This window comes from Aquimarina sp. BL5, assembly GCF_003443675.1.
GTDB lineage: Bacteria > Bacteroidota > Bacteroidia > Flavobacteriales > Flavobacteriaceae > Aquimarina.
In genome coordinates this window covers 1,769,558-1,827,228 of the sequence record NZ_CP031963.1, presented here as the reverse complement: position 1 = coordinate 1,827,228, position 57,671 = coordinate 1,769,558, and the positions used below count along the sequence as shown (strand labels likewise).

General features: G+C 33.1%; 47 protein-coding genes and 1 pseudogene (2 of these 48 running past the window's edge). 25 read left to right on the top strand and 23 right to left on the bottom strand.

Features of this window, described 5'->3' with window-relative positions:
• The 5 genes from D1818_RS07850 to D1818_RS07830 all read right to left on the bottom strand — a co-directional run.
• A protein-coding gene (locus tag D1818_RS07850) for a T9SS type B sorting domain-containing protein (protein ID WP_118457700.1) crosses the window boundary here: on the bottom strand, positions 1-481 show its beginning. 1,754 nt of this gene lie to the left of the window's left edge; only the first 481 of its 2,235 coding nucleotides appear in the window; its start codon is at positions 479-481; the stop codon falls past the left edge of the window.
• 318 nt (positions 482-799) lie between these two features.
• Positions 800-4,246, bottom strand: coding sequence for a T9SS type B sorting domain-containing protein (locus tag D1818_RS07845; RefSeq protein ID WP_118457698.1), 3,447 nt, complete (start codon positions 4,244-4,246; stop codon positions 800-802).
• 26 nt (positions 4,247-4,272) lie between these two features.
• Positions 4,273-5,112 (bottom strand): ABC transporter permease, encoded by an 840-nt coding sequence (locus D1818_RS07840; protein WP_118457696.1) that lies wholly within the window; start codon positions 5,110-5,112, stop codon positions 4,273-4,275.
• A 4-nt stretch (positions 5,113-5,116) separates the two neighbouring features.
• Entirely contained in the window at positions 5,117-6,016 is a 900-nt protein-coding gene (locus D1818_RS07835; protein ID WP_118457694.1) for an ABC transporter ATP-binding protein, read from the bottom strand.
• A 156-nt stretch (positions 6,017-6,172) separates the two neighbouring features.
• Positions 6,173-7,627 (bottom strand): M20/M25/M40 family metallo-hydrolase, encoded by a 1,455-nt coding sequence (locus tag D1818_RS07830; protein WP_118457691.1) that lies wholly within the window; start codon positions 7,625-7,627, stop codon positions 6,173-6,175.
• A gap of 117 nt (positions 7,628-7,744) precedes the next feature.
• On the opposite strand from D1818_RS07830, the gene D1818_RS07825 reads away from it, so the two are divergent.
• Complete coding sequence (locus D1818_RS07825; protein WP_118457689.1) at positions 7,745-8,812, top strand: hypothetical protein; 1,068 nt, start codon at positions 7,745-7,747, stop codon at positions 8,810-8,812.
• A 191-nt stretch (positions 8,813-9,003) separates the two neighbouring features.
• Here D1818_RS07825 and D1818_RS25700 read toward each other — a convergent pair whose 3' ends face one another.
• From D1818_RS25700 to D1818_RS07790, 7 genes are all read right to left on the bottom strand, one after another.
• On the bottom strand, positions 9,004-10,446 hold the full coding sequence (locus D1818_RS25700; protein WP_118457687.1) for a tail fiber protein: 1,443 nt from the start codon (positions 10,444-10,446) through the stop codon (positions 9,004-9,006).
• Between the two features lie 317 nt (positions 10,447-10,763).
• On the bottom strand, positions 10,764-11,822 hold the full coding sequence (locus D1818_RS07815; RefSeq protein ID WP_118457685.1) for a nucleoid-associated protein: 1,059 nt from the start codon (positions 11,820-11,822) through the stop codon (positions 10,764-10,766).
• Between the two features lie 46 nt (positions 11,823-11,868).
• Positions 11,869-12,225: a four helix bundle protein gene (locus D1818_RS07810; RefSeq protein ID WP_118457683.1), complete on the bottom strand. Its 357-nt coding sequence runs from the start codon at positions 12,223-12,225 to the stop codon at positions 11,869-11,871.
• A gap of 71 nt (positions 12,226-12,296) precedes the next feature.
• On the bottom strand, positions 12,297-12,806 hold the full coding sequence (locus tag D1818_RS07805) for a hypothetical protein (protein WP_118457681.1): 510 nt from the start codon (positions 12,804-12,806) through the stop codon (positions 12,297-12,299).
• A 56-nt stretch (positions 12,807-12,862) separates the two neighbouring features.
• A complete protein-coding gene (locus D1818_RS07800) occupies positions 12,863-13,891 on the bottom strand; it encodes a heme A synthase (RefSeq protein WP_118457679.1) in 1,029 nt (342 codons plus the stop codon).
• A 207-nt stretch (positions 13,892-14,098) separates the two neighbouring features.
• Entirely contained in the window at positions 14,099-15,526 is a 1,428-nt protein-coding gene (locus D1818_RS07795; RefSeq protein ID WP_118457677.1) for a CCA tRNA nucleotidyltransferase, read from the bottom strand.
• A gap of 60 nt (positions 15,527-15,586) precedes the next feature.
• On the bottom strand, positions 15,587-16,156 hold the full coding sequence (locus tag D1818_RS07790) for an L-threonylcarbamoyladenylate synthase (RefSeq protein ID WP_118457675.1): 570 nt from the start codon (positions 16,154-16,156) through the stop codon (positions 15,587-15,589).
• A gap of 200 nt (positions 16,157-16,356) precedes the next feature.
• Here D1818_RS07790 and D1818_RS07785 point away from each other — a divergent pair, with 200 nt between their 5' ends.
• Positions 16,357-17,316 (top strand): hypothetical protein, encoded by a 960-nt coding sequence (locus tag D1818_RS07785; protein ID WP_118457673.1) that lies wholly within the window; start codon positions 16,357-16,359, stop codon positions 17,314-17,316.
• Positions 17,317-17,385: 69 nt separating this feature from the next.
• Here D1818_RS07785 and D1818_RS07780 read toward each other — a convergent pair whose 3' ends face one another.
• Together D1818_RS07780 and D1818_RS07775 are read right to left on the bottom strand one after the other, a co-directional pair.
• Entirely contained in the window at positions 17,386-18,372 is a 987-nt protein-coding gene (locus D1818_RS07780; protein WP_118457671.1) for a glycosyltransferase, read from the bottom strand.
• Between the two features lie 25 nt (positions 18,373-18,397).
• On the bottom strand, positions 18,398-19,039 hold the full coding sequence (locus D1818_RS07775) for a bifunctional 2-polyprenyl-6-hydroxyphenol methylase/3-demethylubiquinol 3-O-methyltransferase UbiG (RefSeq protein WP_118457669.1): 642 nt from the start codon (positions 19,037-19,039) through the stop codon (positions 18,398-18,400).
• A gap of 108 nt (positions 19,040-19,147) precedes the next feature.
• Between D1818_RS07775 and D1818_RS07770 the strand changes: the two genes are divergently transcribed.
• From D1818_RS07770 to D1818_RS07760, 3 genes are read left to right on the top strand one after another with little or no spacing between them, the layout of a single operon-like run.
• A complete protein-coding gene (locus tag D1818_RS07770; protein ID WP_118457667.1) occupies positions 19,148-20,095 on the top strand; it encodes a hypothetical protein in 948 nt (315 codons plus the stop codon).
• A 12-nt stretch (positions 20,096-20,107) separates the two neighbouring features.
• Positions 20,108-20,914, top strand: a complete 807-nt coding sequence (locus D1818_RS07765) for a glycosyltransferase family 2 protein (RefSeq protein ID WP_118457665.1) — start codon at positions 20,108-20,110, stop codon at positions 20,912-20,914.
• Positions 20,915-20,937: 23 nt separating this feature from the next.
• Positions 20,938-21,714: a lipopolysaccharide kinase InaA family protein gene (locus D1818_RS07760; protein WP_118463595.1), complete on the top strand. Its 777-nt coding sequence runs from the start codon at positions 20,938-20,940 to the stop codon at positions 21,712-21,714.
• 2 nt (positions 21,715-21,716) lie between these two features.
• Here D1818_RS07760 and D1818_RS07755 read toward each other — a convergent pair whose 3' ends face one another.
• Positions 21,717-22,484 carry a glycosyltransferase family 2 protein gene (locus tag D1818_RS07755; RefSeq protein WP_118463592.1) on the bottom strand — a complete coding sequence of 256 codons (768 nt, stop codon included), beginning with the start codon at positions 22,482-22,484 and terminating at the stop codon, positions 21,717-21,719.
• Between the two features lie 71 nt (positions 22,485-22,555).
• Between D1818_RS07755 and D1818_RS07750 the strand changes: the two genes are divergently transcribed.
• The gene (locus D1818_RS07750; protein ID WP_118457663.1) at positions 22,556-23,377 is read left to right on the top strand and encodes a glycosyltransferase family 2 protein; all 822 of its coding nucleotides are present in this window, start codon (positions 22,556-22,558) and stop codon (positions 23,375-23,377) included.
• 6 nt (positions 23,378-23,383) lie between these two features.
• Here D1818_RS07750 and D1818_RS07745 read toward each other — a convergent pair whose 3' ends face one another.
• Positions 23,384-24,448, bottom strand: coding sequence for a glycosyltransferase family 9 protein (locus tag D1818_RS07745; protein WP_118457661.1), 1,065 nt, complete (start codon positions 24,446-24,448; stop codon positions 23,384-23,386).
• 77 nt (positions 24,449-24,525) lie between these two features.
• Entirely contained in the window at positions 24,526-25,341 is an 816-nt protein-coding gene (locus D1818_RS07740; RefSeq protein ID WP_118457659.1) for a 2,3,4,5-tetrahydropyridine-2,6-dicarboxylate N-succinyltransferase, read from the bottom strand.
• Positions 25,342-25,467: 126 nt separating this feature from the next.
• Between D1818_RS07740 and ruvX the strand changes: the two genes are divergently transcribed.
• From ruvX to yidC, 8 genes are all read left to right on the top strand, one after another.
• Positions 25,468-25,878 carry a Holliday junction resolvase RuvX gene (ruvX, locus tag D1818_RS07735; RefSeq protein WP_118457657.1) on the top strand — a complete coding sequence of 137 codons (411 nt, stop codon included), beginning with the start codon at positions 25,468-25,470 and terminating at the stop codon, positions 25,876-25,878.
• 33 nt (positions 25,879-25,911) lie between these two features.
• Positions 25,912-26,256: a four helix bundle protein gene (locus tag D1818_RS07730; protein ID WP_118457654.1), complete on the top strand. Its 345-nt coding sequence runs from the start codon at positions 25,912-25,914 to the stop codon at positions 26,254-26,256.
• Positions 26,257-26,311: 55 nt separating this feature from the next.
• A complete protein-coding gene (gene def / locus D1818_RS07725) occupies positions 26,312-26,902 on the top strand; it encodes a peptide deformylase (RefSeq protein ID WP_118457653.1) in 591 nt (196 codons plus the stop codon).
• A gap of 110 nt (positions 26,903-27,012) precedes the next feature.
• A complete protein-coding gene (locus D1818_RS07720; RefSeq protein ID WP_118457651.1) occupies positions 27,013-27,429 on the top strand; it encodes a DUF5606 domain-containing protein in 417 nt (138 codons plus the stop codon).
• Between the two features lie 102 nt (positions 27,430-27,531).
• Positions 27,532-27,963, top strand: coding sequence for a helix-turn-helix domain-containing protein (locus D1818_RS25580; protein WP_205487253.1), 432 nt, complete (start codon positions 27,532-27,534; stop codon positions 27,961-27,963).
• Positions 27,927-28,811 (top strand): IS3 family transposase, encoded by an 885-nt coding sequence (locus D1818_RS07715; RefSeq protein ID WP_205487267.1) that lies wholly within the window; start codon positions 27,927-27,929, stop codon positions 28,809-28,811. Before D1818_RS25580 ends, D1818_RS07715 begins: the two co-directional genes overlap by 37 nt.
• 210 nt (positions 28,812-29,021) lie before the next feature.
• The gene (locus D1818_RS07710; RefSeq protein WP_118457649.1) at positions 29,022-30,665 is read left to right on the top strand and encodes a CTP synthase; all 1,644 of its coding nucleotides are present in this window, start codon (positions 29,022-29,024) and stop codon (positions 30,663-30,665) included.
• Between the two features lie 89 nt (positions 30,666-30,754).
• A complete protein-coding gene (gene yidC / locus D1818_RS07705; protein WP_118457647.1) occupies positions 30,755-32,635 on the top strand; it encodes a membrane protein insertase YidC in 1,881 nt (626 codons plus the stop codon).
• Between the two features lie 77 nt (positions 32,636-32,712).
• Here the strand turns inward: yidC and D1818_RS07700 are convergent, their stop codons facing one another.
• Complete coding sequence (locus D1818_RS07700; protein ID WP_118457644.1) at positions 32,713-33,693, bottom strand: fasciclin domain-containing protein; 981 nt, start codon at positions 33,691-33,693, stop codon at positions 32,713-32,715.
• Positions 33,694-33,949: 256 nt separating this feature from the next.
• Here D1818_RS07700 and D1818_RS07695 point away from each other — a divergent pair, with 256 nt between their 5' ends.
• The 8 genes from D1818_RS07695 (at position 33,950) to D1818_RS07660 (ending at position 43,560) form a co-directional block, all read left to right on the top strand.
• Positions 33,950-34,636 (top strand): toxin-antitoxin system YwqK family antitoxin, encoded by a 687-nt coding sequence (locus D1818_RS07695; RefSeq protein WP_118457642.1) that lies wholly within the window; start codon positions 33,950-33,952, stop codon positions 34,634-34,636.
• Between the two features lie 155 nt (positions 34,637-34,791).
• The gene (mnmA, locus tag D1818_RS07690; RefSeq protein ID WP_118463589.1) at positions 34,792-35,979 is read left to right on the top strand and encodes a tRNA 2-thiouridine(34) synthase MnmA; all 1,188 of its coding nucleotides are present in this window, start codon (positions 34,792-34,794) and stop codon (positions 35,977-35,979) included.
• A 29-nt stretch (positions 35,980-36,008) separates the two neighbouring features.
• A complete protein-coding gene (locus D1818_RS07685) occupies positions 36,009-37,628 on the top strand; it encodes a S8 family serine peptidase (RefSeq protein WP_118457640.1) in 1,620 nt (539 codons plus the stop codon).
• Positions 37,628-38,572 (top strand): nitronate monooxygenase family protein, encoded by a 945-nt coding sequence (locus D1818_RS07680; protein WP_118457637.1) that lies wholly within the window; start codon positions 37,628-37,630, stop codon positions 38,570-38,572. The genes D1818_RS07685 and D1818_RS07680 overlap by 1 nt, the downstream gene beginning before the upstream one ends.
• A 39-nt stretch (positions 38,573-38,611) precedes the next feature.
• On the top strand, positions 38,612-39,355 hold the full coding sequence (locus D1818_RS07675) for a glycosyltransferase family 2 protein (RefSeq protein WP_118457635.1): 744 nt from the start codon (positions 38,612-38,614) through the stop codon (positions 39,353-39,355).
• Positions 39,356-39,379: 24 nt separating this feature from the next.
• Complete coding sequence (locus D1818_RS07670; RefSeq protein ID WP_118457633.1) at positions 39,380-40,801, top strand: hypothetical protein; 1,422 nt, start codon at positions 39,380-39,382, stop codon at positions 40,799-40,801.
• Between the two features lie 191 nt (positions 40,802-40,992).
• Positions 40,993-41,766 carry a nucleoside triphosphate pyrophosphohydrolase gene (gene mazG / locus D1818_RS07665; protein ID WP_118457630.1) on the top strand — a complete coding sequence of 258 codons (774 nt, stop codon included), beginning with the start codon at positions 40,993-40,995 and terminating at the stop codon, positions 41,764-41,766.
• Between the two features lie 276 nt (positions 41,767-42,042).
• A complete protein-coding gene (locus tag D1818_RS07660; RefSeq protein ID WP_118457628.1) occupies positions 42,043-43,560 on the top strand; it encodes a helix-turn-helix domain-containing protein in 1,518 nt (505 codons plus the stop codon).
• Positions 43,561-43,595: 35 nt separating this feature from the next.
• On the opposite strand, the pseudogene D1818_RS07655 reads toward D1818_RS07660, so the two are convergent.
• Positions 43,596-44,475 (bottom strand): annotated as a pseudogene (locus D1818_RS07655) (IS982 family transposase).
• A gap of 380 nt (positions 44,476-44,855) precedes the next feature.
• Between D1818_RS07655 and D1818_RS07650 the strand changes: the two are divergent.
• From D1818_RS07650 to D1818_RS07640, 3 genes are all read left to right on the top strand, one after another.
• Entirely contained in the window at positions 44,856-48,017 is a 3,162-nt protein-coding gene (locus D1818_RS07650) for a SusC/RagA family TonB-linked outer membrane protein (protein ID WP_118457626.1), read from the top strand.
• A gap of 10 nt (positions 48,018-48,027) precedes the next feature.
• Positions 48,028-49,716, top strand: coding sequence for a SusD/RagB family nutrient-binding outer membrane lipoprotein (locus D1818_RS07645; RefSeq protein WP_118463586.1), 1,689 nt, complete (start codon positions 48,028-48,030; stop codon positions 49,714-49,716).
• Positions 49,717-49,795: 79 nt separating this feature from the next.
• The gene (locus D1818_RS07640; RefSeq protein ID WP_118457624.1) at positions 49,796-50,689 is read left to right on the top strand and encodes a hypothetical protein; all 894 of its coding nucleotides are present in this window, start codon (positions 49,796-49,798) and stop codon (positions 50,687-50,689) included.
• Positions 50,690-50,997: 308 nt separating this feature from the next.
• On the opposite strand, the gene D1818_RS07635 is transcribed toward D1818_RS07640, so the two are convergent.
• The 4 genes from D1818_RS07635 to D1818_RS07620 all read right to left on the bottom strand — a co-directional run.
• Positions 50,998-54,441, bottom strand: coding sequence for a starch-binding protein (locus tag D1818_RS07635; RefSeq protein ID WP_118457623.1), 3,444 nt, complete (start codon positions 54,439-54,441; stop codon positions 50,998-51,000).
• Positions 54,442-54,713: 272 nt separating this feature from the next.
• Positions 54,714-55,340, bottom strand: coding sequence for a class I SAM-dependent methyltransferase (locus tag D1818_RS07630; RefSeq protein ID WP_118457621.1), 627 nt, complete (start codon positions 55,338-55,340; stop codon positions 54,714-54,716).
• A gap of 9 nt (positions 55,341-55,349) precedes the next feature.
• Positions 55,350-57,473 (bottom strand): DUF349 domain-containing protein, encoded by a 2,124-nt coding sequence (locus D1818_RS07625; RefSeq protein ID WP_118457619.1) that lies wholly within the window; start codon positions 57,471-57,473, stop codon positions 55,350-55,352.
• 139 nt (positions 57,474-57,612) lie between these two features.
• Positions 57,613-57,671 carry the final stretch of a shikimate dehydrogenase gene (locus D1818_RS07620; RefSeq protein WP_118457616.1) on the bottom strand. Its footprint extends 670 nt past the window's final position, so the window shows 59 of its 729 coding nt (coding positions 671-729); the start codon falls outside the window, past its right edge; it ends in the stop codon at positions 57,613-57,615.

The window sequence follows — 57,671 nt, the reverse complement described above, 5'->3', positions numbered from 1 at the left end:
CTGATATATGATATGTTATAATTGTATTGGTTTGTGTTCCAATAATTGTAGTCGTATTACTTTCCAAATCATAGTTTGTGATTCCATCATTAGGATTTCCAACTACATCGCATTCTGTAAGATTTAAGTTATTATTGGGTCCTGCATCATTTTGGGGACTATCTGGTAGTAATGCGGTTCCTGTAAATTCTAAATCAAAACCACCATTTTGAGAAAAATTATCAATGAGTATATAATATTCCTCTCCTGCAATTGCATCTATAGATCTTACAAACCCATTACCTGCTGCTCCTGGACCTTCGCTTAAGTCTGTTTCAGTATCACTAAGCCCAGTTAACGTAGGAACTGCAGCCGCTGGAGGATTCGTAGATGAACACCGAATTGAGTTTCCGAGCGTACTACAAGTAACATTAGGTCCATATACTGCAAAATCATAATCTTCATCATTGTTATTAGATTCTGGAGTGATTATAAAGGCCAAGGTTCCTGATTGAACAATGTTTACTTTTATCCATAAGCTTTGAGATTCATTAAAACCACAACTAGGAGGGTTGTTCCCGGCAATATTAAAATCTGAAATACCTGTGCCATTAGAATTTAATTCTAAGTTAGTATTCCCACATATAACGACGGCATTTACACAATCTGTAGGCTCGTTTTGAGAATAGCCGTAAAAAAAAAGATATGAAAAGTAATAAAGTGAATAGTAATGTTTTCCTCATCTACAATCTTTGTTAAGGCACGAATATACTAATTATAAAGTATTATGTTAAAAAGACTTTTTAGCAGAATAATATGATTATCTAATTAAAGCAAAACTTCCCTTACGGATTCTTCCATCACCTAATTTTACCTGGAACCAATATTCGCTAGAAGGCATTAATCTTCCGCCATATGTTCCGTCCCAACCATTTCCAGAAGGAACTAATTGTTTCAGTAGTTTACCACTACGATCAAAAATATAGATGATAGAATTGCCTAATACTTGTGATGATACTCCTTCTACATTCCAGGTCTCATGAAAACCATCACCATTTGGAGTAAAATATTTAGGAAATCCTACTACAGAAATGTCTTGAGTGGTTTCTGGGCCACATCCGTTTTTATCTCTTATATAAACCTTATGAAATCCAGGTGGTACGTTGGTAAAGATTGGACTATCTTGATAGGTTCTTATATTACTGCCATTATAGGCTATTGCAAATTCGTAGTTACCAGATCCATTTATATTAATAGTCACAGTATTATTATCCGAAGCATCATTAATTTCAATAGTCGTAATAATTGCCGGTGAAGATGTTGTAACAGTTACCGTTCGATCCTTAAAACATCCAGTTAGTTGATTGGTAACGGTTACTGTATAGTCCATAGCGGTGGTCACAGTTATACGCTCCGTGGTTTCTCCTGTTGACCATAGATAATCAAAATCATTTGAATTGCCAGATTCTAATCCTGAGTCAATAATAACGCTAGCACCTTCACATAAAAAAGCTTCACTTACTTCTTCGATATCTGGTAAGGGATTAACAAAAAGCGCTACTTGGTTGATACCAAAACATTGATTTAGATTGTCTTCTACTCTGGCATACACGATATCTTGTCCTTGAGTTCCTGGAGTACTATTGGTATATGTAGTTATTGGATTGGTTTCACTAAGAGCATTTTCATTCGTTTCGTAATAAGAAACCGCAAGGTTTGGACTGGCGATTCCAAGAAGAACCTGGGCATTCGCTTGTGTAAGATCAAATTCTCTAAACCCATCTTCTGTGCCATCATCATCACACTCATTTAAAATAGCATCGCTAGCAGATGTAGTACTTACTAAAAGATCTAGTGTCGAAATTCTAAAACATCCTGTTAGATCATTTGTTACCCTAACAAATAATTGTTGATTTACTACAGTATTTTGATATGTATTTGTATTTGAAATGGCAGATGTTCCTGCATCAGCTGAGATCATATCTTCAAAAAACAAAATTGAACGATCTGTACTGCCTCCAGTGATTTGATCTACAGCTTCATTAAGATTAAATAATGTGATACCATCATTGGTATTCATATATTCGTCACATTGAGCTAAGGAAGTGTTATTAGCAATAGGTAATACATTAATAGTTACAGAAATCTCTACGGTATCAAAACAAGTTGTGTTTAGATTGTTTTCTAGTCTGGCATATACTGCAGTCATTGTGTTTGATAGCACTGCATTTGTAGGATCTGGAATTGGATTTGTGTTATTCTGTGCATCTAGTAAGGTAGTATGATAGCTAATAGCGTAGTCAGCAATATTTTGACCATTATAAATGTCACTATTTGCTGTAGTCAAATCATATGTTATGATTCCATTAGTGTCATCACCATCATCCGCATTATCACAAGAAACTATTGGATTGGTTGTAAATGCTGTTGGTTCATCAAAAATCTCGATTTGAAAACTAGTTGTATCATAACAGTTAATGTTGCCAATATTTTCAATTCTAGCAGCAATAGTTTGTGGGTTGTTTTCTGTTGTAAAGTTTTGGGGTAATACGTTAATATCTGCATTAGCATCCGCCAAGGATCTGAAATAGCGCACCTGAAACTGATTAGGATCTTGTGTTCCTAAAATTGTAGCATCAAATAATGATAGGTCTAGATCTGATATTCCATCATTATTGTCATCACAAATAATCTGAGTTATAGGAGTATCTTCTACTATAGGTACCTCAAAAAAAGTAACGTTGGCAACACCAATCAAAGGACAACTACCATCATTAAGATCAACTTCTAATCTATAATTTCCTGTAGTAGTGACATCGAGAAAAAAAGAACCGTTAGTAACCTGAACATCATCAATATACCAGGTATATGTTGCGGTGGTAATATCTTGATATTCTAATCTATAGGTGTCTCCTTCACAAAGTATCAGGTTTACATTGTTAGGATCTCCGCTGTTAATAATATCAATAGTTTGTGCAAAAATCGATTGAATAAATGGTGGTAATCCTATTCTGGAACCTCTTCCGCCATCTATATTTACTAATACTCCTCTGTCACTGTAATTAATATTAGCCGCCAACTCTTCTGGATTTTCTATAACTCCAAGATAGTTTCCAGTGCCAGAATTAAAATCAAACAATGCTCTGTAAATTTTTCCATCGGGCCCTAGTTGTAATGCTCCTGCACTAAAAATGGATGTATCTTGTCCATTTTCATTTAAGATTCTTGTTCCGCTAGCTGCAATTTGGTTGTCCGGTACTGTTAGGTCAAATTGCATTAAAAAACCTTCTCCTTGACCGCCAATCCCTAAACCTACTGTAGTATATAGGCGTTCTCCACTTTGTGAAAACTCTATTCCATAAGGGGCGTCACCGTTATATAATTCTATTTCATTACTAACTATTCCCGTGCTATTATCAAAATCATAAAACAGTACTTTTCCTGGTCCATCTCCACTAGTGACATTGGTTAATCCAAAATGTACCACAGCTAATTTATCTCCTTCTGGAGAAGCTTTAAGGTATCCTAAGGCATTCCGCCTATAGCCAGAAATGGGAACTGTCACTCCAACTTGTGATGTTATGGGAGTAGTATTTACTCCTGTTTGGTCTACACTAAACGCATAATAGGTATCAATAAAATGGGTAATCACCCAAAAAGAATCACAATCATCACTTTTTACAGCTGTGATTTTTTCAGAACATTTATAAGAGCTCTCAGCATTATTTGCGGTGTTGTAAGTAATCAGAGGTATGTTTTTTTCACTAACTACGACATCTCCTAATCCACCATTTAAAGTCATATCCACAACAGAATAAGTGAATCCATTATTAAAACCATCATCTTGATTGGCTGGAAATCCTGTATTTTGATTAGGGTATGTAGCAGCATTTTCATGATGAGGTTCATCTACAGCAAAAATGAAATATCTATTTGGTACATTGGGTTGAGGTACGATCAATGCACTCGAGGTGCTCGATGGATCACCCAATAACCCAGTACCTGCATTATAATTAGCATTAGGCATTACTCGACCATTTCGATCCCAAGCAGTTCTTCCATCTGTGTAAAAAAGTAATTGACCAGTAGCATCAGAAATAGTTGTACATCCTTCTAGTGTGTTTATATTTCCATCTGTAAGTGGAGTAGGAGGTGTGGTGCTAAAACTTATTCCTGCATTTTGTCCAAAATACCAGTTATTAGCTTCTCCTTGCGCAAATATAGAGGAGCCTAATAAAAATAAAAGAACAATTGATACGTATTTCATGAGTTGAGTTCAAAAACTCAAAGATATCATAAATCTCTCTTTTTTAGAAGATAATATGAAAGTCTCACAAATATTGCAGTCCAAACTAATACAATTATAATCTCATACCAGTGAACGGCAAGGTCTCTCTGGAAACCTTCACCTAATTGATTCGCTGCAGCTTGTATGAAATTTAATCTTGACCACGGTTCATTAATTAGGTTTGCCATACTATCCAAGGGTAAGAATGGAATTATTTTGTAAACAATCTCAGAATCAAATTTCCATTTTACTAAGCTTGCCATTCCCCAAACAATGCCTTCAATAATTTGCCAAAAAATAAGAAAGCCAAGGGCAAAGGCAGAACGTTTAATGAGAATTCCTAAAAACATGCAAAAGGAAAAGAATCCAACTAACTTTACGAAGTATGCAAGGATATATTCTAAATCTGTAATGATTATAGAGAATTCGTTATAGTCCGAAAATATCAAACCCAAAATCAATGTAACTGTAAATAAAAAGATTGTGGATATTAAGGAAAAAACTATTACTGTCAGGAATTTGGAGGTCAAAAACTCTTTTTTGCTTAATCCGTCGATAAGATTTTGCTTAAGAGTTCTATTCGTATATTCATTTGCCATTATGGAAACAATAACGATGGCTAGAAAAATCTTTAGCCAAGCAGCAATATATGAAGTAAAGTGCCAGATGTAAGGAAAATTAAATATCCCTTGATCTGCTAGTCTAACTTTTACACCTCCAAAATTAAACTCATAAGAAGCGATAAGTGCAATCGCTGTTATTAATACAAAATAAGTAATGGTAAGTACTTTGGCAGACTTATTAAATCGTAATTTCTGAAATTCTATATTGAGTAATCGTAACATTGCTTTAGTTTAAATTGTTGGTTAATTGTAAGAACTGTTCTTCCAGACTTTCTTTACGTTTTACCAGATGGGTAAGTGTAATCCCAGCCTCGTGTAACTGTTTGTTCAGACTTTCTGCATCTAATTCACGATTTAAAAAAGCAATAAGTTTGTCTTCTTCTTCTTTTATATTTCCAAAAGTACTTTGATCAGACAACCATTTTTTAAGTACGCTGTTTTGATTACTATTTAATTCAAAGAAACCATGACTTGCATTCATTTCATCAACAGGACCAGAATATAGTTTTACCCCTTTACGAATGATAACCACATGACTACAGACTTTTTCTACTTCATCCAATAAATGCGAAGCCAAAAGAATTGTCGTTCCTTTTGAGGCAATTACCTTAATAATTTCTCGTATTTGATGAATCCCTTGTGGATCTAAACCATTTGTTGGTTCATCAAGAATAAGAATTTCTGGATCGTTTAGTAGGGCAGAAGCAATTGCTAAACGTTGTTTCATACCAAGAGAGAACGTTCTAAATTTACTATCCTTTCGATCCAAAAGACCAACAAGCTCTAACTTCTCTTCAATTTTATCAGCAGAAACTTCCTTTATTTGACATACAAGCTTCAGATTTTGAGCGGCCGTCATATATGGATAAAAGTTTGGACGTTCTATAATGGCTCCTACTTTTTTAAGAGCCTCGTGTGTAGAGGTAGTTCCATCAAACCAGGTAAAATCTCCCGAAGATCTATTGACTACATTAAGGACAATACCGAGCGTAGTTGATTTACCACTTCCGTTAGGCCCTAAAATACCATAAACGTTTCCTTTTTTTATAGTAAAGGAAAGGTCATTAACGGCTGTTATGGGTCCGAATCTTTTGGTAAGATTCTTCAAGGTTAGAATAGTTTCCAATTGTGTTTTTTTTTGGCGGTTATATTAAACAAGACGATCAGTATTGATTTTTGTTACAAAAGAAATGTTGAAAAAGCTAACTTAATAATAGAATATACAAAAAAGACCAACTTTATCAGCTGGTCTTTTTGTATGAAATCTTTTTAATCGTCTATTTTATTTTAAAATAATTTTTTTACTTAACTGTCTTTGATCCTTTAATGCAAGTGTAATTACATAAACACCACTACTTATTGAATTCATAATGATAGTTCCAGAAGTTCCTATATCTTCTTTTTGAAGAATCTTTCTTCCATTCATATCATAAATATCAATGCTTTCAACTTTAGAACTGGTTTCTGCTATTTGATATGTTAGCGTTTTGTTGTTTGTGTATATGTAATATCCTTCTGCTTCAAATTCAGGTGTAGATAGCGTAGCATCATTTTTTGCTACTTCGATAAGGAATTCACTACATAGCTTTGCAAATTTCGTAGCATGTTCTGCAGTTCCGGATATGCTAAATGTGTCATTTCTGGTGTGGATGTTTGGATTATATTGAGAAAAGCTTGCTTCAAAAGGAAAAGACGCCTTATATCCTTGACTATTCCAGCTAGCGTGATCAGAACAACCATAGTTACATAAAGCAGTACTGTAGGTAAGTTGATGATCTCCAGAGGCATTATAGTAATCCATTAATTGTTTAAAAAACGCATTAAGACTAGTATCTGTATTATCAGAGATAAAATAAACATCATTAACAGAGCCATTATAATTGGTCATGTCAAATTGACCAACAGCAACTACATTTACGTTATTCGCTCTATAATCTGCTGCGATTTCTGCCGATCCTCGAAGTCCCACTTCTTCGGCAGCATATGCCATTATTTCGATAGTTCTTTTTGGCTGAAAACCGATTTCAAATAAAGCTCTTGTTGCTTCAGTAATCGTAGCAATACCAGATGCATCATCGTCAGCTCCTGGAGCGTCATTATTTCCTTGGGAAGAAGTAGAATCTAAGTGACCTCCAACAATCACAAATTCATCAGGAAATTCAGAACCTTGGATAGTCATTACTACAGATGGCATTGGAGTGCTCGTATGATTTACCAATCGGACACTAACATCTGATCTGTTAAAAGTTGTTGCCATGGTTTCCCATTTTACTTTTAGATCTTGAGCTGATTGTGCTCCAGCACTAGAGGTGTGATATCTGGTTCCATAATTTTCAAGTTCCGTTATATGGTTTGCGATATTTTGAGTATTAATAGCATCCATTGCTAAATTTACTATGGCATCTTCTGTAATAGTAAATGCCATTTTACTTTGAGCAGCACTTTTATTATCATTTAACAAGGCCTGTTTTGCCTGACTTTCTGAAGATTTGTATATAAATCCTGGACCATGAACTAAAACACGTCCGTGTAATTTATGACTTCCTTCTTCAGAAATTAAAACAGCTGCTTCGTTTCTTCGTTTCGCAATTATTGTTATTTCATTAGGATATTCTTTTTGCAATTCTTCAGCATCTATTAAAGCCATAGTGGCATAGAAAGACGATGATTCTTCTTGAGCAAATGTAAGTGTAATTGTTAGTAATGATAGCATTACTAATGAGATGAGATGTTTCATTTTAAAAGATGTTGAGTTTTAAATATAATTGTAAAGATACGTATTTGGTAGTCATGCATATGTTTTACTTTCATAAAAAGAACGTACCAATTACATATTTTGGTTAATTTTATAATCATGGAAGAAAAGTTAATGTCTAAGAAAAAACCTACCTATCCAATTAATGATAGCCTGGATAGTTATTTAAAGGAATGTAATCGTAAAATTAAAATTCCAGTATTTTATGATGATTTGTTGAGGTTTTCTGGTTCCATAGTTGTGTATGACAGTAATGATCAGGATACGTTATGGATTCGAGTGTATTATGAAGAGCATGAGCGACCAGAAATAGAATCCAGTTTAAAAAAGGTGTACACGATATTACATTCTGATGGTAACGAGGATGCGATAGAATTTCTTAATATAGATGCTATTGATTACTGTACTTTTGGGAATTCAAAACCGTTTAGGATTAAAATTAGGAATATCCTGAATGATAACTACACTTATATCTACGTTAAAAAAGCTGATGCTTCTCGTATCTATGGATTAGAGTTAGAACATATGTTTTCACCAAATAGAATTAACTTTTTAGTATATAAAAATACATTGATAGAAGAGCATATAGCAGGAATTCCTGGAGATGTATTTATTAAGGATTTTTTACCAGATTTGAGCGATCAGGCAAAATCTCAGATAGCAAAGGAGTTTGTAAAATTCAATGAACGCTGTCAGATGCGTTTATTAGGAGATATGCGATCCTATAATTATGTAATTATTCCGATTCATGATTTTGAACATGTAGAATATAAGATTAGAGCGATAGATTTTGATCAACAATGTTTTGAGGGTAAATTAAAAGTATATCAGCCACAATTCTTTAAAGAGAATTTTGATATGGTAGCTATTGTTATGAATAAATTACAACCAAGCTCTATTGAACAGTACAAAAAAGAAGAGCGTTCTGTTTTGGCAAAAAGGATATTAAATTCCCGATCTCGCTATGAAACATTAATTACTTGCATGTGCGAGGATACGATTTCTACTAATGAAAATATAGAAGAACTGAGAGAGTATTTGTACAACTTTACATTAGATCTAAAATTCAGGAGAAGTAAATCTATGGGAGAAGTCTTAAAAACGGCACTAGATTTTGTGAGAAGAAATTATGAAAATGTAAATATGAAAAGATTGTTGGAGGGGTGAGTCTCTAGTTTGTTTATGGAGAAGTCGCAAAGTTTAAGAGTTGCAAAGTTTTTAAGTTTGCTTGTGGAGAAGTCTAGGGGTTTCAAATATTTGGAGGTTCAGCGTGATATCAATGTTTTTCTTAACTAGAAGTCAGAAGTAATAGATTAACTCTAACACTTCCGACTTCGGTCTTCAAATTTTGGACAATTTTATTTTATTTTTTTCTCTAGTTCCGTATTTTTTTGTTTTAATGCTTCTACCTCTTTGATAAGGTTTTCCGTCTTTTTATTCTGCTCAATCATATAGAGTGTTAATTCTTCTATTTTCTGAAGCAGTTTTGCATTCATTTCTCCTAATTGTAAACCATTTTCTGCTACTTCTGCTGCAGAAGGAATGTTTTCTAAATGTCCTTTTTCTGCGATATGATTTTCTACCTGCTGTAATGATGGTAAATTATAGTCATTCTCGAAAACGTAGTCAGGCCATCCTACTAGGTCTACTTTTACTTCTTTAGCATGAATATTTCCATTAACAGCTAGTTTCGCGTCTGGTGTGTTTGTTCCAATCCCCATGTCTCCCTTAAAATAAGTATTACCTGAGTTAGATTGAATGGTATAAATATCAGTGTTATCATAGCTTTTGATTTTAAAGAATTTATTACCAGAAATTTCTTGAAGTACTAAATTAGAAGATGCGCCTGTTCCTTCTTGTTTAAAAACCCACGGTCTCTCGGTAGATAGTTTTAATATTTCTACTCCATCTCCAGCGCCTTTTATTTCTAATTTTGCGGATGGGCTTGTAGTTCCGATACCTATTCCACTCCCATCTCCTTTAATGGTCATTAATTTGGAATTTCCATTATTGCTGTTAAAAGAAATATCTTGAATATCTCTGGTCTCTATCTCTAATGGCAATCCGTAACTTCTAATTTCATTTGCGCCACTAACATTATTTCTAAAAAGCAAATTACCATTAGAATCTCCTAATTTGATTCCTTTGGATGTTCCGGATACATCTAATGCAACACTAGGATTCGTTGTTCCAATACCTAGATTACCATTAGCTGACATTGTCATCATTTTTTGATCATAATTAGTCCATACAAATAAAGGTCTTGTTTGAACAACACTATTTGATCTCCTTGCATTAAAATTTATCAATGCATTAGATCCATTATCCATAGCATCCGATGTAGATCCCATAATAGAAAGCGAGTATCTATTATCTGTTTGATGGTATCCTTTGATCAACGGAATAAATTGATTTGCAGATCCGGTAGAATTTGCTATCTGTAGATAATCAGAGGGAGCATCAGATATTTTAAAGCGCATTAAGCTTTCTGTTTGTCCAGTATTAGATAATATATCTAATTTAGCTCCAGGATTCGTTGTTCCGATACCTAAATTACCAGAAGGATTAAGAGTCATTAAATGACCAGTCCCTTTATTGAAAAAATACATATTACCTATAGTTTTTTCAATGCTTCCTATATACAGTTGATTTGATCCATTCAAACCAAAAGCTCTAGAAAAACCTGTCTCCCCAGTTTTTTGAACTCTAATATAATCCGAAGAGTTCTTTAAATCTACATTTTGAGATTTCCCTTCTATAAAAAAAAGTAGTATTGTTATTAATAATAATTTCTTTCTCATAATTTCTTTTAATTGTTGTTTTGAGTAATGAACTCTATAAAATTTTATAATGCTTTTATATACGTGTCATGAGATTACCAATTGTTACCTTGAAAAATGAAGTTTTTTTAAATAAAAGCGGATATAACCCGATTTGTGTATTGAGACTTTGTTGTGAGTGTTGAAAGTGACATACGACAAAGTCCCATGTATAAGATGGGTTTAAGGATAATCTAAATGCTAAGGTAAAATTTAGGTAAGGAAGGTAGTTCATGAAGTCAGAAGTAAAAGGGTTAATAGATTACCTTGCCACTTCTGACTTCAGGCTTCGGACATTTTTAATCCTTCTGTTCTTTATTAAAATATACTAGATAGTAATACATCTGTTTTTCTTCATCCCAACCTTTTTCTACAAATTTTTCGGCCGATTCGGGATTGATAAAATCCATCTTAATCTGTATATTCGTATCCAGATTAATGGTGTTTTTGATCTTTTTTCTTGCCGCAGATACTGCTGTATTCGCAATTGGGAACTCAGTTAGATCTTCGATATGATATTTTGGAGCTTTCTCTGTTTTGTAATGTTTAAATTCGGGAATTAGATCTGGATTGTCGATGACCTCATTTAGAAAAGCAGATTCTTCAAATGTATCATTTTTCGCGAAGTGATTTACTGCCCGATTCATAAACATCACTTCTTCCTTCTTATCCTCGGCAGGTAATACCACATCTTTCGCAAAATCCTGACAGAACTTCATATACTTTTTAGTATAAAAGTTTTCATCTTCAAAAGCTTCTACTCCTAAGAAATGTTCTAACCAATATTTAGTATCATAACGGTTAGAGTCTACAGAAAGAATTTTATATCCTTCTTCTTTTTTATGATTAAAGATCAAGCATCCTTTATCAAGTTTGTTTAGGTTTACACCTTGTTGATGTAATAATTCTATGTCACTTCCTTTTTCTTCGAACTGAAGGAAGTCATATTTTAATTCTGATTTAAAAATCCCTATCGCAGCTGTTTTTTCGTTATCTATAGTTAGGTTTTCTAGATATGCAATGTATACTTCACCACTTTTAATATGTGGATGCTGTGATTGTTCGTATAATAAAGAAGTAATCCTTTTAGACTTTTCGTGTGCAGAAGATGGATTGTCAAAAATTTCAGTAACAATCTTAAATAGCGGATTAAATTCTACATCGACTTCATTTGCGAATTGAAAATAGTTTTCTTCTTTTTCTCTAAAGGGTTTGAAAAAGTATTCTTTTAATAAGGCTGTTAGCTCATCATTAAGTTTGTAAGGAGAATCCGAAAGAAATATATTCTCGTTTCTACTTTTATTTCCTATTCTGTGAATCGAAAGCGATTCTATTTGGGTGCTGTATAAGTTAATCATATTTTTAAGTTACAGAGAAGTAAAGCTACAAAGTGACAAAGATTAATTAAGAATCTTTGATTTTTCTGATGAAGCTAGATAGCATACGCTCTATTTCTCTAGTGTCTTCGTATAACGAATTAAAATTATTTTCCTTTAAAAAGGAAAGATTTTTTCCAATTTCTAATTGGGTCTGAACCTCAAACAATGAACTAATTGCAATATTAAGGAACCGAATATATTCTTTTTTACTCTGTCTACCATAACCTTCTGCAATATTACTGGGAATTGAAACAGAGGCTCTTCTTATCTGAGAAGTAAGCCCGTATATTTCTTCTTTCGGAAACTTTGTTGTTTCCAGATAAATATTATTGACTAAAGTCATAGATTTTTGCCATATTTTCAGATCCCTATAGGTGCTCAATATTAGACTTTTAACTTTTTTAAAAATTCGACTTTGTAACTTAGATTCTTAGAAACTCAGAGCCTTCAAAATCAATTCCAATTTTCATCAAATCCTAATTCATCGTAATCATCGAGGTCCAAAAAACCTTCTTCGTCATCAATGTCGTCCAGATCATCCGCTTTAAATTCTTTATCAGGCGCATTATCAGGAATTTGACCGTGCACAAACATAACGTTCGGATACTCTTTTCCGTTTTCATATTCGGCAATTTCAGCAAGTTCTACTAAAAAAGTCCACATACTAAGAAAATCATATATATAAATCAATCGGGGAGAAGCTTCATGAACAACATCAATCAATGATGTTTCATTCATCAATCTTACCGGTTGATTGCCATCACTCATATCAAAAAGAGAAATTTCTTCTCCTTGATTCCATTGTTCATCACTAGTGTAAAAAGAGGCCATTTCCATACCATCAAAACCAAAAGATTGGTTGATTACATTATGAAATTGCTCTAACGTAGCATCTTGGTCTATTTCTATATCTCTAAAAACATCTTCTTCTGTATCCAGGATAATTCTGAAACGGTAAATCATTCTTGATTAATTTGGATGGACAAAGATACAAACTTGTTTCTGACTATTTTTAATTTTCAGGCTTCAATAGCTTTATTTTTATACACCTCTAGCATAATATAAAATTGTACTCCAAACAATAGAGAAGATAATACTAAATGTAATGGTTGTGACAGAAAAGGAAAATCAAAATAGTACATCAATATACCTGTTAATGCTTCTAAACCAATTAGTACTATAACCCAATTTAATTTAGATAGACCAAATTGTATTTTTTTATTATACCAAAGTAGCCAAGCGTTAATAAAGACCACTAAAATGGAAAATGATCTATGGATGTAAAAGGTAAATGTAGGTGGATTTAGCCATTCTGATTTTGATAGTTCACCAACTATTTTTATTTGTTCATCTACATATTGCCGTACTTGTGTACCTAATGCAACCTGAACTAAAGTAAGAATAACCGAAAAAAGTAACATACTTTTAAAAGTAGTATTAAATTCAATAGTTTTAATTCTGTCTTTCGTTAAGAAAAGCACATATAACAATATTGCTAAAATAATGAATGCTACTAGCATATGAATGGTAATTCTTAGCGGTAATAAATTAGAGTCTACCACGATTTTACCTAACCAGGCCTGGAATGCCATTGCTAGGATTGTGATACCAGCAAATAATGTGATTTTTGGTTTTTCTTTCCAAAACCTTAGTGATAGAATAAACATCAATAATATGGGTATTCCTGAAAGCACAGTAACTAACCTATTAATATATTCGATCCAAGTATGCCAGACATTAAATTTGGCATAGTCATGTTTCGTATAATGTTCCCAGTTGTTGGCGTTATATGTGGAAGAAGAGGTGAAATCTTTTGCAGCAATTCTCAGTTCTTTGTCCAAGATTACAATAAAACCTTCCTGGTATTCATAATTAGGTTTCCATTGAATCTGTGCTTCTTCTGTAGGAGGAATATAATATCCAAAGCACTTAGGCCAATCCGGACATCCCATTCCAGATCCTGTCATTCTAACAACCGCTCCAGCAATGATGATCAAATAAATCAGTATTATGGATGTGATAACAAGTGGTCTGAAGTATTTTTTCATAAATTAAGAATCTAAGTACAGTTTTTTTTGTTAGTATTTTTATCATCCCAGCACAGGCTAGAATCTACTTTATATATAGTTCAAAAGATCATTACATTTTGGATCCCAGCATACGCCCGGATGACAAGTTCTATTTGATATTTTAAAGATTTCGTTTTACAGTTCAAAATATGACAATTTAAAGAGCCAGTCTAGAATTATAAACCATCAACCATTAACAACTAGTCCTAGTTCTTCACCTTTTTTAATCATAAACTGATAAGCAGCGTCATGTTCATTAGATATTTCTCCTTCCAGAATAGCCTCTTTGATAGCTTCCTTAATGATTCCGATTTCGCGAGAAGGTTTAATATTGAAAGTTTTCATAATTTCTTCCCCACTTACCGGTGGCTGGAAATTACGAATGTGATCACGTTCTTCTACTTCCACCATCTTCTGACGAACTATTTTGAAATTATTATGATATTTCTTAAAACGTTTTGGGTTTTTTGTAGTGATATCTGCTTCGCAAAGGGTCATTAGCTCTTCTATATAATCGCCAGCATCAAAGACCAATCTTCTTACGGCAGCATCTGTAACATCAGAGGCAATAACAATAGGACGTGAGCTCATCAATACCATTTTTTGAACGAATTTCATTTTGTCATTCAAAGGCATTTTTAGGCGCTTAAATAGTTTGAATACCATTTTGGAACCTACAAATTCGTGGCCGTGAAATGTCCACCCAACCTTTTTACTGAATCGTTTCGTAGGAGCCTTACCGATATCATGTAATAATGCTGCCCAGCGTAGCCATAAATCATCTGTATTTTCTGAAATGTTGTCTACAACTTCTAATGTATGATAAAAATTATCTTTATGTTTCTGACCTTCGACCTCGTCGATACCTTTTAATGCTACCAATTCTGGGAGTATGTAAGGCAATAAACCTGTTTTTTCTAAAAGTAAAAATCCGACTGAAGGTTTTTCACTTAATAAAATTTTATTGAGTTCATCAACAATACGTTCTTTGGTAATAATCTTAATGCGATCTTTGTTTTTAGTAATCGCTTTTAGAGAGTTTTCTTCAATCTTAAAATTGAGTTGAGTAGCAAAACGAATAGCTCGCATCATTCTAAGTGGGTCATCAGAATAGGTAATGTCTGGATCTAATGGTGTACGAATAATTTTAGATCTAAGATCTTCTAGCCCATTAAAAGGATCTAAAATTTCTCCAAAGTTATTGTTAGAAAGATTTAATGCTAATGCATTGATAGTGAAATCTCTTCTGTTCTGATCGTCTTGCAATGTTCCATTCTCCACAATTGGATTTCTGCTATTTTCCCGATAAGATTCTTTTCTAGCTCCCACAAATTCTACTTCTATTTCATTGGCTTTTAGCATTGCCGTTCCATAGGTTTTAAATATCTGAATTTTTGGATTGCCTGGTAATAATTTAGAAACTTCTTTTGCTAATTCAATACCACTACCAACGGCTACAATATCAATATCCTTAGCTGTTCCTCTTTGCAAAATATAATCTCTTACGAATCCTCCAATCACGTAACTTTCTAACTGAAGATTGGATGCCGCTTTTGATATGGTATTAAATACAGAATGTTGTAATGCTTCTTTGTAATTTTTAGCTTCCGACATGAATCAATTTACTCGATAATCGAGATTAAATACTTTGATGCTAATCTCGATGTTAACTATTTATTTTCTGATAATTTTCACTGTACTATCTCCTCCTATTTTAATAATAGAAGAGGGTTTGGCGTCTTTGTTTTTCAACGGCAAATTTACAACATAGTCAACGCCTTCCAAAATCTCCTTACTTATTTCTTTTAAGTTTCTGGGAGTAGATTTTCCGCTAATGTTAGCAGAAGTAGAAACAATAGGTCGTTTAAATTTTCTAAGTAATTTACTGCAAAAAGGATCACGAGCTACTCTAATTCCAAGAGTGTTATCCTCTGCTATCAGATTTTCTGCTACTCGTAGCGGTCTATCATAAATTATAGTAGTAGCTTTTTTAGCATATTTTAAAATGTCATATGCTACTTCTGGAACTTCTTCTACATATTGCTGGAGCATTTTAAAATCACTTACCAGGCATAACATAGCTTTGCTATCGGCTCTTTGTTTTAATGCGTATATTTTATCAACAGCTTCTGCGTTAGTAGCATCACAACCAATTCCCCAAACAGTGTCTGTAGGATATAGAATGAGTCCACCTTTTTTTAGGATGTTTATTGTTTTCTCTATTTCTTCTCTATGATCTTCCATTAGCTCTATTTGTTTTAATATAGGAAACTGTTTGTGTCATGCTTTTTTGTAAGAAAAGTTAAAGTAATCATAATCACATTTAATTAGAGTAACATCCTTTTTACTTAAGACATTAAATTATGTAATAGGCCAATTACAGAAATGTTCTGAGTGCACAACAGATTTAATTTGTGCAAAAATAATTTTAAAACCTAAATATTATGAAAAAAATCATTTTTTTATTAATGATTACTGTAGGAGTAGTTTCTTGCGAGAAAGAGAATTTTAATTCAGCAGATGAAACTTTAGAGCTGAATGATAAACTAGAAGAAAATAATTTTGAAAAGAGTGCATTTATTGAGACTGATGGCTCAGGTCAGATCGAAATGTCTTTTTCTACTCCAAATTTTATTTCCACCAAAGTTCAGACAGGCGTAGCTAAAGGAAAAGCGTCAGTTCCTGATGGATTTTTATGTATCGGAGGAACTGTTTGGGCTAAATATGATCAATATGATCCGGGCGCTTTAATAACAAAGTCAGCTCCATCTACATCATTAACATCTTGGGAGTCGGAAGCAAAAGACCATTCGGTAATAAATAGATATGGATTTATTTTAGTAGGTTCAGCAAGGGGTATTAGGTTAAAAGACAACGATGGTAATTATATTCCGCCGAATGTATTAAAAAATTACATTAAAGTTGTTTCTAAAACTTCATCAATAGCTTCACAACCAGAAACTAGTATTCAGTTGCCATCTGGGTATACCTTAATTTCTGGAGGAGCTAAAGTGAATTGGTCTGGAAGAGGAAATTTATTAACAGGTTCATTTCCTTTTGGCAATGGGTGGAAGGCGACATCTAAAGATCACGAGAAGTCTTCACCTGCATCAATAACTGTTTATGCCATTGGAATAGCTAATAATATTCCTAATTTTGGTTCTATACGTACGACTCGAAATTCTGATTGTGAGTACACAACTTCTGGCGTAGAATCGGCTTCAGTTTCTTTAAGTTCTTCACAAAATGATTATGTCGCTTGTGGTGGTGGAGCCTCTGCTAGTTATAATGGATTTGGTAGAATGTTATATGCTATTGGTGTTGGAAATGGAAATTCTAAAGATCATCTTAGAGCAGACGGGGGAAATACTTGTGCTTATCTACTTGCCATAAAAAAAGAATAATTACTAAGAATCTTTATTGATTTAAAAAAAGTCCCAGAAGGATAATTTTCTGGGACTTTTAAAATTTAGCTACTTAAATTTCGGAACTATATTTTCTTGATCAATATATTTAGGTACTTGATTGTTTATCGTTTCTCCAGAAATAACTTTTTCATATAGTTTTAGGTATGATTCTGTCATTACTTTAGAGTTAAAATATTTTACCGCGTATTCGTGACATCTTTTTGGGTTGTAATCGAATTCTCTAACGGCTTTTGCAATTTCATTAGCATTAGTTCCAGTAAAACCAACTTCTGGTTTTATTAATTCTGGCAATGAACCGTTTTTTGTTCCGAAAACAGCACAACCGGCATACATACTCTCTGTAATTGCAATTCCAAAAGGTTCGTGCCAAACTACAGGGAAAATTAAAGCTTTAGAATGCTGAGCTACTTCCATCTTTTTATCATTTTCGACCATTCCGTGGAAAATAATATTCTTATTCAAGATATATTTCAAACCTCTTTTAAAATTTCTAAAAGTCCATCGCTCGCCACCCATAACGTGTAGTTTATTCCCAGACTTTAGCGCAATATCGGCGGTCCCGAATAGGTTTTTTACTTTCCAGGATGCTTTGGCTAAAAAATGAAGATATTTTCTGTCATTATCTAATATGGGATCCGGATAATCATCCCAATCTATTCCGTTATAAACAAAGGCAGTAGATCCGTATCTTTTTGCGTGATTTCCAGAAACAAAAACCATATTAATATCAAGCAGTTGATCTGGAGAAGGATTACCTTCCATAGTAAAGATATAGGGTTTACCAACCGCTTGGTTTAATGTGTTAAAAAGATGAACTACATCAACGTCTGCTGGGATCTGATCTTGTAATGTTTTGTTTTCGTCATATACTAACACGGTGGCAAAATCAGATGAGGAGCCTTCTTTTGCCAAAAAGTAGACTTTATGTCCTAATTTGGAGAGCTCTTTACCAAGCCCCCAAATCACTCTTTCAGTACCACCATATTTTTTTGCAGGTAGTAGAGCAGTTTTATCTTCTATAAGTATATTCATTTTTTAGTATCAATAATTTTAATAGTTATTTTTTTACTACCGTAGCATATTGCAAATAACGCATATCCATTGCTGTGAAAAATAACGGAAGATTGTAAAGATAAGGCTTGATAGATTTTGTCTTATTGATACCTTTATGTGTTAAAATTTTATATCCTAAACGAGTATACATATTGGCGATACTTTTTCCTGTAAAGAATCTTAGATGTGTTTTATCCATGATTCCGTGATCCTGATATTCCCAGTCCTTATTAAGAACTAAGTTTTTTAAGGCACTATGATACCTCATGTTTGGAATAGAACTAATGATTACTCCGTCTTTAGATAATTTGCTTTTAATCTTCTCCAACACCATATATGGATCTACAAGATGTTCTAAAACATCATTGAAATAGATAGCATCAAAATGCTCATCAGGAAGCTCATCGATAAAATTTTCTACTTCTCCAATAAAAACTTTGTCGAGTAATTTTTTTGCTTTTTCCCCTTCTTCTTTCATTAATTCAATTCCCCAGGTTTCCGTTTGATGTTTTTCTTTAATGAAAGAAGCAAAAGCTCCTTCACCACATCCAACATCTAATAATGTTTTAGTGTTTTCGGGAAGAAAATCTAACATTTCATGACGTGAGTTATTAAAATAATTATCGGGTTTATTATCGTAATCCATCGATCTGCTTATTTTTTTGAGTTATAGAAAATTATTATTAGTCAGTTTTAAACCAAAACTAGACTGTTGTTTTATTATAATTCTTAATATTGTACAATATTTATTTGTATGAAAGTTACATTAATCAGCCTGGATAATTGGGGTTTTAATCAATTCATTGCTAAAGAATTAGAGCGTCGAGGGATAAAGGTGTGCCAAATCAATTTTTACCAACTGCGCTATAAGTATCCTTCATTTTTTCATAAGGTTTTTAATTTCTTTGCAAAACTATTTTTTAAATATAACATAAAAAAGAAGTTTTTAGAGAAAAAAATTCTTGAGGAACTAAACAAGAATGGGCATCAAGATAAAATATTGATTATAAAAGGTGATTTTTTGAACCCGGATTTTATTAAAAAGATACGCCCTTACACGGATAATTTACTTGGCTTTTTTAATGATAATTATAAAAGATCTCCCAAGATCGCAAAGATCTATAATGAGTTTGATAAGGCATTTTCTTTCGAAAAGGATGATGTAGAGCGTTTCAGTTTTTCTTTTATCACCAATTTTATTTATAAAGAAGAATTATCAAGTGAAGAAACTCTAAAACAAGAAGTTTTTAATATTAGTTCTTCTGGAAAGAGAGATGTTGTGATTCAGAATATAGCTAAAGCATTAGATAAAATAAATATTAAGTATAAAATTGTAATTGTAGGTAAAAGCGAAGAACATAAAGATGACACCCATATTTTGTACACAAAAAAAACTATGGATTTACAGGAAGTAGAAGGTTTGATCGCTCAGTCTAATGTTTTATTAGATGTACATCGTGAGAATCAATCTGGTTTAACCTTTAGGGTTTTTGAAAGTATGGGGTTTTCTAAAAAGCTGATTACAACGAATAAGGATATTGCTACTTATGATTTTTATAATCCAAATAATATTTTGATAGTGGATAAAAAGAATATAGAGATCCCTAAATCTTTTTTTGAAACACCATATGAGCCAATTCCAAAAGAAATCTATGATACATATACTTTACCTTTATGGGTAAATAAGGTCTTTGGATTTTAGAAATTTGAAAGTATGAAAAACCACCCAAGCGTAGCTTTATTGATTTCTACCTATAATTGGCCGGAAGCGCTGGATTTAGTTTTAGGAAGTGTTCTTAAGCAATCTGTATTGCCAACGGAGGTCATAATAGCTGATGATGGTTCTGCAGAAGAAACCAGATCATTGATAAATAACTACAAAAAGAATTTCCCTGTATCATTACATCATATATGGCATGAGGATAATGGTTTTACCAAGACTTTAATCCTTAATAAAGCAATAGCAAAAATTAAATCGGACTATATTATACAAATTGATGGAGATATTATTCTGCATAAACATTTTGTAAAAGATCATTTGAATGCGTGTAAAGATAAAATGTTTCTTTATGGCACTAGAGTGACGATTACCAAAGAAAAGTCTTTGCAGTTAATGGCTAAAAAGAAAGCGGATTTGAATATTTTTTCTAGCGGACTTAAAAAGCGTATGAGAATATTGTATTTGCCTTTTGTGTATAAGAATAGAAAACCAGATGCAGCCATTAGTACTAAGTTAAGAGGAGCTAATATGTCATATTGGCGAAAAGATGCAATCGAGATTAATGGGTATAACGAAGATTTTTTGGGTTGGGGTTTTGAGGATTATGATTTTGGACAACGATTGACTTTTCTAGGAGTAATGCCTAAAAGGTTAAAATTTGCTGGAATTTGTTTTCATATTTATCATAAAAAGGCAGTGTTGGAGAATCCAGATAAAGGAAACGAAATTCAAAATAAAACCATTGAAGGTAGAATTAAAAGGTGTGAAAACGGGATTGATAAGTATTTGAAAGACAATTAATGTTTTTCCAATTATATAGATATATGCCAAATAGATTTGTAGTACATAATTCCAAAACAGATTTGAAGCCGCTAGTAAAAGAGGCTATTAGAGATTTTGAGAATTATAATGAAATACTAGGTGATGCTGAACGTAATGTTATTAAAATAGTTAATCTGAATGATAAAAAGTATACTATAAAATCATTCAAGATTCCTAATGTGATTAATCAGATTGCATACCGTTTTTTTAGAAAATCTAAAGCTGAGCGTTCTTTTATGTACGCTAATAAATTATTGGATGTAGGAATCAAAACTCCATTTCCTATCTCTTATGAAACGCAAACAACACCGTTTTTGTTTAAAAAAAGCTTCTATGTAAGTGAGTTGGTGGAATGTGATTTGACGTATCGAGAATTAACTACAGATTTTAGTATTTCAGATCATGAAGATATATTAAGAGCTTTTACCAGATTCACTTATGAATTGCATAGGAATGGAGTAAATTTTTTAGACCATTCTCCTGGAAATACTTTAATTGAGAGAACAGAGAATGGATATGAATTTTATTTGGTGGATCTTAATCGAATGGAGTTTGGAGAAATGAGTTTTGAAACCAGAATAAAAAACTTTGCTCGTTTAACCATTCATGAATCGATGATTAAAGTAATGAGTAATGAATATGCAAAATGTACAAACGAGGCTGAGTCAGATATATTTAAATTAATGTGGCAATATACACAGGAGTTTCAGAATCGTTATCATGGCAAGCGTAAACTAAAACGAAAGATTTTCTTTTGGAAAAAGAAATATAGAGATTAATTTTAGCTTGAAGATTTATTGTTTTTTATCAATTCTCTAAGTTTAGAATATTTTAGAAAAGTAATATTTGCTGTTTGTATGCATATGACAAAACCATTAAACCCATCTAGAAACCCAAACCTTAGAAAATACGCCTTAAAAAATGCCCAAGTTGGATTAAGAATGATTTTCCAAATAGGAGCTTTTTTTCCTAGCTCGTAGTAGGATTGCGCTGATATTGTAGAAAACTTATCAGTTTTAAGGTTAAACTCTTGGTATGTAGCGTAATTCCAATGCAGGATATCACCTTTTAATTTTGAAGCGGATTTTGGATTGGTTAGTTTAAAAGAATCATGTGGATTGATTCCTTGCCATTCTCCTTTTCCTTTTATAAATGCTCTAAGTTTCTTGTCAGGATACCAATCCGAGTGCTTTATCCATTGTCCACAAAAATTATTATATCTATTCATATAATATCCATCATGAACCCAATTAGATTTTAGTTTAATTAAAGAATCCTGAAGTTCGCAAGATAAAGCCTCATCGCCATCTAAAGAGATAATATGATCATTAGAAGCTTGTGTAATGGCGAAATTCTTTTGTTCTATATATCCTAGAAATTGCTGCTTAACGAATTTGACATTAAACTGTTTACAGATATCCTCTGTTCTATCCGTAGAGAAAGAGTCCACAACCACAATCTCATCAACAACACCAACCAAAGAAGACAAGCATCTCTCTATTTTTTTTTCTTCATTGTAAGTGATGATAACAGCTGATAGTTTAACCATTCGGTTTTTTTTGATATTGATTGATGCTTTATTTGTAAAGGTATCGTGCAAAAATAACTATTTTTACGCCAATGCAATTATCAGTAATAACAGTAATCATAAGTACTTATAATCAACCAGAATGGTTGCAAAAAGTATTATTGGGTTATGAAAGCCAGAGTATCAATAACTTTGAGATGATTATTGCCGATGACGGTTCTGGAGAAGATACCAAGAAAGTGATCTCAGAATTTTCTAAAACAACTAAATTACGAATAGAGCATATCTGGCATGAGGATAAAGGATTTAGGAAAACGGAAATTCTAAATAAGGCAATTCCGCTTGCTAACTCAGATTATTTGTTATTTACAGATGGAGATTGTATACCTAGGAAAGATTTCATTGAAAAACATTTGCAATTGAGAAAACCAGGTTGGTTTTTATCTGGAGGTTATTTTAAATTGCCGAAGGATATATCAAAACAAATTTCTAAAGAAGATATAGAAAGCCAAAGATGTTTTGATGCAAATTGGCTAAAAGAGCAGGGACTTGCATCTTCATTTAAACTGAATAAATTAACTTCTAAAGGGTTTAAAGAACGCTTTCTTAATTTCATGACTCCTACCAAAGCCACTTGGGACGGTATGAATGTTTCTGGCTGGAAAAAAGATGTTTTATTGGTCAATGGTTTTGATGAACGTATGCAATATGGAGGAGAAGATAGAGAAATAGGAGAGCGGTTGTTCAATTTAGGAATCAAAGCAAAGCAGATACGATATAGTGCTATTTGTTTACATCTTTACCACGAAAGGGGATATGTGCAGCCCGAAATGATCACTAGAAATAATGCAATTCGAAAAGTTACCAAAAAAGATAACGTAATTAGAACTCCTTTCGGAATCGAAAAAGACTAACGCAGATTAGAATTTTAAGTGGTTAAGATAAGACCTTAAGCTAGGAATAATAAGATCGGTCGAAAAGCTTTTGTATAATTCCAGTGCTTTATTTTTCATCTCTTTTGGAGTCTTATCTCCATATAATTCAGGTTTAAAATCATAAAGATGTACTGAATCGTGTTTTACACCATCTTCAAACATATTCCAGTCTTTTTTAATAATCCAGGGAGAGAAAATGGTGAATGTTGGTTTATCGAGAGCTTTGGCCATATTGACCGCTCCACCTTCATTTCCGATTAAGACATCGCAGTGAGAAAGAATTGCAATAAACTCGCGCAAACTTTTTCCAAATACATTAAAATGAATATGATTTTGAGTGTTCTTTGTGGTTAAGTCATAAATTGCTTTTGCATCTTTTTCTTGACTTGGAATATAGTTAAATAGAATATTAGCATTCATTGTAGCAACAATTTCATTGATTACCTTTGCCATATAGTCAAAAGGCAGTGTTTTTCTTATTTCACTACCTAAAACACTAATCATTATAAGAGGAATTTCTGAGGTAATTCCATTATCTTTTAGATATGATTTAGATGTGTTCCTTTCCTCCTCTGATAAGAAAATTTTCGGTCGAATGAGATTAGAGGTAATTTTGTCTTCTTCGTAGACCAATCTCAACCTATTTTCTATTGCTATAGAAGCATTGGTAATAGGTGCTGCTTTTCTGTAAATAACTTTAGGATACAGAAATCGGGTGTACCATTTGTAAAAAGATACTTTTTTAGGAGCTTTAGAAAAGTAGGAGATGAGGTTGCTTTCTAATTTTCCATAGGCATCAATGACCAAATCGTATTTTGTTTTTTTTATTTCTTTTAAAAACGAATAGAATTCCTTTTTGCTGTCACGATATTCGTTCTTGAATTCGATAATATGATCGAAAAACGGATTTTCTTGAATAACTGGTTTTGTGCTAGAGTTTACAAGATAATCAATAGTGGCTTTTGGGTATTCTTTTTTTAGTGCTTCACAAATAATAGTGCTGGTAAGCACATCGCCTATCATTTTTTGCTGAATAACTAATATTTTCATTTGCAGGACTATCAATTAAAACAATGAGCCTGTCTAAAAAAAAGACAAGCTCACAAGTATACATATTTTATTTGTAACTAAACAGCTACATCGTGCTCTCTCAATGCATCATTAAGAGAAGTCTTTTTGTTAGTACTCTCTTTTCGTTTACCGATAATTAGTGCACAAGGAACGTTATACTCACCTGCAGCGAATTTTTTTGTGTAACTTCCTGGTATAACCACCGATCTTGCCGGTACTACTCCTTTTCGTTCTACAGGAGTGTCTCCGGTAACATCAATAATTTTTGTGGAAGCAGTTAATACAACATTTGCGCCTAGTACCGCTTCAGTTTCTACACGAACACCTTCAACAACGATACATCTGGATCCGATAAAAGCATTATCTTCAATGATAACAGGAGCAGCTTGCAAAGGTTCTAAAACACCACCGATTCCAACACCTCCACTTAGATGTACATTTTTGCCAATTTGTGCACAACTACCTACTGTTGCCCAGGTATCTACCATAGTTCCTTCATCTACATAGGCACCGATATTAACATAACTAGGCATTAAGATGGTGCCTGGAGAAATATATGCTCCGTGACGTGCAACTGCGTTAGGAACCACTCTAATTCCTTTTGCTTTATATCCTTTTTTTAGAGGAATCTTATCGTGGTATTCAAAAATACCTGCTTCTAATGTTTCCATTTTTTGGATTGGGAAATAAAGTACAACTCCCTTTTTTACCCACTCGTTTACTTGCCATCCACCTTCTATTGGTTCTGCTACACGAAGTTCTCCAGCGTCTAGTAAGTCTACAACTTCTCTAATGGCATCCTGAGTTCTTGGTTCTTTTAAAAGCTCTCTGTTATCCCAAGCTTTTTCTATAGTTTCTTTTAGTTGGTTCATTTATTAAAAAATTTTGGTAAAGATAACAGCTTCATCGGAAAAACATATGCTGATTACATATTTTAGGATACTCTTAATAATTCTTACTATTTTATAATAATGTCATACTTTTGCACAAAATAAATTATGGCGAGGATTTTAGCAATAGATTATGGAGGAAAGCGATGTGGGATTGCGGTTACAGACGAATCCAAGATCATAGCTTCTGGATTAACAACAGTAGATACCAAGGAGCTATTAGGTTGGTTGAAAAACTACATAACAGAGGAAGAAGTAGAGTTATTTGTTGTTGGCGAGCCAAAACGTTTGCACGGAGAAGCTTCGGAGAGTGAAAAGTTAATCAAACCGTTTTTAGAAAAACTAGCAAAACTATTGCCTGATATTCCTGTAAAAAGGATAGATGAGCGATTTACGTCTAAAATGGCTTTTGATACGATGATTGCAAGTGGAATATCAAAAAAGAAAAGAAGAGATAAGGCATTAGTAGACCAGATTAGTGCTACTATCATACTTCAGGATTATCTTTATAATTTATAGGGTATATTGTATAATGAATAATATCTCCTCTCGATGGACTTAAAGATTAGATCAAAAAACTTTGCCCATCAATGTGTTAAATTAGCACTTAGTCTTCCAACTAATAAACTAGGTAAGCACATAGAAGGTCAATTAATAAGATGCTCTACATCAGTTGCTGCGAATTATAGAGCAGCTTGTTTAGCACAAACTAAGAAAGGTTTTGTTTCAAAGTTAAGTATTGTTATTGAGGAAGCAGATGAATGCATTTTTTGGACTGAATTTCTTAGAGATGAAAAATTAATGAATGGAAATGAATTAGAACAAGTTTTAAATGAAGCTAAAGAATTGACAGCAATTTTTATTTCAAGTAGAATAACAGCTTCGAAAAATCTTTAATTATAAATTAATAAATTTGGATTATTCACTATCCATTAAAAAGTATACATTTTAAATGATTTTACCAATTGTAGCATACGGTGATCCGGTATTAAAGAAAAAAGCAAAGGAGATTACAAAAGATTATCCTAAGCTATCAGAATTGCTCGAAAATATGTTTGAAACTATGTACAACGCGCATGGTGTTGGGTTGGCTGCTCCGCAAATTGGACTTCCGATACGCTTATTTTTGGTAGATGCGGAACCTTTTGCCGATGATGAGGAACTTTCCGAAGAAGAAAGAGAAGTACTTAAAGGATTTAAAAAAGTCTTTATAAATGCTACAATTGTCGAGGAAACTGGAGAAGAATGGTCTTTTTGTGAAGGATGCCTTAGTATTCCTGAAATTAGGGAAGATGTATTTAGAAAAGAAACAATCAAGATCAACTATTTTGATGAAAACTTTGTAGGATATACTGAAACCTATAGTGGTCTTGCGGCGAGAGTTATTCAACATGAGTATGATCACATAGAGGGGGTTTTGTTCACAGACAAACTATCCAGTCTTAAAAAACGTTTGATTAAAGGAAAGCTCACTAATATTTCTAAAGGTAAGATTAGTGCAGAGTACAGAATGAGGTTTCCACTTGCTAAAAAAGGACGTTAAAAAGAATTATAATACATAATTAATACAAGTATTATATTATAATTTATATTGGTTAATGTTTGATTTTTAAAAATGAACTGCTGATATTTGCCAACTTTGAAAAGAAATTTATGAGCTTAGACAAAATATTATCGATTTCTGGAAAACCAGGTTTATACGAATTGAAAGCACAAACTCGTAATGGATTTGTTGCAGAATCACTAGCAGACGGGAAAAGACTATCTGTTAGCATACAAAACAATGTAAGTATTCTTAGCGAAATTGCTATCTATACTTTTACTGAAGAAGTTCCTCTAAGAGAGATTTTTAAAAGAATTCAGGAAAAAGAAAATGGCGAAAAATCGATTAGTCATAAGGAATCTAAGAATAAGTTAGAATCATATTTTAGTGAAATATTGCCTGATTATGATGAAGATAGAGTGTATGTCAGTGATATGAAGAAAGTAATACAATGGTATAATATTTTACAAGCTAAAGGAATTACTGATTTTAATGAGCCTGAAGAGGTAGCTTCAGAAGAAGAATAAAATTTAATTTTGTTATAAATAAAAAATCCTGTCTTATTGAGGCAGGATTTTTTATTTAAGACTAGTCTCGTCCTGAAATATCGTTACACTAAAATGTTATTTATGGAGTCATTACATTCAAATTATGTAAAGCGTACACAGAAGGATTACAGTTTATCCTTTAAGCTACAAGTTGTTCAAGAGATTGAACAAGGCTTATTAACAAGAACTCAAGCTTTGGATAAGTATGGTATTCAAGCAAGATCTACGATTCGCACTTGGTTAAAAAAATATGGTAAATTTGATTATGATTTTAGTGTAAATAGATCCATGTCCAAAACACCTGAACAACGTATTTTAGAATTAGAACAGCAAGTCAAGCTTTTAGAGAAACAAAAAGCAAGAGCTGAATTTTTAGCAGAGCGTGCGGATAAGAAAGCAATTATATTTGATATGATGATTGATATCGCCGAAGAGGAATTTAATATTCCGATCAGAAAAAAGCACGTACCCGAGTTATCGAAAAATATAGCCAAGAAAAACAAGAAAGCATAACTGCTACCTGTGATTTACTCGGGGTGAATAGACAGGTGTATTATAGAGCTATTCGGTCTTATCAAGACAAACAAAAACTAAGTAAAAAGGTAATTGATTTAGTAAATACCATTCGCATATCAATGCCTAGAATCGGTACAAGAAAATTATTTCATCTTTTAAAATCTCAACTCAAAGTAATCGGAGTTGGTCGCGATAAGCTATTTAAAATACTAAAGGCTAATAACTTGTTGATTTTACCTAAAAAGAATTATCATGTAACTACGGATTCTCATCATAGATTTAGAAAACATAAAAATCGAATAAAAGATGTTGAATTTATCAGACCAGAACAAGTATGGGTCAGTGATATAACTTATATAGGAAATAGGGAAAATCCATGTTATTTGGCTTTAATCACGGATGCTTATTCTAAAAAAATAATGGGATATAATGTATCAAATAGTCTAAGTGTAAAAGGATCTTTAACAGCTTTAGATATGGCTATTTCTAATAGAGATTATAATGAAAAACCTATAATTCATCATTCCGATAGAGGATTACAGTATTGTTCCAATGAATATCAAAAAACATTAAACATCAATAATATTAGCCCTAGTATGACTGAAAAATATGACCCTTACGAAAATGCCATAGCAGAAAGAATTAATGGAATTCTTAAACAAGAATTTGCTATTGACAAGTATGATACTTCAATGCAAATCAAAACCAAACTGGTTCAAAATGCAATCCGCATTTATAATCAGATAAGACCTCATTTATCTAATTCAATGTTAACACCTGATCAAATGCATCAACAAAATAAATTAAAAAGAAAAAGCTACAAAAAACAAAAGGTAGCAAATTAAAATTGCTACCTTGTATTTATTAATTCCTGTAACGATTATTCAGGACGTCACAACTTTAAGAATTCGTTTTCAGTTTTTTATGCTGTTAGAGGATTATGAATAAGTTATATAAATATTGCCTTATTTTCAATGAACTCAATGCCCTGTTTGGGTACTTCTTTGTATTTTTGCGCAAAATTTAAACACAACCGAACAAATAGTTAAGTTTACATGGCTAATACCAAATATGTTTTTGTAACCGGAGGCGTATCTTCTTCATTAGGAAAAGGAATTATAGCAGCTTCTTTAGCAAAACTGCTTCAGGCAAGAGGATACAGAGTTACGATTCAGAAACTGGATCCATATATTAATGTTGATCCAGGAACATTAAATCCTTATGAGCATGGAGAATGTTATGTTACTGATGATGGAGCAGAAACAGATCTTGACCTAGGACATTATGAGCGTTTTCTTAATACTCCTACTTCACAAGCTAATAATGTAACCACAGGTAGAATTTATCAGAGCGTGATTGAAAAAGAACGTCGTGGTGAATTTCTGGGAAAAACAGTTCAGGTCGTGCCGCATATCACTAATGAAATCAAAGAAAGAATTCAGATTCTAGGAAAAAGTGGTGATTATGATATTGTAATTACGGAGATAGGAGGTACTGTTGGTGATATAGAATCTTTACCATACATTGAAGCCGTTCGTCAGCTTAAATGGGAATTAGGAGATACAAATGCTTTAGTGATTCACCTTACATTAATACCATATCTCTCGGCTGCAGGAGAACTGAAAACTAAGCCAACACAGCATAGCGTAAAAACCTTAATGGAAAGTGGTATCAAAGCTGATATTTTAGTATGTAGAACAGAACATGAGTTATCAGAAGATCTCCGCAGAAAACTAGCTTTGTTCTGTAATGTAAGACAAGAGGCTGTTATACAGTCTATTGATGCTTCTACAATCTATGATGTTCCTAATTTGATGTTAGAAGAAGGGTTGGACGCAGTAGTATTAAAACAATTAGTACTTAGAGATGATAATGTTCCAAATTTAGATAAGTGGAACGATTTTCTTAAGCGACATAAAAACCCAAAATGTGAAGTAACCATTGGTCTTATCGGGAAGTATGTAGAATTGCAAGATTCTTATAAATCCATTCTGGAAGCTTTTATACATGCTGGTGCGGAAAACGAGGTAAAGGTAAATGTAGAAAGTATACACTCAGAATATATCGATGACAAGACTATAGAAAATAAAATCGCACATCTGGATGGGGTTTTAGTAGCTCCTGGATTTGGAGAGAGAGGTATAGAAGGTAAGATAAAAGCAGTACAGTTCGCCAGAGAAAATAAATTACCATTTTTCGGGATTTGTTTAGGAATGCAGATGGCTGTGATAGAATACTCTCGTAATGTACTAGGTCTTAAAGATGCTTGTTCTGTAGAAGTAGATGAAAATACTACTAACCCAGTTATTAATCTGATGGAAGAACAAAAGAACATCACAGATATGGGAGGTACTATGCGATTAGGGGCCTGGGACTGTGAATTAATAGAAGATAGTAAAGTGTCTGAAGCTTATGGGACATCTTTAATAGCTGAACGTCATCGCCATCGTTACGAATACAATGATCAATATAAGGAACAATTAGAAAATGCAGGACTTAGAACTACCGGAATCAATCCTAAAACGGGACTGGTAGAAATTATAGAAATTCCTGAGCACCCTTGGTTTGTTGGTGTACAGTATCATCCAGAGTATAAAAGTACCGTAGCCGATCCTCATCCATTATTTGTTGCTTTTGTAAAAGCAGCGGTAGAATACTCTAATTGTAAGAAAGATGCCAAAGTGGCACAAGGATCTTAAGTGGCTAGATAATTGACAATAAAAAAAGTAATATAATTTTAGAAAGCCTTTCTATGTAATATAATAAAGGCTTTTTTATACACATATCAATGGAAGAAAAGAAATTTGATCTTAATACTGTAATTGGATTTGTACTGATATTTGGAATTTTTGCGTGGATGTTTTACGTAAATAAACCTACTCCAGAAGAAATAGAGGCAGAAAAAGCAAAACAAGAACAGGTTGAAGCTGAACAAAAGACCGAAGAAAACAAAACAACCGAGTTTATAAAAGAAAGTGAAGCTATTGTTGCTAACCCACAAGATTCGTTAGCATTAGTAGCTGCAAAATCTCAGTTAGGAGCATTTGCATATGCTGCAAGTTTACCATCTGCTAAAGAAAGTGTAACCAAAATAGAAAATGAAGTTTTAAGTTTAAAAATTAATAATAGAGGAGGTTATATACAAGAAGCTTTGCTTAAAAACTTCAAAACGTATGATTCAGTTCCATTGTATCTTATAAAAGATGGAAAAAACGCTTCTTTCAATATTAATTTTGGAACAACAGACAACAGAATCCTGAATACAAAAGATCTGTTTTTTGAGCCTACTGTAACTAAAAATGGTGATAATACTGTTTTATCTATGAAACTGAAGGTTTCGGAATCTAAATTTCTAGAATATCGCTATGAATTGAAGCCTAATGACTATATGTTAGATTTTTCAATCAAGTCACAGGGTTTACAACAGGTGATTAATAGTAGTCAAGCTATTAACTTAGATTGGAAACTACAAGCTATTAGACAAGCCAAAAGTGCTTCTTATGAAAACAGGTATACAGATATTCATTATGAGTATGAAGGAGGGAAGGATGATTTTACAGGACAGGGAGAGTTTGACGAAGATCAGGAGGAACAGATTAGTTGGATAGGATTTAAACAGCATTTCTTCACGTCTATTTTATTAACAGATACTCCTTTTAAAACAGCTACGTTAGCATCTAAAAATGTTGCCAGTACTAGTGAATTAGATGATAAGGATATAAAGGTAACTAAAGAGTTTGCAGCATCTATTCCATTAGAACTGCAGGGTGGAGAATTGAGTTATAATATGAACTGGTATTATGGCCCTACTGATTATGATATTCTAAGTTCTTATGAACGTAATCTAGACGAGATTGTGCCATTAGGTTGGGGGATATTCGGAGTGATAAATAGATATATATTTATTCCGTTTTTTGGTTTCTTAAGCGGTTTCCTTCCTTATGGTATTGCAATTGTTGTAATGACCATTGTTGTGAGAATTGTATTATCACCAGTTACTTATAAGTCTTATGTTTCTCAGGCAAAGATGAAAATACTAAAGCCTGAAATAGCTGAAATTTCTGAGAAGTATAAAGACAATGCTATGAAAAAGCAACAGGAAACAATGGCTTTGTATAGTAAGGCGGGAGCAAGCCCAATGAGTGGTTGTTTACCAGCACTGATGCAGATTCCTGTCTTTTATGCTTTATTTAATTTCTTTCCTAGTGCTTTTGATTTGAGGCAAAAAAGTTTCTTGTGGGCAGATGATTTATCCAGTTATGATACCATAGCAAAATTACCTTTCGAAATTCCGTTCTATGGTGATCATATTAGTTTATTTCCGATTTTAGCTTCTATCGCTATATTCATTTATATGATGATGACTACCGGACAAACTATGCAACAGCAACAACCGGGTATGCCTAATATGAAGTTTATTATGTATTTATCTCCATTAATGATGTTGGTGTTCTTTAATAACTATGCAAGTGGATTATCGCTATACTATTTTATTTCTAACCTAATTACAATTGGTATTATGTTAGTGATTAAGAATGTGATTATAGACGAAGATAAAATTCATGCTAAGATTCAGGAGAATAAGAAAAAACCCAAAAAACAAGGTAAGTTTCAGAAGAAAATGAAAGAATTGATGGAGCAAGCAGAGCAACAAAAAGCGAAAAAATAAGTCGAAATCTTATTCATAAATAAAGGCTCGTTTTCTATTGAAAACGAGCCTTTTGTTTCTTTATAGATATGTGTCTACTAGTTAGGAACTATTGGAGATAATAAAACATTATCGATTACGTGTATAACACCATTAGTTGCTTGAACATCTGTTGTAGTTATCGCTGCTGTATTAGCAGGGTCAGCTCCATCAGAAACTGTTTTTGCAGTGGCATCTATAGTTACATTTCCACCTAACGTATTTACTTCTCCATCAGTTAAATCAGCTTCTAGGACATTTGCATTTTCAATTACATGAAGATTTAAAGCAGTTTGTAATGTCATTTCTGGAATATCTCCAGTTGCAGTCCACATAGGATCAGTTGCCAATAGAGTATCAAAAGCAGCATTGTTAGGAGCAAATACAGTAAAAGGACCAGTTCCTTGTAGCGTAGTTACATAATCAAAACTATAAGCATTTAATCCCTCCACAAGTCTTGATAAATTAGGATCGACTGTAGCAAAAGTTGTTATGTCTGGTAATCCGATTACAGCATCTATCTTATGTATAATACCGTTTGATGCAGCAATATCAGGAGTCGTAACGGTTGCACCACCATTAAAAACTACTCCATTACTAGTGTTATAATATATACTAATATTGGTGTCATCAGGACCAGCAGTAGATGCAGTTTTTGCATAACCTGTACCATTACTGGTAAGTGCAGTAGAAGTAACTTCTCCAGGAATTACATGGTTTAATAAAAGTTGCTGTAACGCGTCTGTTGGTACAGCAGCAAGGTCAGCATAATTGTTGGCAGTTAGAAAAGCTTCCATAGCTGTATTTGTTGGAGCTAATACTGTAAAAGGCCCAGTTCCGCTAAGAACAGATACCAAATCTCCGTCAGCCGCACCAAGGGCAGCGACCAGTAGTGATAAATCTGTATCCGCGGTAGCAGTTACTACAATGTTATCTGTTGGAATAATAATGTTACCATCGTCATCATCACCACAAGATGAAATACCTAAGACTAACGCGGCAATGATTACAGCGTTACTGATTTTTGAAATAATTTTCATGTTTTTGAGTTTTAAAAGTTATAATTTGTTCGAGTACAGTAACGTTGTATTAAATTTATATATTTTTAATAAATCGTTAAACAAAAGTTAACAATGTGTTGTTTTAATATAGATTGGTTGTTTTTTAGGAAGTTTTAATGTTTTTTTTGTAGGACTTTTGATAATAAAAGAGTCGAGATTTTCTTTAGGTCATATTTTTACAGAATATTGGTACACTTTTTGGATTATTAAGTTATTTTAAAAATTAAATTAGACTATGCGTAATAAATTTTTGTTTTTCTTATTTGTTTCTATACTTGCATTTGGAAACGCACAAGAATTTAATGCTTTTGATGCTGAGGGAAAGCGACATGGAAAGTGGCAGAAGAAATATGAAGGTACAAACCAGATCCGATACCAGGGAACCTTTGATCATGGGAGAGAAGTAGGTGAGTTTAAATTCTACAAACCTAATAGTGGTAAGTCGCCTACTGCAATTAAAATATTTTCGAATAAAACGGATACAGTTAATGTAAAGTACTTTACTAATAAAGGAAAGGTAATTAGTGAAGGAAATATGATTGGCAAGGAAAGAGTTGGGTTATGGACTTATTATCATAAAGGATCCTCTAAAATAATGATGACAGAAGAATATAATTTAGGAAAACTCCATGGAGAGCAAAAAACTTATTTTGAAAATGGTCAATTGACTGAAAGAACAATATATATAGAAGGTAAAAAAGAAGGGAAGCGTGTAGTATATTCTGATAAAGGTATTATGATTAAAGAATTTACATATGTAGATGATCAATTGCATGGTGTTACTAAATATTATGATGCTCAAGGAAAAGTGAAAATAGAAGGTAATTACAAGAAAGATCGTAAAGATGGGTTATGGAGCTATTATAAAAATGGTAAGTTATTAGAAAGAAAACAATTTCCGGTTAGTAAAAGAGGTTCTTAGTATAAGCTTTTCGAATTCATTCATAGAAAAAACCTTAAAGCAATGCTGATGCATTGCTTTTTTTATTTATTATTTTTGCAGATAATTTAAAACAGAGGTTATATTGTTTTCTTCCATTTTAAATAGGAATGAGGAATACAGACAAAATAGTAGTAATGAAAAGAGTTATTGTAGGTTTATCGGGAGGAGTGGATTCTAGTGTGGCAGCATATCTATTAAAAGAACAGGGATATGAGGTGATAGGTCTTTTTATGAAAAATTGGCATGATGATTCAGTAACAATCTCTGATGAATGTCCTTGGTTAGACGATAGTAATGATGCATTATTGGTTGCTGAAAAATTAGGTATTCCGTTTCAAACTGTTGATCTAAGTGAAGAATATAAAGAACGTATTGTAGATTATATGTTCAATGAGTATGAGAGAGGAAGAACACCTAATCCAGATGTGCTATGTAATCGTGAAATTAAATTTGATGTTTTCTTAAAAATAGCATTATCATTGGGAGCAGATTATGTCGCCACTGGGCATTATTGTCGAAAAGATACAATTACTAAAGATGGTAAAGAAGTACATCGTCTTTTGGCAGGAAAGGATCCTAATAAGGATCAATCATACTTTTTGTGTCAGTTATCACAAGATCAATTAGCAAAAACGCTTTTTCCTGTAGGAGAACTATTAAAACCAGAAGTTAGAGAGATAGCAAAAGAACAAGATCTGGTTACAGCAGATAAGAAGGATTCTCAAGGGTTGTGTTTTATTGGAAAAGTACGGCTGCCTGAGTTTCTTCAGCAAAAATTACAACCTAAACAAGGTGATATTATTGAAATCTCTTCTGGAGAAGAAATGTATAATAAAACAAAACCTGACTTTGATTCTAAAAAAGAAGAGCTGGCCTTCCTTTCTTCGAAATATAAGTATGATGTAAAGGATGGTAAAATAGTCGGGAAACATCAGGGAGCACATTATTATACAAAAGGACAAAGAAAGGGGTTGGCTGTTGGTGGAACTCCAGAACCACTTTTTGTTATAGAAACTGATGTAGAAACGAATATAATTTATACTGGGCAAGGCAAAAGTCATCCTGGTTTATATCGAAAAGCACTTTTTATTAGTAATGAAGAATTACATTGGGTGCGACAAGATCTAAGACTACATATCGATGAAGAATTAGATGTAATGGCTAGAATACGATATAGACAACCCTTAGATAAGGCTACTTTATATCAGGTAGACTCTGGTATGTATATAGTTTTCGAGAACCCTCAAAGTGCAATTACAGAAGGACAATTTGTAGCTTGGTATATAGATGATGAATTAGTTGGGTCTGGAGTAATTTCGTAACTTGTGAAGGTTAACCAATTACTTATGATATGAAAAATATAATTACACTTTTGCTTTTTTGCATTACTCAAATAGGAATTGCTCAAACAGAGGATGCTTGGGTTTATTTTGCGGATAAAGAAAATGTTGCAAGTTCTATTGCCAATCCATTATCTATTCTTACTCAAGAATCCATAGATCGAAAAAATCTTCACAATGTAACTATTGATGAAAAAGATGTTCCGGTTAATGAAGCTTATATTACACAAGTTAAGAATGCTGCAGGGATAACAGTACTTGCAAAATCTAAATGGTTTAATTGCGTATATGTTAGAGGAACTCAAGCAAATATTAGCAGTCTATCGAGCCTTAGTTTTGTGGATCGTATAGATTATGCAAACAATTCATTAGATTCAGGGAAGTCTGTATTTTCTATAGAAGATAGAACTCCTATAAAAAATAATAAGTTCGAAGTAAAAACGACATTTAATTATGGAAATGCAGCGCAGCAAATCCAACAGCTAAATGCTGATTACCTTCATGAGCAAGATTACACAGGAACGGGAATGACTATTGCGGTTATGGATTCTGGTTTCCCGGGAGTGAATACCATTGATGGTTTTAAGCGCATAAGAGATGATGGTAGATTATTGGATGGATATGATTTTGTTAGGAGAGATGATAATGAATTTGCCTTTACGGGTAGTAGTCACGGAACTCAAACATTTAGTGATATTGCAGGGTTTATTGATGGGCAATTCGTAGGGACAGCTCCAGATGCTAAGTATTATTTATTCATAACAGAAGATGCAGCCACAGAGGGACCTAAAGAAGAAGCATTATGGGTAGAAGCTGCAGAACGAGCAGATAGTTTAGGAGTACACGTAATTAATACTTCTTTAGGATATTCTAATGGTTTTGATAATCCGGCGTATGATTATACTACTTCTGATATGGATGGACAAACGGCTTTTATTTCCAAAGGAGCAAATATGGTTTTTGAAAAAGGGATGTTGTTAGTTTCTTCTGCCGGAAATTCCGGAAATAGTGCTTGGGGTATTATTACAGCTCCAGGAGATGCCCCAGGGTCATTAACTGTAGGTGCTATTGATGTTTTTGGAACCTATGCTTCATTTAGTTCTAGAGGACCTACAGCCGATAATAGAGTAAAACCGGATATCGTGGCCAGAGGACTTGGAGCAGCAGTGATACGTTCTAATAATGCTGTATCCACTAGTAATGGTACTTCTTTTAGTTCTCCAATAATGGCAGGTGCTGTAGCCTGTTTATGGCAAGCTTTTCCATCTATGACGAATGCGGAAATTATGCAGTTGGTAAGGGAATCAGCATCATTATATAATAATCCAACAATTCAATTAGGTTATGGAATTCCTGATTTTAGATCAATATTCCAAAGTTTATCTGTAGATGAAAATTTCACCGAAAGCTTTAAAGTATATCCAAATCCTGTAAGAGATAGATTATTTTTTGATCTCACTACAAAGGAGACACTTGAAGTTCGAATTTTTACTATGGAAGGAAAAATGGTGAAATCTGAAACATTAAAAAATTTAAATTCTATCTCATTGAGCAATCTATCAAAAGGTTTATACCTTGTAGAATTGATTTCAGGAGCCTCACGTTACACATTGAAGATATCAAAATATTAATGAATAAAATTAAAGAACTTTTTAAAATCAAATATCCTATTATTCAAGGTGGGATGATTTGGGCAAGCGGCTGGAAATTAGCCAGTGCAGTAAGTAATTCAGGTGGTTTAGGACTTATAGGAGCTGGTTCTATGTATCCGGATGTTTTAAGAGAACATATTCAAAAATGTAAGAAAGCAACAGATCAACCTTTTGGCGTTAATGTTCCAATGTTGTATCCTAATCTTCAGGAAATTATTGAAATTATTATAGAAGAAGGAGTGAAGATCGTTTTTACATCGGCAGGAAATCCAAAAACATATACTTCTTATCTTAAGAAAAAAGGGATTACCGTCGTTCACGTTGTGAGTAGTGTGAAATTTGCTCTAAAAGCTCAGGATGCAGGAGTGGATGCGGTGGTTGCTGAAGGTTTTGAAGCAGGTGGACATAATGGAAGAGACGAAACAACTACTTTAGCATTGATTCCAATGGTTAAAGAGAAAATAAAAATACCACTCATCGCCGCGGGAGGCATAGCTACGGGAGCATCAATGTTTGCTGTTATGTCATTAGGAGCAGATGGAGTTCAGATAGGGAGCAGATTTGTAGCAAGCGAGGAAGCTTCTTCTCATATAGATTTTAAAAAAATGGTGGTGGACGCTAAAGAAGGCGATACACATCTTACTTTAAAAGAATTGGCTCCAGTGCGTATGCTGAAAAATAAATTTTATCAGGATGTTGCAGAATTGTATACCAAAGGCCCTACCGTAGAAGAACTAAAAACCTTATTGGGTCGTGCAAGAGCAAAACGAGGAATGTTTGAAGGAGATTTAGAAGAAGGTGAGCTAGAAATCGGACAGGTGTCAGGTTTGATTCATGAGATTAAGCCAGTAACAAAAATAATAGAAGATTTGGTCGTTGATTTTCAGTCTACAAAACAAGAAATGAATGAAGTTAGTTTTTAATTACATTTATGAGTTTATCCACCCGTATAAAAATTAAAAGTGATATTTGAAAAAAAAGTAATCGTAGTTTTACCGGCATATAATGCCGAAAAAACATTACACAAAACCTATAATGAAATACCTTTTGATATTGTCGATGAAGTTATTTTAGTTGATGATAATAGTACGGATGAAACTTATGAAGTAGCAAAAAGCATAGGTGTTAACCACGTTATTAAACATGAAAAAAACTTAGGGTACGGGGGAAATCAAAAAACTTGTTATAATAAGGCTTTAGAATTAGGAGCGGATATAGTTGTTATGCTCCACCCTGATTATCAGTATACTCCAAAACTCATACACTCTATGTGTTATTTGGTAGCTAATGATGTGTATCCAGTAATTTTAGGTTCCAGGATACTTGGTAATGGAGCATTAAAAGGAGGAATGCCTCTTTATAAGTATTTTTTTAATCGAGTTTTGACATTGATTCAAAATCTCTTAATGGGACAAAAATTATCAGAGTATCATACAGGATATAGAACTTTTTCTTCTTCGGTTCTAAGAAACATTCCTTTTAATAATAATTCTGATGACTTTGTGTTTGATAATCAGATAATAGCACAAATATTTTATGAAGGCTATGAAGTAGCTGAAATAACGTGCCCAACAAAATATTTTGAAGAAGCATCTTCTATAAATTTCAAACGGAGTGTGACTTATGGATTGGGGGTTTTAAGAACTTCTTTTCAATATTTCTTTGCTAAAAGTATAGGAGTAAAAAGTAAAATATTTAAAAAATAACATATTCAAAATTGTATTTTAAATATGCATAAAGTTTTGAAAATATATTGGCCAGTAGCGCTTAGTAGTCTAATTTTTCTTATTGCTCTGCTATTAAATGCCGATAATGCTTTTTTTTGGGATACCGTACAATTAGGTTCACATCATGCGGATCACTATTTCAAAACTAACTTTTCTGTTCTATTGCTTCCGGATAATATAGACAGTGGACATATACCTGCTTTTGGTGCTTATATTGCTATGTTTTGGAAGTTTTTTGGAAGAAGTTTATGGGTAAGTCACCTAGCAATGTTACCCTTTGGTTTTGGACTTATTTTTCAATTGTTTAGATTAACTAAGAGATTTATTGATCCTAAATATTGGAGTATTGCTTTTGGATTAATAATAATTGATCCTTCGCTAATGAGCCAATTACTTCTTGTTTCTCCTGATGTGCCATTATTGTTTTTTTTCTTACTTGCTGTAAACTCAGTGCTGGATAACAAGAAAATCTTTTTGATGATGGCTGTTGTTTTGTTGTTTCTTACCAGTATGAGGGGAATGATGTTATCTGTATGCATTTTAATTTTTGACTTAAGTTGTAATGTGTTATGGAGAATAAAAATAAAGGAATTATGTATAGCTCTTCTAAAAGGAAGTCTTGTTTATATTCCTGCTTTTTTGGTTTTTATTACTTTTAGTTTCATTCATTTTCAAGAAAAAGGATGGATTGGATTTCATCAGGACTCACCTTGGCAAGAAAGTTTCGAAAAAGTTGAATTCGCCGGAGTAATTTTCAATATAGCAGTTTTAGGATGGAGAATATTAGATTTTGGTAGAATAGGTATTTGGATTGTACTCTTTATATTGTTTGCTAAATATAGAAAGCAAATAATTAAAGTCCCTCGCATACGACAAGTTTCATTCTTTTTCGGATGTATTCTTTTTCTATTGCCTCTTAATATGTTGTGGGCAAAAGGATTATTAGGAAATAGGTATTTGATTCCCATATATCTTTTTTGCTCACTATTGTGCGCGACCATTTTGTTTTCTGATTTTGTTGGACAAAAGTTAAGAATTGGATTGATTTTAACTTGGGCAGTAATTCTAATCTCTGGAAATTTTTGGATTTATCCTCCGAAAATTTCTCAAGGATGGGATGCTACTTTGGCACATTTACCTTATTATAATCTAAGACTGAAAGCAAAAAAATATCTAGATGATCAAAAAATAGATTTTAGTCGGGTTGCTTCATTTTTTCCTAATGATGCAGGAATAGATGCAATAGAACTAAATGGAGAAAAACGATCTTTTACAGTATTTAAAGGAGATAACGATTTTGTCTTTTATTCGAATATCTATAACGTTAGTGATCAAGAATACGATGATATTATAAGTAATTATGAAGTAATACAAAGTTTCGAGAAAAATGGAGTTTTTGTATGGATTTGTAAAAGAAAAAAGTAAACCGACAATTACTAGATACCGGATTAATATTTGTTTACAAGTACCAAGCGAAAAGAATTTTTATAGGACGAGTATAGAATATGCTATATTAAGTAAACCTCGAAACTACTCTTTTTTTTAATAAAACTACTTTTATAATCAAATTATACGTTACATCTTATTATCCTTACTTTTGATGTAAAATCATATCTATGAATTCCAGAGAGAACCAATTAAAAGCTTTTGATCGCTTGCTCACTATTATGGATGAACTGCGAGAACAATGTCCTTGGGATAAAAAACAAACTTTACAATCACTGCGTCATCTTACCATAGAAGAAACCTATGAATTAGGAGATGCTATTTTGGATAATGACCTTGAAGAGGTTAAAAAAGAACTTGGGGATTTATTATTGCATATTGTCTTTTATGCTAAAATAGGAAGTGAAACTGGAGATTTTGATATTTCGGATGTAGCTAATGAAATATGTGAAAAACTTATTAGTCGTCACCCACATATTTATGGTGATGTAAAGGTTGCTAATGAAGAAGATGTAAAGCGAAATTGGGAAAACTTAAAACTAAAAGAAGGTAAGAAAAGTGTTTTAGAAGGAGTTCCGATGTCTCTACCGGCATTAGTAAAGGCTAGCAGAATACAAGATAAAGTTGCTGGAGTTGGATTTGATTGGGAAGAACCACAACAAGTATTTGAGAAATTACAAGAAGAGCTTGCAGAATTACAGCATGAAATTGATGAACATAATCAAGACAAAATAGAATCTGAATTTGGAGATGTACTATTCTCAATGATCAATTATGCACGTTTTTTAAATATAAATCCTGAAGACGCGTTGGAACGAACTAATAAAAAATTTATAAAACGATTTCAATATTTAGAAGAAAAAGCTAAAGAAAAAAGTAAGAGTTTGAAAGATATGACATTGGCCGAAATGGATGTGTTTTGGGAAGAAGCAAAAAAAATATGATCATAACTTAGAGTTTGATGTTCTTCTTTAGTAAAAATTAACATTTGGATATTTTGTATGTTTTCCCCACTTTATTGATGATTAGAAAGTGATAATTTCTCATATTTTCACATAAATCTTACGGTTTAACCATATTTTATTTAAATTATTTTGTATTCGGAACACCCTTATTTTGCTGTGTTTTTAGGTAAAATATTATCGGGACATCCGTTGTTGTGATGAATTTTTAAAAAAGTTATCGTAAATTAGGATGTATAATTATTTAGTAATAATTGTGTGGCTAACTCAAAAAAAATAATATTAAAACCATTTTTTAGTGCCTTTATTTTTCTCTTTATTTCATCATCTTTATTTAGTAATCCTGATAAGATAAATACGTTAAATAATGGAGGCACCGAATTTAATGAACTCATAATTTCTGCAACGAAATATTATGACAATAATAGGTATGCTCTAGCTATTAAAAATTATGAGAAAGTCTTAAAACATGGAACACAAGATTCTTTAGCAGTATTTAAAAAATTAGCATTTTCCTATGCTAAGAGCAATCAACCAGAACTTGCTAGTAAATACATACATAAATATGTTCTAACAAGTTTAGATCCCTCTTTTGTAGAACATAGTTACTTTGATGTAATTAATGATTCTGAAGAATACCAAGTACTCGCAGACACGTATCTCAAACAAGTTGGATTATGGTCAATTTTCTGCTTTTATGTTGCGTTCATAGGTTTTTTTATATCTATAGTTTTAAATTTTAGAGAAAAATCAGACAGAGTTGCTAATTTATTGATGAGTGCTTTTATATTGATACATTCATTTTTTATCATTCATATTGGCTTGTATTTTTCTAATTATCAGTACTATATGCCACATGTGTTTTATATGTCTACAATGTTTTCTTTCTTATATGGTCCTCTTATCTATTTTTATTTTAAAAGAGTTACTATAGGTTATAGGTTTAAACGTCTGGATTTATTGCATTTAGTACCTTCTTTATTATTGATAGTTTTATTGTTTCCAATTTACAGTTTGCCGTCTGATGAAAAACTAAGGATAATATTTAATAAAGAGAGACCTTATATAAATCTAATATCAGTTTCTAAATTAATATCGCTATTAATTTATGGAGGTTTCGTTATAAAAATGTACTTTAATTCTATTAAGATTAATAAATACTTTTCCAAAATAGTGTTTAACTGGCAGAGAAATATTGTTGTTTTCTGTTCTATTTATATAGTTTCTTACGGTATATATTCAATATTAATTATAAAACAAATTCTTAGCGGTTTTTTGTTTTACGTTCAGATTGTATCCATGGCGTTACTTGTACTATATGTTGGCTATACCGCTTTTGTTCAACCAAGTGTTTTTGGTGTTTTAAGATTGATTAAAAATAATATTCCTCCAGAAATCGATAAGTATAAGAAATCTGGCCTTACTGAAAGTTTATCGCTAGAGTTAAAAGAAAAGTTGCAATATCTTCTTGATGAAAAGAAAATTTACAAGCAAAATGATATTACACTTCAGAAATTAGCGAAATATTTGGATACTACTAGGCATAATACTTCTCAGATTATAAATGAACATTTTGATCTAAACTTTTTTGAATTGATAAATAAGTCTAGAATCGAAGAAGCAAAAGAACTATTAAAAGGAGAAAGGCGTAAGAACTTTAATATTATCGATGTAGCCTATGAAGTTGGTTTTAATAATAAAGTAACTTTCAATAAATCTTTCAAGAAATATAATCAAATAACTCCGTCAGAATATGTTAAATCATTTGTAGCTTAACGTATATCGAAACATAATATTAACCCGTTGTACATTTAGGTAATATTTACTTTTAAATTATTAATGTTTCTATTGTATGAGAATTTATTGATGTACTGAATAACTGTCATTGCTGTGATTTTGGACAAAATTCTATTTTTAAATCCATTAAAGGATTTAGCGTAATTTCTACGAATCATAAATTGATCATATAATTGAGAGAACAAGGTTTCTATTCTTTTTCTTGATTTTTTGAATATATAGAGTTGTTCTTTATAATTAATCTGATTGTTCTTCATAGGGGTTTCCAATCTTTACATTATAGGTTTCAAATAGATTCAATTGATATTCAGCAGACAAATAACCTCTATCTCCTAATAAAATACAATCTTTCAATTGGCCTTGCATATCCTTAAGATAATTTACATCGTGAACTGAGGCTGGACTAATATCCAAACTCTCAACAACTCCTTGAGCAGAACAAACCGCATGAAGCTTATAACCATAATAATGAATAGATTGACTAGCACAATGCCCTTTGACAGGTTGACTATAAAGCACTTCCTTACAGATCTTACTTCTTGAACTACGGGATAACTTACAAACTTCCAGTGGCATACTATCTACAATGAAGCAATTCTCGGATGCATTCAATTTAATAGTCATTTGTTTACGTATGATTTCTCTGAAAGCAAATAACTTTCTCTTTCGTCTATTGTAAACACTTCGTTCTATTTTGCAAGACAAACTTGAAGGTAAAACACGAAAAATTTGATACTCACTATCAATACTCATATATTCTGATGTTAAATCAATCGCTACAAGTTCAATATCAAGTAGTTTAGGTTCACGAATTTGACATAAATAATCTGATTTTACGCCCAAACTTTTTAAGACCTCTAATATTTTATCGTAATTTGTTTTAAAGTTGTGCATCTTAATTGTTGTGTGGTAACTACAATTTATTGCCTTTTAGCAGTTTGCACAACTTTTTCTAAATGCACAACAGATACAATCAGATAATTCTGTCTGAATATGCAAAAAGCTTACTTGCCTTATTTCCTTAACATTTTAAGTAAACTTTCTTCGGAAAAAGTAAAGTTTATTCGGTAAAGGTAAACCTTGATCAGGGTTGCCTTACTTTATGCTTTCTATTACTTCTTTTACAATGTAATCATAACAAGGGTGAGCAATTTCTGCATAAACTTTGTTCAAGTTTTATGAAATGTAATATTTGAGTTAGCCATCAAGATATTCTTGCCATCCTTTTATGATTACATCATCTCTTTAATGTAATTATTGAAAAAATTTAATCTATGAAAGTACATCATTACAAGTTGCTGGTGCTTGCTTTTTTTATGTCAAGCATTTCATTAGCACAACAAAAAAGAATTTCCGGAACGGTGGCGGATGATCTAGGAGTACCCTTACCCGGAGTGAACATTGTAATTAAGAATACGACTAACGGAACACAAACCGATTTTGACGGTAATTATTCTATTCCTGCCAATAGGGGAGCAATATTAGTTTTTAGTTATATAGGTTTTCTAACACAAGAAATAGTCGTAGCCGATAGTAATACAATTAATGTAGCTTTGGCACAAGATGCGGCACAGTTAGAAGAAGTAGTGGTAACTGCTTTTGGTATTACCAGAAACTCTAAAAAGTTAGGATATGCAGTAAGTACTGTCCAAACTGATGATGTTCTGGAGAATTCTGAGCCGGATTTGATACGATCCTTAGCAGGTAAAGTGCCTGGAGTAAATGTGAACCTATCTACAGGTGTAGCAGGAGCATCAAATCAGATCAACATAAGAGGAGCTACAACCTTAGGAGGTGCAAGTCAACCATTAATAATAGTTGATGGAGTTGCCTATGATAACTCACAAGTAACTACTTCTAGGCAAACAACCGGAGGTGGTGGTTATGAATCAGGATTATCTTCGTTAGATCCCAATAATATAGCATCAATTACGGTTCTAAAAAGTACAGCTGCGGCTGCATTATATGGCTCAAGAGCAACAGGTGGTGTGATTGTAGTAACTACCAAAACAGGCGCTACGAAAGGATCGACTAATAATAAATTATCAGTTTCAGTATCTTCAGGAACCTATTTTGAAAATATAGCAAACTTACCCGAGTATCAAAATACATATGGTAATGGAGTTAATTTTAGTTACTTAAATGCAAATGGTTCTTGGGGACCGCGTTTCGATTCATTGGAAACAATACCAACTTGGCCAAATATACTTAATGCATTTCCAGAGATAGGACCAACAGTTCCTTATGAAGCTCAACCTGATAACGTCAAAAATCTTTTTAGAACAGGAACTGTTTTTGATAATTCTATCAATATGTCGTATTCAGGAGAAGATGGGAATTTTAGTGTAACTGTTTCTGATTTGAATCAAGACGGATATATCCCATTTAATACATATGATAGAACATCTGTAGCCGCTGGAGGTAATTTTAAATTACTTAATGGTATTAGAATAGGATCTACGTTCAGTTATTCTGAAACAGAACAGGTAGGTGGTTTTTTCGGTAACAATCAATTCGCCGGTTCTGCATCTTCTTTCGCTAGAACATTATGGTTAGGTAGAGCCTGGGATACTTCTTTACCTTTTGAGAATCCTATTACAGGAGCATCACTTACTCCTAATAATGGTTGGGATCACCCATTATGGTCTTGGAAACACGATCAAATTATTACAGATACCGACAGAATTGTAGCAAACGTGAATTTAGGATATGATTTTAATGATAATATATCAGTGACATATCGTGTAGGTTTTAATAAGTATAATCTAAAAAGAAAACAAATTAGAGATTTAGGCTCCAGAGCTAATAATGGTTTAGGGTCTGTTACAACGGATGATTTTATCAATGAAGACTTGGAATCTACGTTATTAGTTAATTTTAATTATGATTTAACTGATGATATAAATCTAACCGCTATTCTAGGTAATAATGTATTACAAAATACTACAAGCCGTGTTGCATTTCAGGGAACTAATTTTAAATCTCCAGGAATATTTACTATTGCGAATACCATTAATGTTACTAAAAATATTGGCGGTTTCATATTAGATAATGATACTAGGTCCCGTAATATAGGTGTATTTGGAGATGTAAGTTTATCCTATAAGAATTATTTATTTCTAAATGCGACTGGTCGAAATGATTGGAGTTCTACTTTACCTAAAAATAATCAATCCTATTTTTATCCATCGGCAAGTGTATCTTTAATATTCACCGATGCTTTTAATTTGGATAGTAAGGTGTTAACATTTGGTAAGCTAAGAGCAGGGTATGCTTCCGTAGGTAATGACGCTCCTGCAGAATTTTTAAATAGAACATTCGCTTCAGGAAATGCTTTTAATGGTATCCCAGTAATTAATAACAACTTGTTTTTAGGAGATCAGGAGATTACTCCAGAGTTTACAGATGAAATAGAAATTGGTGCGGATCTAGAATTTTTCAACCAAAGAGCAATTATTGATTTCAGTTGGTATAAAAAAACTACTACTGATTTAATTTCTCCGGTAAGTGTTCCTTCTTCTAGTGGATTTACCACTTTTAATACTAATATAGGAGAGATGCAGAATACTGGTGTAGAAATTGGTTTAACATTAGTTCCTATAAGAACCGAAAATTTTAGATGGGAACTTTTTACAACATTTACTAAGAACGAGAATGAGGTTACAGAATTAGTAGATGGACTAGAAAGAATTCAGTTAGACCCTAATCAAGTCGCTCATGCTATAGTTGGACAACCGTTTGGTGTGTTTTATGGATCTAGATTCGCCAGGGATGATGAAGGTAATTTTCTAATCAATCAATCCGGAGGTGGAATTGTACAAGATTTAGAAAATGGAATCGTAGGAGACCCTAATCCAGATTTTAGAATGGGCTTTATAAATACTATTTCTTATAAAGGTTTATCCCTTCGAGCTCAGGTTGATTGGAAAGAGGGCGGAGATATACAATCAATTAGTATTAACTCATTATTAGGTAGAGGAGTTACAAGAGATACAGAAGATAGAGAACGTACATTTATCATACCTGGTTTTTATGGTGACAATCAAGGAAATCCTATTCTAGATGCTAACGGTAATAAAATACCTAATACGACGCAGATAGATACTAATGAATTATATTTCTCACCAGCAGGAGGAAATACATTTGGAATCAATACAGTAGCAGAAGGTTCTGTATACGATGGAACTGTCTATCGATTACGAGAATTGAGTTTAACCTATGATCTGCCTAAAGAGTTTTTAAAATCAACACCATTCGGAAAAATAAGCTTAAGTGTTCTAGGTAATAACTTGTGGTATTTTGCTCCCAATGTTCCTAAGTATACCAATTTTGACCCGGAAGTTACAAGTTTTGGTTCTTCTAGAATTCAAGGAATCGAGAATTCCTCAGCGCCTACATCTAAACGATATGGTTTTAGACTTAATTTATCCTTTTAAAAAAAACAGTATGAAAAATATATTATATAAATGGAAATTTTTTGTTGCTATCTCATGCTCATTTATGGTTCTGAGTTGCAGTGATTATTTGGATGTGGATACAGATACCGATAACCCTACAGTGGCATCCATCAACCAATTGTTAACAGGTATTGAAGTAAATATTGGATCCGTTGCAGATTTTCAATTCTTTAGTGCAAATATACTTCAGGTATATACACATCAATTTACGTCCCGGGGAGAACAAGATCAGTATGGTACAAAAGCTGATAACATTTTAGTAAATAACGATTGGAATAATGTGTATTTGGGACTTACAGATATCGAAACATTAATTGCACAAGCCAGTGAAACTGGAGATTTAGTGTATGTTGGCTATGCCGAAATACTGAAAGCTTATTTAATGTCCGTAGCTGTAGATTTATGGGGAGACGTACCTTTCTCTGACGCGACTGGCTTAGAGTTAGGTACGGTAAGTCCAGTTTTTGATGATCAAGAAGTAATATATCAAAATGTATTAGATCTGATTGATTCTGGAAAGGTGAATATCCAAAGCGGACAAGGATTAGCTCCGGGTGCAGATGATTTATTTTATGGAGGATCCAATGCAACTTGGATAAGATTTGCAAATACATTGAAACTGAAATTATATAATCAAATACGTCTTTCTTCTTTATTTAATCAAGCAGATTTTGATGCATTAATTACGGAGAATAATTTCATGTCTTCCAATGCCGATGATTTTCAGTTTAATCATACTGCTGCTCAAGCACCTGCAGACGAACGTAATCGACTTTTTTTGGATGCTTATGGTGGTGCACAAGTAACAAAATATGCAAGTCCTTGGTTTTATGAAATATTATTAGGAGTAAATCCTAACATTCATACAACGAATCCGGACCCAAGACTGCCTTACTATTTCGTAAACCAATTGTTACCTGGGCAGTTTCCTAGAGATCAGGGGGATACCGTTACTGGTGATCCAAATGCGGATTATTGGGATGCATCAACTGGTTTTTTTAGTATTCGATTTGGAAGTATTGGTCCTGATAGAGACGGTGCGGTACAAAATGATGCAACTTTTCCTGGTATTTTTCCTTGTGGAGGACGTTATGATGACGGTGCTGGATTTGCCAGAACAATTACAAGTGGCACTGGTGTGGCTCCTAAAAGAATTCTTACATATGACGAGTTTTTATATATCCAGGCAGAACTAATACAGGTCGGTTTAATACCAGGTGATGCGGGAGCAAAACTAAGAGAAGCTATGACAGCAAGCTTTGCTAAAGTTGATCAAGTGGTGGTAGGAACGGGTACATCTCAGACAGTACCTGTACTATCTGGATCCACTGCTGTAACCACATTTATGGATACTATAGATGCTGAATTCGCTGCTGCCAGTATTGACAAACGATTAGAAATTATAATGACGCAAAAATGGGTGGCAACATTTGGAGATCCGATGGATCAATATAATGATTATCGAAGAACAGGTTACCCTATTTTAGTGGATCCTAATGGACCTTCTCCAGAATATCAGTTGGATAATGCTGATGGCTTTCCTTTGGTTGACAATTTAACAGTTTTAAATAATGATTTTCAGGTTTCATTGTTCTGGCCACAGAGGGAACTAAACCTTAATCAAAACGCGCCTAACCAAAAAGATCCAACAACGTATAAAGTATTTTGGGATAATTAATAAAATAAGATTTTGAAATGAGCTAATATATAAATTGGTGAATTCTATCTGAGAATTAATAAACTCTAAAATTTAACAGATGAAAAAAATAAAAATAATAACATTTATATTAACAATAGTGGCTTTGATAAGTTCCTGTGAAGATGATGGAGGTAAGGCTTTTATCCCCTTAAATGATGGAGCAGTGCCAAATATGCAAAAGTCGGCAACAGGAGAGACTTTTATTGATCTTGTAAAAATTAATAATAATGAACCGGTAAATCTAGAATTTAGTGCGGAAGTTGCACAAGGAAATCCAGCTTCAACGGATGTTGTCGCTGTTTATAGAACACTTGAAGGACCTGTTTACAACTCAGTTTTATCTAGTGATGTTATTTTGCCGATGGTTTTTACTTTGAGTACGGATGATATTGTTAGTGCTTTTACAGAAATAACTAGTACTTCGGATATAAAACTTGGAGATGTTCTATCAATTACAACTCGATTTACTATGGAAGATGGAACAGTATTAAATATAATAAACGAGGATGGTACAAGCAATACAGGAAGTAATATTCAGACCACTGTACTGTTTACTTCAGTTATTAATTATCCAGTATCCTGCCCAACGATGTTGGAAGGTAATTATACCTCTACTGTTATAGCATCAAGCCTTCCGATAGCTGGTAATTTTATAAGTCCACAACAAGTTACAATTACGCAACCATCTGCTGGTACATATGTTTTAAGTGATGGTACTGCTGGTATTTTTGGGGCTACTACTCCCATTGGACTACAATTCACTGATGTTTGCGGAACAATTACTGTTGCTACACAATCAACATCTTTTCCAGGTCAGGTTGATTTTGATCAAGGAGATGGTACTAATTTAGATCCAGTCACGGGTGTTATTACATTAGAACTGGCATATACAAGTGGGTCTTGTTGCGGGTTACCCGGTATCACATATACTTTAGAACTAGTTCCGAATTAATGATTTTGTTTAAATATGTGACACTACTAAGTGTTTTTATAATCGATAAACTCATGTAGGTTATACAGTAATATTTAATATAATGATAAATTTAGGAATACTTTGTAAATGATTTGTTTATAGGTAGTTGTAAAGTATTTTGGATTATCATTATTTTATCAAAACATCGTCTTCTTAGGCGATGTTTTGTGTCATTATGTAGTAAGTTACTTGTTAGTGTGATATCATGATTTATTTCAAATTAAATAGAATCCCCACTTGAGCTATTGTTTCAAGTGGGGATTCTATTTAATTTGAAATATTATAAATTATTGCTTTATAATTTTTCTGGTAGAGGTTTTTCCATCGATAGTGATTCTACAAAAGTAAATTCCAATCGCTAACGATTTTTCTCCTAATGAGTATCTATGTTCTCCTGTGCTAACTTGTCCGTTAAATATAATTTGAGAGGCACCGTAAGCATTGATAAGTTCTATTCTCAAGGCACTTACTTTTTTTATTGTATATAGCTGTAATACAGAGTTTTCTGTTATTGGGTTTGGAAATACGGTGATTCTTTCTTCAGAAATATCATCCTCAGAAATGGTATTGCCTAATCTTAGCGCATCGGGATTTTGATCATACCAAATATTATTATAGTACCATCCATTTTTACATCTATTAAGATCTGAGGTTTGTGAAGTTCCATTATTGCTAAAAATGAGATTGGCACAAGATGTATTTGATAATGTATATCGATACCAACCATCAGTATCAACATTCATAGATTCTCCAGGCCAGGAAGTTGTTAATCCTGATGGAGTAGTATTCCAAAAGTAAATAGTAGGGGATGTAAAAGAATCAGATTTAAAGTATAATGTTAGATCCTGACTTTCCTCAGGATTACTATCGTACCAAGTCCCATTATAATACCATCCATCTCCGCATCTTTGTAAATCTTCGGTTTGGTTTGCTCCATTACCATTAAAAATTATATTGGTGCAGTTAATACCACTAAATGTAAATGAATACCAACCATTACCAATATCAGTCATGGTAGCTCCTGGCCAAGCTACTGTTGATGCTATTGGTGTCGTATTCCAATAATATATATTTGGATTAGATAGTTGTCCTTTGTAATAAACCGTCATTGAATCCGTTGTTTCGGAAAAAGTGAATGAATTAGTTATAACTTGAGAAGATAATCCTTCTGTGTCATATGCAATAGCTTTTATAGTAGTGTCTGATGTAATCGCTATTGATGAGGTATATCTAATCGAGGAAGTATCTGGTTCATCTCCATTAAGTGTATAATAAATCTCAATTCCTTGGGGAGAGTTATCGGTGGCACTTAGTGAGATAGTTACAGTTTCTCCTACTGTGAAAGATCCTCCCCCTGGTGACATTACTATTGTTGGAGGAGTATTTTCGGTATTTCTAGGATCTGTATCATACCAAGTACCATTGTCAAACCATCCATCTCTATCTCTTGTTAAATCATCAGTTTTTGTACCACCGTTATCGTTAAAGAGTAGATTAGTGCTCTGGACTCCTTCAAAAATATATTCATACCATTCAGAGTTTTCAATTTGACTCATTTGTGGTCCTGGCCAGTTACTTGGAGGTAAAACATCTGGTGATTCATTCCAGTAATGCACATTGGCTTGCGTCCAAGAAGATGGTTTTTTAAAATAAACGTGTAAACCTTTGATTGGGCCAATCCGATAGTCCTTTGTAATTATATCAGATGCAGTTCCATCTTTGTCAAAAGCAATCGCCTTAATAGTAGTAGATTCTGAGATCGTAAAAGAACTGGTATATTGAGAATTAGACATATTAGGATTTGATCCATCTATGGTATAGTAAATACTATACGGGGCACCAGCTCCTCCAACGGCTTCTATTGTAACTTGTATAGGGTTTTCGGAGTTTGTGGTGTTTGGATTAATAATTACCACCGGATTGCTAGGACCATTAACACAGTTTTCAAAGAATCCTCCGCCACAGCCACCAATTAGACCGGGTCCGTTTAACACATATATTCCTGCAGATCCTGAAGTTACGGTAAAGTTCAATACACCGTTTTGAGCTGCAATTTCACGACCCGTCACCGCATCTCTATATAATCCATTTGTCATTCCTGAAATACTAAATGAGGCATTTCCATCTTTTGCTAATCCTACAGCAACTTCACTATTTTGATGCACTCTACGATAGGAAACGGCATTACCTGGAGCATCTTTCCAATCCCAATTTCCTTTTTGTAATGCTGGAACAGCTTTTCGTATAGCATTTAGCTTTTTAATATGTTGATATATTTTATGGTTTGGAGCTTGATCAATGACGTCTCCATAATATGCTCTTCCGGTATTATCAATTGATTCTCTAATCCCTGCTTCGTTATGAATATCATTAAATTCTCCAGCCTTGAATCGCATTTCGGTTCCATAATAAACGGTTGGAATTCCTCTCCAGGTAAACATAAAATTCATACACGCTGCTAAGTTTTCATCAGATCCTCCATAACGTCTATTCCAGTCGTTATTGGGACCAAAATCATGATTGTCTAACCAGGTTACCAGTGTAGAGGGATCACTATATAAATTATCATATCTGGCAGCAGCTTTAACCGTAGGGAAAGATTGTCCTTCTTCAAATGTGCCATGAAAAGTAGCTTCTCCGAAGAAATCAATTACAGCAAGATCTAATGGTTGGGAGTTGTTAACTTCTCCTCTCCAAGTATAATAATGGGGATTGGTTTCCTCTACAGGATGTAATTCGTGACGTTTTTGAGCCACTTCTCCAAAAATAAATAGATCGGGATTTATAGCTTTAAAAGCATCATAGAAATAAATGATATCCTCTCTACTCATATGCTTAACTGTGTCCCAACGGAAAGCATCTACTCCCATATTAATATAGGTGGCATACGCATTCACAAGGTAATCCCTAACAACCTGGCTACCTGTGTTTAGATCAGGAGTATCGCCTGCTAATGCTCTGTTCTGTAGATTTTCTACATCATCAAAACCTTGTGCGAAACCGTTTCCGGAATGATGATACCAATCTGGATCAGAAGTATCAACATAACTCTCTTTTCCAGGGAAATTATGTTGTGATAGATCTTCATTATATGGAGGAGGCATTTTTTTTAAATTAGCTCTACTCCATATAAGTCCATCTTCTGGATTAGGTGTTAAACCGTCATATTCCCAATTAGGATTATCCGGTGCAAACCATGGTTTTGTAGGGTCTGTGTTATATTTTATTTCGGCTACATCTTTTATTCCGAATCGTCCGGCATGATTCGTAACAACATCCAGCACAATTTTCATATCACGTGCGTGGATTTCATTAATTAGATCTTGAAATGTAGCTCCAGGAGATTCTAAACGTGGATCTACTTTAGTGAAATCCCAAGCATGATATCCGTGGTAGTCTAATGGGCTACGATTGTGTACTATAGGGGTGATCCAGATCGCAGTAAAACCAAGATCTTTTATATAATCTAATTTTTGGATCAATCCCTTAAAATCCCCTTTCCAGGTTACATCATCAGGATCTGTAATGCTTGGGTTTATTTCGGGATCGGGATTATAAGATGACCATTCTGTTGGAGCATTGTTATTAGGGTCTCCATCAAAGAAACGAGAAGTCATTAAAAAATAGATCGTTTCTTCTCTAAAATCTGTCTGTGCGGTTATTAAATAAGAATTTAATAGTAAGCTCCATAGGCCAAGAAGGCCCAGGAATTTGGGTAATGAGTTTTTCATGAATTTTAGTGTTTGTGTTTGTGTCTTGTGTGAAATTTTACTCTTCCCTAAGGAAGTTAGTGTCTAAATTGTCATATCAGAATAAAAGTTTTAAAATTATTAATACAATGTTATTTTTTTAGTGAAAAATATATTGAATTAGCAATTTAGGTAATAATTATTCACTGAAGTGATCCCTTAGTTACTCAAACGTTTTCGTGTTGATAACATTTTGTTTAGTAGCTTTTTAGAGTAATGATGCATCCATATTTTTATCGGATGCAATGCAGAAACTATTTTTCGAAGATGATTAGTTTTTCGGATATAATTACCTCACTAAAACCATAATAATCCTTAATCCAATTCAATGTTTTTTTGGTGTAAAAGAATACATGGGTAAGATCGTTCTTGTACCACCAGGAATCAAAATCAATAGATTTGTCATACAGATATGTCTTGCAGTATAGCCTTCCTTTATCTTTTAGTAATGAATGTAATAATTTGAACTCTTTATTAGGGTGATAAAAATGCTCCATTACTTCGCAACACGCGATATAGTTATAAGTAGATTGCAACACCTTCGAATTGGGATCAAAGAATGGGTCATACGTGGAAATAGCGTAGCCTTGATGTCTAAGCATGGTAGTAATAACAGGGTCACTACCACTCCCAAAATCTAAACCTTTATGACTCTTATCGTAATCTTTTATAATAGCATTAACGATTGGAGAAACGAAATTTTGATACCCTGGATCTGTAACATCATTGTTATGTATTTCATATCTTTTTCTCTCTTTATCATTAGAAAGAAAATAAGAATGATGCAAGGAAATGGCATCACAATTAGCACAATGGTGGTATGCTCGTTTGTGTACAACAGAAAATTCTGATGCTCTTGAGCCACAAAGAGCACAATTCATATTGGAATATTAGAGTTGTTTTATTTTCTTTAATTTATTTTTCCAAACTTCAAGACTTTCTTTATGCTTTCCGATATTTTTTCGTACTTCGATTACCAATGGATTATTGTCATCTGCGTGTTTAAAGAATTGAAGGTTATTTTCTAATTGACGTATTTCGCTATGAACCTCTTCAATCTTTTTACGTAAGAAATTTTGCTCATTTCTAAGTGCTCTATCATCGGATTGGTTAGCAAGTGAACTGAGTTTATTCTCGTATTTGATCATTTCAGTTTCCTGTCTGCTTAAGTTTAGTTGTCCAAAAAGGTTATCTAAAACTTTATTATAATCAGATTCGATATTACGTTTTTTGTAAGGAACTCTTCCTATTGTCTTCCAAATACTAATATTTTCTTTAATAGTGTCAAGATCGCTTTTGGGGTCGCCCGATAATTTTAATTCCTTTAATGCCTCAATATGAGCTAGTTTTTTTTCATAAGCTGCAATTTCCTCTTTATTAGCTTCATTTTTTTCAGCGTGTATACGATCAAAATATGCGTTACAAGCATCTTTGAATCTTTTCCAGATTCTATCACTATCCTTACGAGGTACGTGTCCAATTTTTTTCCAATCCGCTTGAATCTTTTTCATTAATGGAGTGGTAACAGAAAAATCATCACTATCCTTATTATCCTCTGCAATTTTGATGAGTTCCATTTTCTTGTTAAGATTTTCGAACTGATCTTTTTTAAGACTCTTATAGAAAGCGTTTTTATTTCTATTAAAATCTCTTACCGCTCCTTTAAACTGACTCCATGTCTCCTCATTTGCATTAGAAGGTACTTTTCCAGCTTTAAAAAACTCTTCTCTTAGTGCTTCTATTTCTTTGATCTTTTGTTGCCAGCCTCCATGGTTTTTTGGATGTTCAGCAGCAACTTCTACGATTTTAGCAATAATTTCTTGTTTTACCTCTAGATTTTTTTCATAAACTTTGTCTTGTACTTTAAAAAATTGCTGACGGTTTTCATGAATTTGTTTGGTGAGTTCACTAAACTTTTCCCAAATAGGCTCTCTATATTCTTTGGCAACAGGTCCTAAGTCTTCTTTCCACATTTTGTGGAGAATTTGTAATTCTCTAAATGCCCTATTTACATCCGTTTCCTGAGCTAACTCGGTAGCACGTTCAATAATTTTAAGTTTTTGTTCTAGATTGTGTTTAAAATCCAGATCTCTAAAATCTCTGTTTAGGTGCAGGAAATCATAAAAATTTTCCGTGTGATGATGATATGTATTCCAAACCGTATTGTATTTATCCCTCGGAATTGGACCAGCATTATGCCATCTTTCTTTAATTTCCTTAAAGTGATTATAGGTAGTATTAATATTCTCTTCTACGTTCAATAAACCTTTTAGTTCTTCAATGATGTCTAGTCTTTTCTGCAGGTTTGCCTGAAGATCTTTTTTGAGATTTTGATAGTATGCGTTTCTTTTCTCTTTATAATCAAAGTAAACAGAATTAAATTCTTTTTTCAATGGAGTAGAGTAGTAGAAGTCTATTATATTTCCACCATCAGCTAAAAATTCATCTTTTTTCTGTTCTACTTCTTCGTTAAATTTAGCGTTAAACTCAGTCTTAATTTCCTCTACGTGCTCTTTAATAGCTTGTATTTTTTCGCTTTTTATCAAACGACGTAATTCAGATATAAGTTCATCTTTATTCATTGCATGATAATCTTTCTTTTCGATATCATGACGCTCTAACTTGCTTTCATCCTCACTATCCTTTGCTACTGCCTCTTCCATCTCATTTAGGACTTCATCATCAGCTGCTACAGGAGATACAGCCTCTTCTTTTTCTACTTCAGTATTCGGTATATCTTCAACAACTGGAGACGTTTCAGTAGATTCTACGCTTTCTTCTTCTACTTCATCATTTGGCAGGTCTTCACTAACTGGAGACGCTTCAGCAGGGATGCTGTCCTCAACAGATTCTTCTACTTTAGTGATTTCTTTAGGTTTACCCTCCTGTGATTCTTGAGTTTCAGAAGCGGATTCCGTCGCTTCAGAAACAGGATTTTCTAATTTATCCTCTAAAGTTTTGGTCTTATTATCTTCGTTTCCATCTGCCTTAGGCAGGTTATCGTGTGTGGACATTATATAAAATGTTTTTGTTTGTCTGAGATTAAGGATTGACTAAGATACTAACATCTTATATAAAGTCAAAGCAAATGATCGGTTTTAGGAATTACTTAATTAAGATCGAATGAGTAATTTTATGCATAAAAAGAGAAAACTATTGATTCCAGATTTCCCAAGATTTTTCTGCTTGTAAAATAAGCATATTCAATCCAT

Bases quoted from the DNA above. Each gene is read 5' to 3' on its own strand.
- D1818_RS07805 (WP_118457681.1), bottom strand. From the start codon at position 12,806: ATGATTTACCGTTTCAGAATTATCCTGGATACAGAAGAAGATGTTTTT.
- D1818_RS07815 (WP_118457685.1), bottom strand. From the start codon at position 11,822: ATGATTAACTTATACAGCACCCAAATAGAATCGCTTTCGATTCACAGA.
- D1818_RS07695 (WP_118457642.1), top strand. From the start codon at position 33,950: ATGCGTAATAAATTTTTGTTTTTCTTATTTGTTTCTATACTTGCATTT.
- D1818_RS07730 (WP_118457654.1), top strand. From the start codon at position 25,912: ATGGACTTAAAGATTAGATCAAAAAACTTTGCCCATCAATGTGTTAAA.
- yidC (WP_118457647.1), top strand. From the start codon at position 30,755: ATGGAAGAAAAGAAATTTGATCTTAATACTGTAATTGGATTTGTACTG.
- D1818_RS07780 (WP_118457671.1), bottom strand. From the start codon at position 18,372: ATGAATATACTTATAGAAGATAAAACTGCTCTACTACCTGCAAAAAAA.
- D1818_RS07785 (WP_118457673.1), top strand. From the start codon at position 16,357: ATGAAAAAAATCATTTTTTTATTAATGATTACTGTAGGAGTAGTTTCT.
- D1818_RS07740 (WP_118457659.1), bottom strand. From the start codon at position 25,341: ATGAACCAACTAAAAGAAACTATAGAAAAAGCTTGGGATAACAGAGAG.
- mnmA (WP_118463589.1), top strand. From the start codon at position 34,792: ATGAAAAGAGTTATTGTAGGTTTATCGGGAGGAGTGGATTCTAGTGTG.
- D1818_RS07770 (WP_118457667.1), top strand. From the start codon at position 19,148: ATGAAAGTTACATTAATCAGCCTGGATAATTGGGGTTTTAATCAATTC.
- D1818_RS07760 (WP_118463595.1), top strand. From the start codon at position 20,938: ATGCCAAATAGATTTGTAGTACATAATTCCAAAACAGATTTGAAGCCG.
- D1818_RS07680 (WP_118457637.1), top strand. From the start codon at position 37,628: ATGAATAAAATTAAAGAACTTTTTAAAATCAAATATCCTATTATTCAA.
- D1818_RS07795 (WP_118457677.1), bottom strand. From the start codon at position 15,526: ATGTCGGAAGCTAAAAATTACAAAGAAGCATTACAACATTCTGTATTT.
- D1818_RS07700 (WP_118457644.1), bottom strand. From the start codon at position 33,693: ATGAAAATTATTTCAAAAATCAGTAACGCTGTAATCATTGCCGCGTTA.
- D1818_RS25700 (WP_118457687.1), bottom strand. From the start codon at position 10,446: ATGAGAAAGAAATTATTATTAATAACAATACTACTTTTTTTTATAGAA.
- D1818_RS07670 (WP_118457633.1), top strand. From the start codon at position 39,380: ATGCATAAAGTTTTGAAAATATATTGGCCAGTAGCGCTTAGTAGTCTA.
- D1818_RS07750 (WP_118457663.1), top strand. From the start codon at position 22,556: ATGCAATTATCAGTAATAACAGTAATCATAAGTACTTATAATCAACCA.
- D1818_RS07840 (WP_118457696.1), bottom strand. From the start codon at position 5,112: ATGTTACGATTACTCAATATAGAATTTCAGAAATTACGATTTAATAAG.
- D1818_RS25580 (WP_205487253.1), top strand. From the start codon at position 27,532: ATGGAGTCATTACATTCAAATTATGTAAAGCGTACACAGAAGGATTAC.
- ruvX (WP_118457657.1), top strand. From the start codon at position 25,468: ATGGCGAGGATTTTAGCAATAGATTATGGAGGAAAGCGATGTGGGATT.
- def (WP_118457653.1), top strand. From the start codon at position 26,312: ATGATTTTACCAATTGTAGCATACGGTGATCCGGTATTAAAGAAAAAA.
- D1818_RS07825 (WP_118457689.1), top strand. From the start codon at position 7,745: ATGGAAGAAAAGTTAATGTCTAAGAAAAAACCTACCTATCCAATTAAT.
- D1818_RS07630 (WP_118457621.1), bottom strand. From the start codon at position 55,340: ATGAATTGTGCTCTTTGTGGCTCAAGAGCATCAGAATTTTCTGTTGTA.
- D1818_RS07790 (WP_118457675.1), bottom strand. From the start codon at position 16,156: ATGGAAGATCATAGAGAAGAAATAGAGAAAACAATAAACATCCTAAAA.
- D1818_RS07635 (WP_118457623.1), bottom strand. From the start codon at position 54,441: ATGAAAAACTCATTACCCAAATTCCTGGGCCTTCTTGGCCTATGGAGC.
- D1818_RS07685 (WP_118457640.1), top strand. From the start codon at position 36,009: ATGAAAAATATAATTACACTTTTGCTTTTTTGCATTACTCAAATAGGA.
- D1818_RS07845 (WP_118457698.1), bottom strand. From the start codon at position 4,246: ATGAAATACGTATCAATTGTTCTTTTATTTTTATTAGGCTCCTCTATA.
- D1818_RS07650 (WP_118457626.1), top strand. From the start codon at position 44,856: ATGAAAGTACATCATTACAAGTTGCTGGTGCTTGCTTTTTTTATGTCA.
- D1818_RS07755 (WP_118463592.1), bottom strand. From the start codon at position 22,484: ATGGTTAAACTATCAGCTGTTATCATCACTTACAATGAAGAAAAAAAA.
- mazG (WP_118457630.1), top strand. From the start codon at position 40,993: ATGAATTCCAGAGAGAACCAATTAAAAGCTTTTGATCGCTTGCTCACT.
- D1818_RS07745 (WP_118457661.1), bottom strand. From the start codon at position 24,448: ATGAAAATATTAGTTATTCAGCAAAAAATGATAGGCGATGTGCTTACC.
- D1818_RS07765 (WP_118457665.1), top strand. From the start codon at position 20,108: ATGAAAAACCACCCAAGCGTAGCTTTATTGATTTCTACCTATAATTGG.
- D1818_RS07775 (WP_118457669.1), bottom strand. From the start codon at position 19,039: ATGGATTACGATAATAAACCCGATAATTATTTTAATAACTCACGTCAT.
- D1818_RS07625 (WP_118457619.1), bottom strand. From the start codon at position 57,473: ATGTCCACACACGATAACCTGCCTAAGGCAGATGGAAACGAAGATAAT.
- D1818_RS07645 (WP_118463586.1), top strand. From the start codon at position 48,028: ATGAAAAATATATTATATAAATGGAAATTTTTTGTTGCTATCTCATGC.
- D1818_RS07830 (WP_118457691.1), bottom strand. From the start codon at position 7,627: ATGAAACATCTCATCTCATTAGTAATGCTATCATTACTAACAATTACA.
- D1818_RS07640 (WP_118457624.1), top strand. From the start codon at position 49,796: ATGAAAAAAATAAAAATAATAACATTTATATTAACAATAGTGGCTTTG.
- D1818_RS07710 (WP_118457649.1), top strand. From the start codon at position 29,022: ATGGCTAATACCAAATATGTTTTTGTAACCGGAGGCGTATCTTCTTCA.
- D1818_RS07720 (WP_118457651.1), top strand. From the start codon at position 27,013: ATGAGCTTAGACAAAATATTATCGATTTCTGGAAAACCAGGTTTATAC.
- D1818_RS07800 (WP_118457679.1), bottom strand. From the start codon at position 13,891: ATGAAAAAATACTTCAGACCACTTGTTATCACATCCATAATACTGATT.